Raw genomic sequence first — 57,671 nt, 5'->3', positions numbered from 1 at the left:
AAATAAACGTATCTTGAAGCATTACCCCCATTTGTTTTCTTAGCGAACGGAGTGTCACATCGCGAACATCATAACCATCAATTTTAACGGCCCCTTCATTCACATCATAAAAACGACTTAACAAATTGATGATTGTTGTTTTACCCGCACCTGTTGGCCCAACCAAGGCGATTGTTTGTCCTGGCTCAATATGAAAACTAACATCGGTCAAAATATTTTTTCCTTCTTCATAACGGAAATAAACATGCTGAAAGTCGACGGTTCCTTTAATTGGCGGCAACTCAATAGCATTCGGCGCATCTTGAATTTCTGGAACAACATCCATTGTTTCAAAAATCCTTTCCAAATAGGCAGTTGCAGTAATCAGAGAATTGTAGAAGTTACCAATATTGATGACCGGATTCCAAAAGTTATTGATATAACCGATAAAAGCAATTAGCGTCCCAGTGGTAACGGACACACCTAATTGACGGATTCCTACAAAATAGATAAAACAAGTCGTAATGACGGATATATTTTGAACTGCTGGCCATAGCAAATATTGGACACGCACAGCTTTCATAAAAGATTGACGATATTCTTCGCTTACCTCGTTAAAAATCTGGAAATTTTCATCTTCTCGTGCAAAAGATTGTGTAATTTTAATTCCTGCAATACTTTCGTGAATATAGGCATTTAAGTTTGATTGTTTATTGCTAAGCTCTTGGTAAGCTTTCCGTTGTTTCCCTTGGATAAACAGAACCATCACGAACAACACAGGCAATAGCAGCAAACTGTACAAGGTTAATTTCACATCAATAAATAACATGAAAATTAAGGTAATAAGCACATTAAATAAATCAGAAATTAAATTTATCAGTCCGTTACTTAGTAAATCACTTAACGTATTGATGTAATTGACCACCCGAATTAAGATTTTTCCGTGCGGCCGACTGTCAAAATAAGAAAATGGTAATTTTTGTAGATGCTCAAAAATTGAAAAACGCATATCTTTTAAAATATCTTGTCCAATTTCTGTGATGGCATATATTCGATACCGCATACACCAACCAATAATCACCAAAGAAAATAGGAAAATAGCCCCTAGTATCAAGAGTAACGAGAGATTCTTTTGTGGAATTACTTGGTCAATCGCAATTTTAGTAAAGTAAGGGCCTAACATACTTGCAAGATTAGCTAATATGATGACAAATAACGTTTTAAAAACAGCTTTTTTGTAAGGCTTAATATAGGCGCCTAATCGTTTATAATGGGACCAATTAAATTCTTTTTCTAAAGTCTCATCCACATCAAACGTATTTCTAGCCACGCGACTCACCTTCCTTTGTCAGACCTAATTGTTTTTGATATACGTCAAAATATTTGCCTCTTTGTTCGACTAATTCGCTATGCGTACCGCTTTCTACCACACGGCCTTTTTCCATCATCAAAATTAAATTGGCCTCTCTCACAGAAGAAATTCGGTGGGCAATAATAAATGTTGTTTTCTTTTCCGTCAAACGGCCTAGTTCTTTTTGGATTTTTGATTCTGTTTCCATATCAACAGCTGAAGTTGTGTCATCTAAAATTAAAATAGCTGGATCTTTAGTTAAAGCACGAGCCAGTGAAATCCGCTGTTTTTGGCCACCAGATAAGCCAACGCCGCGTTCACCAACAATTGTTGCGTAACCTTCGGGCATTCTGGAAATAAAGCTATGGGCATCAGCAATTTCAGCCATCATTTGCACTTGTTCCAAGTTAGCCAGTGCATTACCAAAAGCAATGTTATCTTCTATCGTATTGGAAAAAAGAAAGACATCTTGCATAACCATGGAGATATTTTCTCGCAATTTACGAACAGAATAGCTTTTAGCATCTTTTCCATCAATATAAACAGTCCCTTTTGTTGGATCATAGAACCGAGCGATTAAGTTAACTAAAGTGGTTTTGCCTGAGCCAGTTTCCCCTAAAATACCAATTGTTTCACCAGGTTTTGCTGAAAATGAAACATCCGATAAAATGGGGGTTTCTGGATCATCTGAAAAATGAAAGGACACGTGTTCAAACGTCACATAGCCTTGGATTGGTTTTGCTTCTTTTTCCCGAGCAATGGGAATCTTCGGTTTCGTTGCTAATAACTGACGAATTTTAATGGACGATGCCGTAAAGCGTTGGACATCATTGATCAACCAGCCACTCATTCGCATCGGCATGTTCAACATCCAGAGAAAGCCGTTAAAGGCCACTAAATCACCAATTGTCATCCGACCTTGAATCACAAAGAGTCCACCAAGAACTAAGGCAATAACATTTAAACTGCCTGCAAAACCATCTAACCACGGTAAATATTTTTTAGAGACATCCGCAGAAGCCATGTTCCATTTTTTATAGTCTTCATTGTGTTTGTTAAACTTTTCAATTTCATAAGGTTCTTGAGAAAAAGCTTTAACCACTCGATTTCCACCAATGTTTTCTTCAACCATCGAATTTAACCGAGAAAAACTTTCCCGAATCTCAAAAAATACCGGATGCGATTCCTTCGACATCTTTTGTGTTAATACAAAAATCAAAGGTGTAATTAAAATTAATGCCAGCATCAATTGCCAATTGATCGTCCCCATCACAATCACGGCTGCGATGAACCATAAAATACATTCTAAAAGATTATAAGTTACCCAAGAAACAAAATGGCGGATAGCATCTGTATCCCCTGTCATTCGCGCCATAATGTCGCCAACACGTGTATGATTAAAGAAATCAAAATCTAATTCTTGAAGTTTGACATACATATCTTTTCTTAAGTCAAATAACGCAGATTGTCCAACCGATTCAAATAAGACTTGATAACTATAACGAACAACTGTCCGAATAACGGTTACCCCAATCATAATCCCAAGAATTGGGACAAGCTCTTCAGTTTTCCCCTGATTGATTACTTGGTCTACGATTCTGCCAGATAACAATGGAATAATAACAATTAAAATAGCGTTAATAACGACAAAAATAACAGCTAGCAGTAACTTATTCTTATTCTTTTTAGCATATTGCCAAATCCATTCAAAACTATTCATTTTCTCCCCTACTCTCTCTTGTTTTTATGGACGTGTATAAGATTACTGTTTTTTTATAGGAAAAGAAATGGGCATTCTTGTATATTTTGATGTACAATATAGTATAGAAAGCGGATACAAGTAGGAGTGATTTTTTATGAACTACACAAATAGTCGAACGTTTAATCCTGAAATTTTATATGCCTTCGATCCTTGGAACGAAGAGACCCACCCTTATAATTGCCATCATCATGAATTTCTGGAAATATCTATTCTTTTAGAAGGTGAATCTGAATATATTGTGCAAGAGCAACAGTACCATGCCACTGCTGGTACGGTGTTTCTTTTTAATCCGCGAACGGAGCATGGTGAGCAACAAAAAGCAGGAACTTACTCACATCAACTACACATTGGCATTTCAAATCTCTATTTAGAAGGCTTAGCGCGAAACGTATTTCCAAATAAATCAGCTTTATTAGATTTAAGTCATTTACATGGTACTTTTTTAGAAAAAGCTTGGCAAATTGTTCATGAATTAAACCATCAAGAAGTTGAATCAGCGTTACAAATTAAAGCTTTAGTTATTGAACTATTGGTTTATATTTTAAGAAGCTTAGCAGTTGATCAAGAAAATAAAATTGAAACTCGGCTATCGAAAACGGAAAAAAGAAAACGAAATTTAGTCAATCATACGATTTATTATCTGGAAACCCACCATGACGAAGAAATAACTTTGGAACAGTTAGCTGAAATGTTATATGTTACCCCGACTTATTTGTCGAAAACATTTAAAGCGGCCACAGGCGTTGGACCAATCAATTATTTAATTCAAATCCGCTTAAACCATGCGAAAGAATTGCTGAAAAATGATTCCTTAAGTGTCAAAGAAGTAGCAAAAACGGTTGGTTACGAAGATGCCTATCATTTCAGTAAATTATTCAAAAAATATTATGGAAAATCTCCTTCACAATTTTAAGATAAAAAAACAAGGAATCGTCGGCTTCATTGCGTCCGTTTCCTTGTTTTTGCTTTACGTTGACTCTTTTAACTGTTTCGTCATTGTATAATCGGTATGGCGTTCATTTCCCATATAAAAATCATGTTCATCTGTTTTGACGAAGCCCAATGATTGATAAAATTTTTGCGCTGGATGATTATGTTCCCAAACACCTAGCCAAACCGTCTCTTTTTCTGCTTCTTCTGCTAATTCAATTGCTTTCGTAATCAAATGTTTGCCTAAGCCTAAACGCTTAAAAGATTTACGAATATAAATGCGCTCAACTTGTAACGCTTGTGGATGTTGATAGGTAATCTGAGCATCACCGTGATTTAATTTCACATAACCTGCAAGTTCATTATTATAAAAAGCAAAGAAATATTGCGAATCTTTATGTAAGATTTCGCTTTCTAAAACTGCTGGACTAAATTTCCTCTCAAAATGTGCCTGTAAATCCTCTTCGTTTTCGCCATCTCCATAAGTATCTGCAAAAGTCTCTTGGCAAATGGCCTCTAATTCTGGTACGTCTGCGACGGTACACTCTCTAATAAATACTGACATACTAAAACTCCTTTGTAGATTAAATCAACTGTTTAATTAAAATTAAACAAGGATTCCAAGCGTCCCATAATGTCGGAAAAACCTCCAGGCGCTTAAAACCCAATGATTCGTAAAAACGAATAGTATGATCGTACACGGAATAATTTCCTTCGTCAACTGTTTTGACTTGAATAAAAAAATAGTTATTTTTAGAATACGTTTCCACGCTTTCTATCAATAACTTGCCGATACCTTTGCGATGATACCGCTTTTTAACTGCCAGACAATGGATTTCTACTGTATCTTTACTTGTTTCTGAAAGTGTTATAAAACCAAGTATTTTATTCTCTATATCCTTTGCCACCCACATAGGTAAAGTGCTAGCTAAATCGATATACTTACGGGTCTCTTTTTCAAGACCAAACCATTCTGGAAGATTAAACAATACCTCTTGTGCTGTCTGAGTCTTTTTATCTGCATTTTTTTCCCTCATAATTGTAAATTCTTTCAATTTACAACCTCCTTTTTGTTTACATAACAAAATTATTGTATACTCAATCCTTTTTATTAAATAATAGCATAGGTAGTTTAAAAATGTAAGTTAGTCATTTATTCTTTATTATTTCCTTAAAACGACGCCTTTTCTCGCTAAATCTGCCCTTCCTTTGTTTTTTTCTGTTAAACTAAACGTATTAAGTCTATGAGGAGCGTGCGTATATGGATTATCTGAACACCTATAAACGGTTGCTAGCATTGGCGGATGCAGGTCTTTTTTACGGGAAAGATGCTTTTGATCAAGAACGTTACCAAGAACTACGAGAACTTACGTTACAACTTATTAGCGCAACCGGACCCGAAGCGACTGTTTTGTCCGACTTAGAAAAAATCTTAACTAAAGAGGAAGGTTATCCAACACCGAAAGTAGATGTGCGTGGTTTGATAAAAAAAGAGAATCGTTTTTTATTAGTTGAAGATTTACGGACCAAAGAATGGTCATTACCTGGTGGCTATGCCGAAATTGGCTGCTCCCCTAAAGAAAATATTGAAAAAGAAGTATTGGAAGAAACTGGCTTAGTTGTTACAGCAAAAGAATTGCTTGCTGTTTATGATACAGATAAACGAAAAGACATTCCTCAACTATTTCAGTACTATAAAATGATCTTTTCTTGTGACATTCTAGAAAATCATCCCTTTGAAAAAAACGTTGAAACCTCGAATTGTGCTTATTTTTCTTTAGATAATCTCCCCCCTCTTTCTGTCAAACGAACAACGAAAGAGCAATTAATGGCATTAATGAACCAAACAACTGGAGCGCTTAGTGACTAACAAAAAGGATGAAGAACGGAGGTTCTTCATCCTTTTTCTCTTATTAATTACATATTTTCTAAAGCAGCTTGGGCTAATAAGTTTAAGTAGTTCCATGGGCGATCAAAATGTGGTTGGAAGAAGAAATCAGAAATCGCTAAATCTTCGACAGTCATTTTATTTTGGACCGCTAATGATAAAGTATTGGCAGATTGTGTGATATCATATTTAGACATCAATTGACCACCAACAATGCGTTGTGTTCCTTTTTCATAGACTAATTCCATCAGAACTTTTTCAGTTGTTGGCATAAACTCTGGACGATAGTTATCTTCGAAAACAGTCGCTTCGACATCCAGTCCGTTTAATTTGGCACTTTCTTTTGTCACACCTGTGGAACCAATTTTCCAACCGAATAAATATAAACCAGAAGTTCCTTGTGTGCCACGATAAGCCAATTTTTGTTCAGTCAAATTACGACCTACTAGCATACCTTGACGGACAGCATTCGTTGCTAACGGGATGTAATTTTTTGTTTGACTTGGGTTGTAGTGAACAACTGCACTATCACCCGCAGCAAAAATATCAGGATTGCTTGTTTGCATATACTCATTGACTTCAATTGCACCATTTGGTAACATGTCAACTTTATCTTTTAATAATTCTGTATTTGGACGGAAACCAACACACATAATCACCATGTCTGCTTCAAATTCTTGACTTGGTGTAATAACTTTTGCCACTTTGCCTTGCTCATCCGCTACGAATTGTTGGACATTTTCACCTAAAGCTAAATTAACGCCACGATCAACTAATTCTTTTTCTAAAACATCTGTGAATGGCTTATCTAAATATTTATTTAAAATGCGGTCTAATCCGTCAACTAAAGTGACTTGTTTCCCTGATTCTACAAAAGCTTCTACTAATTCAATACCAATATAACCGCCTCCAACGACAACGACACGTTTGGCATCTTTCGCTTTTTCGATAATCACGTTGGCTTGTGAATAGTTCTTACATAATAAAATATTTTCAGCATCAATTCCTGGAATTGGTGGAATAATTGGCCAAGAACCAGTTGTCATCACTAATTTATCATAAGAAACGGTCTCTGTTGCACCCGTTTGTAAGTTTTTCGCTGTAACAGTTTTGTCGTCCACGTTGATTTCTTCAACATTGTGTTCCATCTTCACTGTTGCTCCTAAAGAAGCCAGTTCTTCTGGATTTGAATAAAATAAATCAGCAGCATTTTTAACTACGCCTCCAACGTACAAGGCGATTCCGCAAGATAGGAAAGAAATATTGTCATTTCTTTCATATACAGTGACTTCGGCCTCCGGGTGATTTGCTAAAATACTTTTAACTGCTGAAGTTCCAGCATGGGTACATCCTACGACTACGACTTTCATGTTGTAAATCCCTTCTTTCACAATCTTTGTTTTGCAGAGGTGACGTCTCCCTCTGTCTGTTTAAAATATATCAGAGGAATCAAGCTTATTCGAGTTCTATGCTTGTGAATTACATATAAAAAAATTCACAAACTATTACTAATTCTTAATAATAGCTAGTTAATTTTTTGTTTTTAAGAATTTAAAAGTCAATAACCATACAAAAAAACAAGCATAAGAGTGAAAACTCTTATGCTTGTGAAATTTGCCGAGACAAGTGACTTATCTTTTGATAAATTTTTAACAGTATGTAATTTTTTACACATTCTCCTGTTGTGCTTGTTGGCAGTCTGGACATAATCCATATAATTCTAAACGATGTTCATTAATTTCGAAGCCTGTTAATTTACTAGCGGCCATTTCAACGTCCTCTAACCCTGGATAATGAAAATCAACGATTTTACCACATTTTTGACAAATCACGTGATAATGTTTCTTCGAACTAAAATCAAAACGACTAGATGCATCGCCATAACTCATTTCTTGAACGAAACCGATTTCAGTAAATAAACGTAGATTGTTGTAAACCGTTGCTACACTCATATTTGGAAAATGATCTTCTAATGCGCGATAAATTTCATCAGCTGTTGGGTGTGTATGATTTTCGATTAAATATTCCAAGATAGCATAACGTTGCGGAGTAATTCGGATATTGGCTTCTTTTAATTCAGCAAGTGCATTTTTAACCAATACGTTGTCCATCTTTGTATCCCTCCCCTGTCTATCTTTCTTAAATAATACTATTTCTTATTACGATTGACAAGAATTATTGTAGGATTCTCGTGGAAAAAACGAGCATTTTACTAAACCAAGAGAAATGCTCGTCTTTTTCCATGTTTTTTATTCTGAAAATTCATAAAGAGCTGTCGAAAGATAACGTTCACCGTTATCTGGAACTAGCGCTAGGACACGTTTTCCTGCGCCTAATTCGACTGCGAGATCAATAGCAGCTTTAATTGCTGCCCCTGCTGAAATCCCCACAAGGATGCCTTCTTTTGGCCCCATTAAACGAGCAGTTTCTAACGCGTCTTCACTAGAAACAGCGGCAACTTTTTGATAAACGGTGGTGTCTAAAACGTCTGGGACAAAACCAGCGCCTATTCCTTGGATTTTATGTGGACCTGGTTCGCCACCTTCTAAAACAGGCGACTCCGTTGGTTCTACTGCAACAATTTCAATATCTGGAAAAATCCGTTTCAATTCATGGCCAACTCCTGTAACGGTTCCTCCAGTGCCAACACCAGAAACAAACGCATCTAAGCCACGTTTACCAAAGACATCAACAATTTCTTTTCCTGTTTTTTGTTCATGGACCATTGGATTAGCTGGATTATTAAATTGCAAAGGCATGAAGTATCCGTGTTCTTTTGCTAATGCTGTGGCTTTTGCAATTGCCCCTTTCATTCCTTCGGCACCAGGGGTTAATAATAAATCAGCCCCATATGCTTGCATTAATTTGCGGCGTTCAATACTCATAGTATCTGGCATCACAATCTTAACTGGATATCCCAACGCAGCACCTACCATTGCTAACCCAATGCCTGTATTACCACTAGTCGGCTCAATAATCGTTTGTCCAGGTTTTAGGCGACCATCTGCTTCAGCTTGTTGGATCATGCTTAAAGCAATTCGATCTTTCACACTGCCACCAGGATTAAAGAACTCTAGTTTAACAAAAACATCTGCAGCTCCTTCTGGTACCATCCGTTTTAATTTCACAACTGGGCTTTGACCAATTAACTCTGTTACTGATTTTACATAACCTTTAGTCATAATCCTACATCCTCCAATTTTACAAACAATATAATAATTCTTTCTCTAAGCATAGCTCAAAAAAACGATTTCTACCAGAAAAACGAATTTTAGTTTGTGAAAAATTAAATAAAAAAACGGATTATACTCATCAAATAATTGCTGCTGGCCCTACCTATTTTCACGATAAAAGACCTTACAAAAACTACTGCTTTTGTAAGGTCTTTCTTCAACTAAATAATTGCAAAATTAACCGATTTGGATGGTTTGACCCACCGATAAAACAGAATCCAATGTTAATCCATTTAGTGACATTAAATTATCAACTGTCGTTCCAAAACGTGCAGCAATGTCCCACAATGTGTCGCCGTTTGCGACAGTGTAACTTTGACTAGCTACAGTTTCTGCTGTTGCTGTTGCAGAAGCCGCTGTATCGATTGTTGTATCAACGGTTCCCGTTGTATCTGAATAACTAGTGGTTTGAGCGACTGGTGCTCCCCAATCATATTGCGTTAAATTATATGCTTCAATTAACCAATTCAATTTTTCGGCATAGCCTGGATCAGTGGCATAACTTCCAGCTAAAGCGGCTGTTGCATCGCGATAACTGCTAGTATTACTCTTCCAAACGCCTGAATAATGGTATGTATCCCCAAAAGCAGTGGAACGAATAACATTGGCATGATCTTGGAACGATTCCGCATAAGAATTATAACTTCTAAATGCTGCTGTGACGGTCACCCATTGTCCGTCTAAATATTCTTTTGTTGGCATATAAACAGATTGTCCATTATAACTTCCTTTGACACCAAACAAGTTATAGTTTGGTGCAGATGCTAACCCAGAACTACCATAACTACTTTCTAGCAACGCTTGAGCAATCATGACGGAAGCATACATATCATTGCTATTGGCAACGGCTGCTGCTGAATTTCCGATTTCATTAATAAATGCTTGCTGGCTTGATTCTGCTTGGGCAGGTACCGCAGCACCAACCACAGGTGCTAAAATCATTGAAGTCCCCGCAACGGCGGTAGCACGTTTATAAGCTTTTTGCTTTTTAAGAGCTTTTTGAATATGTTTACTACTTCTTGTTAACTGTTCGCTCATTCATTTTTCCTCCTCACTATCTCACTTTTCTATTTTACCGTTAATTTCCTATTGAAACAAGAAATAAACGTATTAAATTTTGAGTTTTAAAATTTCTGTAATGTAATTGAAATCTTGTTTGTATTTAATTAACCCTCTCTATACTTGTGAAAACAACCACTTCTTCTTTTCGCTTTGATGAGATTTTTGTTATTTATCCTCTTACTTTTCTTTATTTATTGTGATAAACTTTTTAATGGACTTGTCACTTTTTGAACAAACTTTATAAGAGAAGTCTGCTTTTGTAGTCAAAACAACTATTACTGTGTAGTTTTTGTATTACAAAATGAATTACATAGAAATGTAGGTGGTTAGATGAAGAAACAACAATCGGGTTTAACAAATCAAGTGACGTTTTTATTAGCGTTAACTTGCGGGATCGTGGTCGCCAATATGTATTATATTCAACCAATCGGCACCCAAATTGCTCAGGCCTTTCAAGTCAGTATTGGTTCTATTGGTTTTGTTACTATGCTGACTCAATTAGGGTATGCGCTAGGATTACTTTTTCTGGTTCCATTAGGCGATGTCGTTGATCGCCGCAAATTAATCATTCGCGTAGCTGTGCTCTCCTCGCTGTCTCTAAGTGCTGCGTTTTTTGCACCAAGTTTTCTCCTTTTCGCACTCTCTTCTTTTTTTATTGGGTTGCTCTCTATTGTCGCCCAAATTATTATTCCTTATGCTGCGGTCATGGCGGGACCAGCGAACCGTGGTAAAGTAACGGGTCGAATGCTGGGCGGACTATTGACAGGGATTTTATTGTCTCGAACGATCTCGGGTTTCATTGCTAGTGCAGCTTCTTGGCGAACAGTCTACCTAATCGCCGTAGTCTTCGTGTTAGCATTGGTCGTTCTACTCCAAATAAAATTGCCCAAAACAGTGATACATACTAAAACTTCAAATCGATTAACTTATTTAGGTTCTTTGAAAAGTCTTCCTATGCTAATCAAATCGCAACCTTTGTTAAGAGAAGCAACTGTCAATGGCTTTTTTATGTTTGCAACCTTTTCAATTTTTTGGTCTACGTTAATTTTCTTTGTTAGTAGTCCAGCTTATTATTGGGGACCGAAAGAAGTCGGTATTTTAGCAATTTTTGGTTTATCGGGGGCTTTCGTAGCACCCATCATTGGTCGTCTATCCGATTATTATCCAGAACGTAAGATTGTTTTGATTGGCCTGCTGATGCAGTTCGGTAGTTTTATCTTACTTTTTCTAGGTGGAACACACGTGGTTTTGCTAATCTTAGCAATTATTGTTTTAGATATCGGTACTCAATTCGGACAAGTAGCCAATCAAACACGCGTGCAAAATTTGGGAGAAGAAGCCAGCAATCGTAACAATACAGTCTTTATGTTTTTCTATTTCATCGGCGGTTCACTAGGTTCATTGATTGGTACATTAATGTGGCAAAACTATGGTTGGTCCGGTGTTACTTTAACTGGTATTGGGTTCCAATTGTTCGCATTATTTTTTCATTTTATACTCTTCACTCCCAAAAAGAAATGAAGTAAAAAACCTGAATGCGATCAAAAGCATTCAGGTTTTTTATTGTTTATTTATAGTGATTTATAGGTATTAACCACATTTTCAGGAGTAAAGCCGAATTTTTCAAGAACTAGACCGCCAGGTGCAGAAGCGCCGAAGTGATCAATTGTAATTGTTTTACCTTCCGTCCCTACATAGCGCTCCCAACCAAAACTTGCTGCAGCTTCAATCGCCACACGTTTTGTCACAGCTTTAGGTAACACACTTTCTTTATATTCAGCAGATTGTTTTTCAAACAAATCAAAACTTGGCATTGACACGACAGATACATCGATGCCTTCTTCCGCTAATTTAGCTTGTGCTTCCACTGCTAGATTTACTTCAGAACCAGTCGCAATTAAAATCCCTGCTGGTTGTTCACCTTTTTGTGGTGACAATACATAAGCACCTTTTTGAACAGAATCAGAAGCGTGTTCTAACGTTCCTTCTAAAACAGGTAAGTTTTGACGACTTAAAACTAAAATAGTTGGTGTTTCCGTAGAAGTCATAGCAATTTTCCAAGCAGCAACAGTTTCATTGCCGTCTGCTGGACGAATCACATGAACATTTGGAATGCAACGAACACTTGCCAATTGCTCGATTGGTTCGTGTGTTGGCCCATCTTCGCCCACCGCAACAGAGTCATGCGTTAAGACGTAAGTTACAGGAACTTTTTGTAAAGCGGCTAAACGGATTGCTGGACGTAAGTAGTCAGTAAAGACAAAGAATGTTCCTCCATAAACATGGCTACCGCCGTGTAATTGAATCCCGTTCATTGCTGCCGCCATTGCAAATTCGCGAACACCAAACCAAATATTACGGCCTTCATATTGACCAGGTTCGAAATCTTTTTCTGCAGCAACCATTGTATTATTTGAAGCAGATAAATCGGCAGAACCGCCCCAGAAACTTGGAACAACTTTTGAAATAGCTTGAATCGTTTCTTTACTTGTTACACGACTTGCAGCACTTGTTCCTAGTTCATATTTAGGTAATTCTTGTTCCCAACCTTCAGGTAATTGGTTAGCAAAAGCTTCTTTAAATTGTTTGGCTAATTCTGGGTGCGCATGTTCATAGTTCTTAAACATCTCATTCCAAGCGTCTTCTGCTTTTTGGCCTTCGTCAATCATCGTTTCTTTAAAACGAGCAGCGACTTCCTCTGGCACAGTAAAGTCAGGATATTCCCAACCATAAACAGCTTTAGCCGCTGTAATGCCCTCTTCACCAATTGGCGCGCCGTGAACGGAAGAAGTTCCTTCTTTTGGTGCCCCGTAACCAATGACTGTTTTAACTTCAATCAATGTTGGTTTATCTGTTTCAGCTTTGGCCGCTTCAATCGCAGCCTCAATTTCATCTAAATCATTGCCATCTTTAACTAAAATATGTTGCCATCCGTATGCTTCATAACGAGCACCAACATTTTCAGTAAAGGCTTTAGAAGTTGGTCCATCTAATGAGATGTCATTTGAATCGTACAAGACAATTAATTTTCCTAATTTCATATGACCAGCCATTGAACTTGCTTCTTGAGAAACACCTTCCATTAAATCGCCGTCACCACAAATTGCGTACGTATAATGATCCATAACAGGGAAACTATCACGATTATAAGTTGCAGCTAAATGTGCTTCAGCCATTGCCATACCAACAGCCATAGCAATCCCTTGTCCTAAAGGTCCCGTTGTTGCTTCAACACCATCTGTGTGGTGCACTTCTGGATGCCCTGGTGTTTTACTATCCCATTGACGGAAATTTTTCAAATCGTCAATTGTTACGTTGTATCCTGATAGATGTAATAAGCTGTACAACATCGCAGAACCGTGGCCTGCTGAAAGTACAAAACGATCACGATCAACCCAGTTTCTAGAAGTTGTTGGATTCACCTTTAAATGTTTTGTCCAAAGTGCATACGCCATTGGGGCAGCACCCATTGGTAAACCAGGATGTCCTGAGTTCGCTTTTTGTACGGCTTCAATACTTAATGTCCGGATTGTATTAACGCCCAATTGATCTGTCTTGTCAAACAAAAAAATCATCTCCTAATTTAGGTTTTTTTTACCTTTATTCATAGTGTAGCTTATTTCGACAATGAAAGCAATTACTTTCTGTTGTGAAGTCCTTTTTCACGTTGAATTTGTTTTAGTTTTTCAGGAGTCACATCGGTCCCTTCTTGATCCACGACCTTCATTCCTTCAATATGGTGACGCATCCCTCCACGAAATGCCTCTAAATACTCTTTACGTAATTCTTGTTGTTCGACTTTTTCTTTTGCACTAAGTTCTTCCACTTTTGCTTTATTCGCTAATTCATTTATACGGGCAATTTTTTCTTTCGATAACATCAAAATCCCTCCTTACTCTCACTGTCTATATTATAAGAACTGCCTTAAAAAAACAACTATATTCTGATATTTATAAAACACGAACGCTTGTTTGATTTCGTTCGCATTTTATGGTACACTAATTTTATCAATTGAAAGAAGGTGCGGGTTTTGGCGAAACGTACAGAAACAAGACAATTAGAAGTACTTAAATATATATACGAACAAGTCGAATTAAAGGGCTATCCGCCAACCGTTCGCGAAATTGGGAAGGCTGTTGATTTATCCTCAACTTCTACCGTTCACGGACATTTAGCTCGTCTTGAAAAAAAGGGTCTAATCTTACGTGACCCAACAAAACCGCGAGCAATCGAATTAACACCAGAAGGCTTGGAAAAGATCGGGATTCAACCGACAACTATTCCGATGTTAGGTGTCGTAACTGCTGGTGAACCAATTTTAGCGGTGGAAGAAGCATCAGATTTCTTCCCGTTACCTCCTGATTTACGTACAGAAGAAAATGCTTTATTTATGTTGACGATTCGAGGAGAAAGTATGATTAACGCAGGTATTCTGGATGGCGACCAAGTGATTGTTCGGAAGCAATCGAACGCCAATAATGGCGACATCGTAATCGCAATGACCGATGAAGATGAAGCAACCTGTAAACGATTCTTCCGAGAAGTAGATCATATCCGCTTGCAACCTGAAAATGATGCCTTAGCGCCTATTCTTTTAGATAACGTCACAATTTTAGGTAAAGTTGTTGGTTTATATCGCAATCACATTTAATAAAAAAGGAAGTCACTCTGTTGAGCGGCTTCCTTTTTTTCTTGTTAACAAGTGAATAGCCTTGTGGGCTTCCTCGATAACCTCTTCTTCAGTTTCTACAGAAAGTAGATAATTTAAAGCTTCTAAACTTTGCTCAGGTTCTCTTTTTGCGAGCTGACCTAACGACCAAGCAGCTGTTCCGCGAATGACGGGGCGCTGATCATTTAAACAGAGAATAATTTGTGGGATGGCTTCACGGCCACCCAAATTTGCTAACGCAATTAAGGCATTCCGTTGCAACGGCTTTTTACCACGCCAAGAGCCTGCTAAATGTCCGAATTGCTGTTTAAACTCTTTATTGGAAATAGTTAATAACGGTGCTAATTTGGGATAAACTTCCTCAATCTTTGGTTCCATCTCTTCATGAAAATGAAAATCTTTTCCTTTATTGTAGGGGCAAACGAGCTGACAAATGTCGCAACCATAAATGACGTTACGCATTTTTTTCCGATACTCTTCAGGCATCATGCCTTTTGTTTGCGTTTGATAAGACAAACACTTTTGAGCATTCATTCGACCGTCCCCTAACAATGCTCCTGTAGGACATCCTATGATACAACGAGTACAATCACCACAACCATTTGGCACAGGTTCATCTGGTTCAAATTGAATATTGGTGGTCACCTCACCTAAATATACAAAGGAACCAAATTCTTCGGTAATCAGTAGACCATTTTTACCAATGAATCCTAAACCCGCCCGCTGAGCAACAGCGGTGTCAACATATTCGCCAGTATCCACTTGCGGTCGAAAGCGCCAGTGTTCTTTTTCTGCTTCAGTGGCAGCTTGCTCTTCAATAAAAGCAATTAATTTTTGTAACCGATCCTGTAAAATATGATGATAATCAATCCCCCAAGAAGCTCGCGCAAACTGTCCACGCTTTTCATCTCTAGGCATTTTTTCCTGAGCTTTGGTGGGATAAGCTAAAGCAATGGAGATAATACTTTTAGGATGCTCAAATGTTTTTTCTGGGTAGATTCGTTCTTCCACATTTTGATGTTCAAAGCCCGAATTATATCCTCGCTCTCGTTGTTCATGCAGAGAATCTTCTAATTCAATAAATGGTTCAGCATGAGTAAAGCCGATTTTATCGATGCCTAAACGTTGACTCTCTTGAATAATTTTTTCTTTCAATGTCGGCATTGCTCATGCCTCCCTTCATTTTATTATTTATCGTTTCGATGATACGTTTCATAGTCATGTGCATAGAGATTTTTCTCGTCCACGACGCCGGGAACAGTGGCAACTTTTTCCCAAACAGACCAGTCAATTTCTGGAAAGAAGGTGTCGCCTTCAAACGTTTCATGAATCATCGTCCGATATAAGACATCGCATGCGGGAATCAGTTCTTTAAAAACGACAGAACCTCCACCAATAACGGTCACGCCTTCATAGTTGTCAGCATATGCAAGAATTTCCTCTACGGAATGCATAACCAAAACGCCTTCAGCTTGGTAATCTGGATTGCTGGTAAGAACAATCGTTGTTCGATTTGGTAACGGACGGCATCCCATGCCTTCGAAGGTAGCACGTCCTAAAACCAATGTATTATGAATTGTTTTTTCCTTGAAAAATTTCAAGTCGTTGGGTAAATACCAAGGCAATTTGCCTTCTTTCCCAATCACTCCTTGTTCATCTTGGGCCCAAATAGCTGCTAACATAGCTTCTCTCTCCTTTTTTATACGGCAATCGGCGCTTTAATCGTTGGATGTGGGTCATAGCCTTCTACTTTAATATCTTCCATATCAAAATCAAAAACAGAAGCCTTGTCTGGATTCAAAACGAGCGTTGGGAAAGAACGAACTTCTCGTGATAATTGTTCTTGCATTTGTTCCACATGATTTTGATATAAGTGGGCATCTCCTAGCGTGTGTACAAACTCCCCCACTTCTAAACCTGTTTCATGCGCAATCAGATGTGTCAATAAAGCATAGCTTGCAATGTTAAAAGGAACACCTAAAAAAACATCGGCACTGCGCTGATAAAGTTGACAGCTTAATTTTCCTTCATTTACATAAAATTGAAACATAGTGTGACAAGGCGGCAACGCCATTGAAGGCACATCTTCTGGATTCCAAGCGGAAACAATTAAACGGCGAGAATCAGGATTGGTTTTAATCATTTCAATCACATTAGCTAATTGATCAATAAAGCTACCATCTTTGGTTTCCCAGTGACGCCATTGCGCACCATAAATATTCCCTAATTCACCATATTTTTCTGCAAACTCTGCATCATTTAAAATGGCGTCACAGAATTTTTGATGTTCTTCTTTGTATTGTTCTGCAAATGCTGGATCTTGTAAGACACGATGCCCAAAATCCGTCATGTCTGGTCCTTGATAATCTGCGCTTTTTACGTAACGTTCGAACGCCCATTCATCCCAAATATGATTATTTCGCTCTAACAAATAACGAATATTCGTGTCGCCTTTTAAAAACCACAATAACTCACTTTTAATCAAGCCAAACGGTACTCGTTTGGTTGTTAGTAAGGGAAATCCTTTGGCCAAATCAAAACGCATTTGATAGCCAAATAAACTATACGTCCCAGTTCCTGTACGGTCTTCTTTAAAATGACCTTCTTCTAAAATCTTTTTTCCTAGCGCTAAGTATGCTTCTTCCATCTTATTCCCTCCGTCTCTTAATCCGCGTATTCACTCAAGTATTCCCAACGATTCATTTTTTCTTCTAACAATTGTTCCGTTGCAGTTACTGCTTCTTGCAATTCTTGTAAACGAACAAAATCATCACCCTGATGATTCATTTCTTCAGTTAATGTTTCTAATTTCGTTTCTAATTGTGTGATATCTTCTTCAATTGTTGCCCACTCTTTTTGTTCCATATAAGTCAGCTTCGTTTTTTCTTTCTTTTCTGTCGATGCTTCTTTTACTGGTTTATTGAGCGGTTTTTCTTTGACCTTTTCTTGTTCTTTTTGGTTCGCTAAATATTCACTCATCGTGCCATAAAACGGTAGGATCTGACCATTTCCTTGAAAAACTAACAATTTATCCATTGTTTTATCTAAGAAATAACGGTCATGAGAAACAGCAATTACCGCTCCTTTAAACGTTTGAATATAATCTTCTAAAATGGTCAACGTATCAATGTCCAAATCGTTGGTTGGCTCATCCAATAATAACACGTTAGGCTGACTAATTAATAATTTTAAGAGATATAACCGGCGTTTTTCGCCACCAGACAGTTTGCCAATCAGTGTCCCGTGCATAAAACGAGGAAATAAAAAGCGCTCTAACATTTCAGCGACCCCAACGCTGCTTCCATCACTGCGTTTCACTTCTTCTGCTGCTTCTTGCAAATAAGCAATCATTCGTTGATTAGGATCCATTTCTTCATTTTGCTGAGTATAATAGCCAATTCGGACGGTTTCACCGATAATATATAGGCCACTATCTAAAGGAATGCGTCCAGCTAAAATATTTAATAACGTGGATTTGCCTGCACCATTTTTACCAGTAATCCCAATTCGATCGTTTGCTTGAATGAGTAAATTAAAGTCTTTCAAAAGCTGTTTATGATCAATGGCATAATTTCCTTCCTTGATTTCCAGAACTTTTTTCCCTAAACGCTGCGTGGCAAAATCTGCTTCTAAGGTCCCATTGGTTTGTACCTGATGCAAGTTTTCTTTTAAATCCTGAAATCGATCAATTCTTGCTTGCTGTTTCGTTCCTCGTGCTTGAACGCCCGCTCGCATCCACGCAAGTTCTTGTTTGAAGAGGCGTTTTCTTTTTTCTTCTTGCTCTACAGCGACACGTTCACGTTCGGCTTTTTCCATCACATACGTTTCATAGTTTCCTTTGTATTCATACAGTTTTCCAAAAGAAAGTTCGAAAATCCGATTGGTTACTCGATCTAAAAAGTAACGGTCATGGGTCACCATTAAAACCGCGCCACGATAGTTATTTAAAAAGTTTTCCAGCCATTCAATCGTTTCATAATCCAGATGGTTCGTTGGTTCGTCTAATAGCAGTAAATCAGGCGCTTCAATTAAGACTTGCGCCAAACTTACTCGTTTTAACTGCCCACCAGAAAGCTCACTTATTTTCTTCTCCAATGTGGGAATGCCTAATTTTTGTAGAATAATTTTTGCATTGGTATCTGCTGTCCAAGCATCTTGTTTATTCATGGCTTCTTCTGCTTGCGTGTAACGTTTTTGAACCCCTTCGTCTAAGCCATTCTCACTTAAAGCAGCTAACGCTAATTCATAATTTTTAACCGCTTTTATGATCGGGCTGTCCCCCTGAAACACGGCTTCTGCAATCGTAATATTCTCGTCAAATGTTTGATTCTGGGAAAGATACCCGATTTGATAATCACTTGGCTGCTGAATCGCAGCAAGATCACCATCGCCACTATCTACACCAGCAATAATATTTAATAAACTGGTTTTCCCTGTGCCGTTAATCCCAATTAAACCAATGCGATCTTTTTCATGAATCAAAAAAGAAAGATGATCAAATAGTGTTTTTTCCCCATATGTTTTGGTTAAATCTGTTACTTTTAATTCTTTCACCGACACTACCAACTCCTTCTATTTTGGTCTTGCTTATTGTATCAAAAATTGGATCGTAAAAAAAGTGCATGAGATAAAAATCGTCTTGGTTTCATCTCATACACTATTACTTATTCTTTATTAAAATTTTTAACAAATCGTTTCAGCGGAACGTTATTCACTTCGCCACTAATCGAATAACTCTCTAATAAATTGACATTTTTTCGTAACTCGTTCGCTTCGATAATTGAAATGCGTTCAGATTGTTCGTAATGATCAATCATTCGTCGCTCTTCTTGGAAGCCTAATAATAGGTCTTTAACATAGTCTGTCTCCGTATGAACAATATACGAATCAATAAATTCGCCTTTTTCAAACTTATGGGCTAAATCCAAGCGTCCATCAATAAAGAAGTCAATTAAATCATCATCGTAAACACCACGTAAATTATCTAAACTTTTTAGAATAACTTGAGAATTTCTTAGAAAAACTTGGCGAATATTTTCTAATTCTTCGTTTCGTAATTCTTTTTCTTCTTCAGAAGCTTCATCACGATTGAAAAATAACTTAGGATGTAAAAGAATCGAAATGATTTGTCGAGCAAATAGTAACCAAAAGCCTACAATCGATAATAATTGTTTGGCAATCGACCGTTGCATCCGTGTAATTAATCGTTGATACATACGATAACTTCTGACACTAATTTCTCCTTGTTTCAAACTTTCTTCTAAGCCATCTCGTTCAATTGACACAATTAACGTCCGCAACTCTTGCACTTCTTGTTTTCGTTCCGCACTTAACTGCTCGGTATACAATTCTTTTAAACGATCTTGGTAATTTTCAATGACCGCATTCATTTCACCACGAGGATTCTCTTCATTTTGCTGTTTTAAAACGTCAATGACATCACGTAATAAATCAATTTCGACTGACTCTTCATTTGCCACTTCCGTCTCTGAATCTGTTAAAAATGGTAAAACTAGAATACCACCAATCAGAGTTACCAAAATAACACAAGCTGTAATAAATAGTAATAACGGTCGTTCTTTAAAATGCTCGCCGTTAATCGCCGTTGGCAAAATAAAGATGGTGGCTAAACTCACTGTCCCCTTAACACCGCCAAAAGTTAAAATCAACATTTCATTCATTGCAGTTTTAACTTTTTTGAAGCCATGTTGAAGCATGTAAACACTGAAAATGGCTAAGAAACGAATTAAAAAGACAACCCCACTAATAATTAAAACAACCATTAGTAAGAACCAGTTTGAATATTGTTGGTCAATCCAAATTGGCGAAAATACTTGCGAAAGTTCAATTCCTAAGAATAAGAAAACTAAGGCATTTAAAGTGAACTCAATCATACTCCAAATACTTTCGCCAACATTTGACAGCTCTGCTTCAAAAAGCGAAACTTTTTTCAAACTAGAAGCTTGCATAATTCCAGCAATCACAGCGGCAATAATTCCAGAAACGCCGACCAATTCTGAAATTAAATAAGCAATAAATGGTAAAAGCAATTCAATCAACAAGTAGCCAGTGACATCTTTTGCCACTGCAGTTTCAAGTAAATGAACAATTTGTTGTTTTAATAAAACTAAAACAATTCCGACCACCGCTCCACCAATACTGGAAATAATCAAGGTCCCTGCCGCTTCCACCGGCGAAAATGAACCCGTTAATAAAGCAGCTAACGCAAATTGAAAGGCTGTAACGCCTGACGCATCATTGATGAGCCCTTCACCAGACAAAATGTTCATTGAACGTTCAGGGATGTCAATTCGACCTGATAACGAACCTACCGCAACTGCATCCGTTGGCCCTAAAGCCGCCCCAAAAGCGAAGCAAGCGGCTAATGGTAAGGCAGGCAAAATCATATGCAGTGTCCAGCCGACTCCGACTAGGGTAATTAACACACCAAAAAAGGCCAAGAAAAGAATCATCCCGAAATTTTTCATCATTGCTTTCAGATTGATTAGCTCCCCTTCTCTAAATAAAAGCGGTGCGATAATCATTACTAAAAATACTTCAGGCTCAAATTCAATTTCTTGTCCCATTTTAGTTAAACCAATTAGAACACCTACAATAATTTGCACAATTGGCAGCGGAATGACGGGAACAATCCGGTTGAATATGTTTGAGAAGGTAATAGACAGTGCAAAAACAATGATTAGAAAGGTAAATTCCATCCTATCATTCCCTTCTATATTAAATTTTTATTGACTTACCGATCAAAACATTTAAGTAATTTTTTCTTTTTAAGAATAATTTTTTTTTCGACTTCTTCTAATTCAGAACTGCGTTCACAAAGCTCCAATTGGGCGCGTCGTGCTTCTAAACGAAGAAGATCTCCTTTAATTAATTCAATTTTTTTGTAGCGTAAGAAATTTTTCTTTTGCATACGTTCTGCAAAGTGTTGTCGTTTTTCTTCAGGGATTGCTTGATATTTCTTTTTCAAGTCAGCGACACACTTTTCAAATTCTTCACTCACCGAAACAACTTCCTTCCAAAATTTAATCTGACTAATTATAACAAATTTTACCAAAAGTACAAGCAAAATTGCTTTCTTTTTTTTAAAAGAAATTCTGGGGAAATTTTATGAGAAAAAAGCTGATTTCTAGGAGCTGAACATACTTAATCTTCATTAACAATAATATCAATTTCTGCCTCTTCATTCATCCGTGTCGAAAGAAAAAGGACCATTTCTTCTAGTGGCGCAGAAAAGCGCAAAACCACCCCTCTTCTGCCTTTTTTTAAATATCCTAAACGAATACCGTTTGGCTTTTGAACAAGGACAATCTTTTCGATATCTTTAAAAGCCGTGCCCCGATTGTCAAAAGGATGCGTAATAATACCATCCTCCGCAAAACCTCTTGCATCGTAAAGAAAACTGAAGACAATCAAAATATATAACACGCTTCGAATCATTTCAATTTTATCTCCTGCCGAAAATGCATTGGCCATAATTATTAAACTGAAAAAAGCAACTAAATATTTCGTTGTAGGATGTTTTGCAGCCGGAATTACAATACTTTTACGTACAAAGTAAAAGTAACCATACATAACGACGACAAATAAAAATAGCAATAACGTAAACCCATCGATAATCACAAACGACTCCTTTATTTCTTTTTCTTTTGAATATCTGTTAAAATATCATTTATTTCTTTAATTTCTTTTTTTGATTCATTAATCTTTCTGATAACCGTCTCACGTTTTTTTCCAGGCGGTAAGTCAATTGATTCTTGGTAGTAGTTTGCTAAAGCTTGAACTTTTTTCATTTTTTCGCTTTGCAACAAGGCTATATTTCTTTTCATTTAACCGCCTCCTCTTTCTTAGTATACATTACTTTGTAAGGAATTGCTTAATTTGCAAGATATTTTCTAATAAAAAGGAGTAATTTTACAATTTCTTATAAACAAAAAGTGTTTGCTAGAGTAACGCCAGCAAACGACAAAATAATAGAATAAAAAATGAGACAGAAGTAGTTTACTTTTGTCTCATTTTTTATTATTGAGCTGAAATCGCTAAACCAATCGCTTTTTCCCCTAGATGGGTTCCAATAACCGGTCCAAAATGACCGATTTCAATTTCTGCATTTGGATAGAGCTTTTGTAATTTTGCTTGTTCTTTTTCAGCGACGATACGGTTATTGGCATGAATCACATACAGTTTAACTGGTGCTTCAATCCCTGCATTTCGTTCACCAATAATTTTTTCTGCACGAGCAAAAGCTTTCTTTGTTGAACGGATTTTTTCAAATAATACAATCTTTCCATCTTCAAAAGTCAAGATAGGTTTAATTTTCAATAACCCAGCGATCAAGGCTGCGCCGTTCGTTAAACGACCGCCACGGACTAAGTTGTTCAAATCTTCTACAATTAGATATGCATACGTATTGTCACGAATTAAATCTAATTTGGCAAAAATTTCTTCTAAGCTAGCTTTTTCTTCTGTTAAATCTAAAGCTGCTTCTACCATGTGTCCCATTGGCATACTTGTAATTTTTGAGTCATATGGATATAAAGCAACACCTGGGATTTCATCAGTAAGTCCGTGCAGTGTATGAACAAAACCAGAGATTCCTGAAGAAAGATGAATGCTGATGATGGTGTCATACCCTTGTTCAGCGATTGATTTGTAAAGCTCTAACACTTCTCCTAAAGCAGGTTGTGAAGTCGTCGGAAATTCTTTACTATTATTTAGCAATGCATAATATTCATCTGCTTCAATGTCAATGCCTTCGTTGTATATTTTTCCATCTAAAATGACTGGGATGGGAATTACAAAAAGATTCGGATGATCTTTAATGCGCTCGGGTAAATAAGCTGTACTATCTGTCACAATAGCAATTTTCATTTTGTAACCTCGTTTCACTAATTTTCCACGTTGTTTCTAATATAGCATAAAAAAGGATATTTTAAAATGCTTTCCTTATTCGTTCAGGAATTTTTCGATGGCTTCTGCATTTTTCTGTTCATCCACTTCTAAAATACTTCCTGCATAAGAGGATTCACCAAAATTCCAGGAATCTGGTACCGGAACCGATAATGACTCAACCCCTGCTTTTCCTTTAATCAGCAACGCTGGTCCGTTCATCAGCATGAAACTAACAGGCACATCTGTCGACATATATCCAACTAATTTCCCAAGTGATTCTGGAGTTCTTAATAAAGTCATCGGGTTTTTCATTTGGCTCATCACAGCTGACATAACTTGTTGTTGGCGACGGACTCGTCCAAAGTCGCCTTCTTCATCCATTCTAAAACGAGCGTATTGGAGTAAGACGTGTCCATCCATGACTTGTTGACCTTTTTCAATATCAACGCCATCTAAATTCAGTGATTTTTCTGCATCGATTTTGACACCTTTAGGAAACATAGAGTCAACAATTTTTTCAAATGATTGGAAATCTACCTTAGCATAATATTTCGTATCTAAATTAAAGTTTTGTTTTAACGTTTCACGAACCAATTCAGCTCCGCCGTAAGCGTATGCGGCATTAATTTTATTCGGCCCGACACCAGGAATGTCCACGAATGTATCACGCATAAATGAAATTAATTTTGGTTTTTTTGATGGTCCATTTAGTTGGAGAACCATTATTGTGTCGGCTCGTCCAGCATCTTCCCCACGTGTATCGCTGCCAAGAATTAAAATATTCTTAGCCCCATTGCTACTTTTGACGCCATTAAATGTTTCTACTTTTTCTTGAGGCAACGAGTCATCATGTTCTGCTGCAGATTTTCCTTTTAAAAACATGACTGTACTATAGGCAAATAAAAGAATTAATAAGATCACTAGCCATTTGAAAAAGCGTTTTGTTTTTGATTTTTTACGTTTCTTTTTTGGTTTCTTGTCTTTTTTTCCACGAGGGGGTTGGTCAGAACCGTTGCCACCACCTGAATCTGTTTGATGTCGCCTCTCACTTCTGCGACTGTCCTCAGTATAGCTGTCTTCGTAAACTGGCTCTTGAAGGCTTTCAGCTAGTTCTTCCGGTTCTTCTTCTCTATGTTCACCCATTGATTTTCGGGGATTAAAGGTCTTTTTATGTTCTGCTGGTCTCGATTTTTCATGAATATGTTTATAACGATCTACACGACTCATCGTGTCACTCCTTTATCTCTGTGTTTTATCACCTTTCTTAGGATACCTCATTTCACAGGAAATTCCTATTACAAATATGTAATTTAATAAAAAATGAAACTCACTTTATCTAATAAGTAAGCTTCATTTTCATTTTTAACTCTTTAAAGCGTGGACAAAACATAGATTGGGTAATCCCCTAAAATTTTTATTTCTGCGCCAATGAGTTGCAATTCTGTTAAAGCTGCTTCAATTAGTTTTTCTGGTTGATCTTTCACTAAGTCCATTAAAAAGAAGTACTCTCCGAGCTTTGTTTTCAACGGCCGCGATTCTATTTTACTAAGATTAATCCCGCGCCAACTAAACACACTTAATGCTTTGTGTAAAGAGCCAGGAACATTACTTGGCATCGTCAGCGCTAGCGTTATTTTTTTTTCAGATAGCGGGAAAGAAATCGCTAAATTTTCAGAACCAAGAACCCAAAATCGGGTTTGATTTACCGATAAATCTTGTATATTTTTTTCAACAATGGTCAAATCATACATTTCCGCAGAAAGTTTTGGTGCAATAGCTGCAAAAGGTAATTCTGGATGTTCTGCAATGTATTTGGCGGCGTAAGCTGTTGAAGGCGTTGCTTCTAAAATCGCTTCTGGAAAGTTTTTCGCTAGAAACATCTGTGATTGAGCTAATGCTTGCGGGTGTGATAAAATTTTCTGACTTTGTTGCCAGATTGATTGATTCTCCTTTGCCACCATTAGTTGTTGTTGAATTGGTAAAACCAACTCTGCTTGGACAGGTAACTGCGCTTGATGATACAAATAATCAATCGATGCATTAACGGTTCCTTCAATCGTGTTTTCTATTGGGATAATGCTCCATGCCACTTCGTGCTGTTCAATTGCTTTCAAGCAAGCTGGAATCGATGCGTACGGCATCAACGTAGCTTCAGGAAAAGCAGCCAATGTTGCACTGTACGTAAAGGAACCGATCGGACCTAAATAACCAACTTTCATCGTTTCTCTACTCCTTTAATTGTTGCAAAATTTCATTGATAATTTCTTCTGGCGAGCGATTGGTCGTATCAATTGTCATTTTCGCACATTCTTCATAAAAATTCTTACGAGTCTCAAACAAAGTAATAATCTCTTTTGAAGAACGTTCTATAGCTAAGGGCCGTTGGTTCTCAGTATCTTCTTTGATTCTTTTTAACAGCTCTTCTGGTGTCGCATGTAAATAAATTACTTGCTGAAAAGATTTTAATAAGCTACGATTTTCTGGTCCGACAACAATCCCGCCCCCAGTTGAAAGGACGGCTACATTTTTTGACAGTTCCTTTAAAAGTTGGGTTTCCTGCTCTCGGAAAGCGGCTTCGCCATATTTTTCGAAATAGTCAGGAATTGAGCGTCCTATTTTTTCAATCAACGCTGTATCTAAATCAAGATGAGGCATCTTTAGTTTATTGGCCAAGCTTTGGCCAATGGTTGTTTTACCAGCACCCATAAAACCAATTAAAACAATGCTTTCCATGGTTTGTTACCCTCCTTCATTAACAACTTAAACGTTCTAAGTCGTCAAAAAATGTTGGATAAGAAACTGAAACTGCTTCAGCCTTATCTAATTCAACAGTGCCTTTTTTTACAAGTAATGCAGCAATTTGTAACATCATCCCGATACGGTGATCCCCATAACTGGTAACTCTTCCACCATGTAAAGAAGTCGGTCCGTGTATAATTAAGCCATCATCTGTAGGCGTGATGTCGGCGCCTAAAGTCGTTAATTCTTTCGCTACTGCATCAATCCGATTCGTTTCTTTGACTTTCAATTCTTCTGCATCTCGAATGATTGTCGTACCAGTAGCCTGAGTGGCTAACAAAGCAATAATCGGTAACTCATCAATTAAACGTGGAATAATAGCGCCACCAATCTCTGTAGCTGTTAAACGACTCGTTTTTACAAGTAAATCGCCAGAGTGATTAGCTTCGTCTTCATTTAAAATAGTGACGGAACCACCCATGTTTTTAATCACATCTAAAATACCTGTCCGCGTTTGATTTAAGCCAACATTTTTCAGGAGCACCTCGCTATCTGGGACTAATAAACCCGCAACTAAAAAGAAAGCCGCAGAAGAGATATCACCAGGGACTACCACATTTTGACCTGTTAATTGTTGTGGTCCAGTTAACATAATTTTTTTATCATCTACTTCAAGCGTCCCACCAAATTGTCGAATCATCTCTTCTGTATGATCACGTGTCTTTTCTTTTTCAACCACTACAGAAGTGCCCTCGGCTTGCAAAGCGGCGAATAAAATAGCCGATTTCACTTGAGCACTCGCAACAGGCATTGTGTAGTGAATCGGTTGCAAGTTTTGAGTCCCGCGAATAGAAATTGGTGGAAACTCCGTTTGCTGAACCCCTTGACATTCCGCTCCCATTTGGTTTAAAGGAAGCATCACACGATTCATCGGTCGTTTAGCAATAGACGCATCACCAGCTAGGCGCGTTTCAAAGGGACAACCAGCTAAAATGCCCAGCATTAGACGAATTGTTGTACCTGAATTTCCAACATCAATTGTATTCTTCGCCTGTTTTAAGCCTGTGAATCCTTGCCCCTCAACGGTGATTGTCGTCCCGTCATCTTCAATGTTCACACCTAAAGAACGAAACGCCGCTAAGGTACTTAAACAATCTTCGCCTCTTAGAAAATTTGTAATCGTCGTTTTTCCAGAAGAAATCGCCCCAAACATAATACTTCTATGGGAAATCGATTTATCGCTAGGAACCATCAGAGTCCCTTGTAAATGTTTCACATTTGTACGTAGTTGCACCCTCATCACCTCTTATTTTTCGTAACACGTATAGTTCGTTTTTTTAGATAAAATTTGTTTTGCAGCTTGGCAGTCTGATTGATTTTTAAAAGACAATTGAAGAATCCCATAGATATCTTCTCTCGTTTCTAAAATTTTAATATTTGTAAGAGAAAGGTCCGCTTCGCCTAAAATTTGCGTAATTTCAGCAATGATTCCTGGTTGATCTGGTACATCAACAAACAAATCATAGAAAGCCGGGATTGCGCCTTCTTTATGAATAGGCAACTGAGCACGTGTTTCTTTGGCCTTATCAAAAAAATTACGAATAGCTGAGGCGTTTTTTTCTGTTAACCACTGGCAAACAGTAGCCATCTCTTTTTGCCAATTTTCTAGTAAGTCCAATAATATTAAGCGATTGCTTAATAAAATATCCGTCCACATCGTTGCATCAGAGGAAGCAATTCGAGTAATATCTCTGAATCCTCCAGCCGCTAGCTGCTGTGCTCTGGGATAAGTTGTATTCAGCTGCTGACTTTCGTTCACCAAAGCTGCAGCAACAATATGCGGCAAGTGACTTAGGGCACCAGTAATTTCATCATGTTCCTGTGCAGGCATCGTAATAAACTTCGCATGTGTTCCTTTTAGTAACGTTTGTAGCTCCTGAATCTGTTTGTTTTTTTCGCCATGGTCATCGGTAAAAATATAGTAGGCATTTTCAAACAAACGTTCATCAGCGGCTGTTACGCCGGATTTATGTGAACCAGCCATTGGATGGCCACCAATAAAATTTTTCATGTTAAGCTTTGTTGCTAATTGATTAATTTCCACCTTGGTACTACCCACATCTGTGATCAGAGCAGTTTCTAGTGATAATTGGTTTAATTCTTCTAGTTGTACTAAAGTTGCTTTAACTGGGGAACAAAGAAAAATAATCTCTGCTCGTCTTGCCCCACTTGTTAAAGATTCAGCTATCTCATCAATTAGACCCGTTTTCTTAGCAAATTCAGTTGACTCCGCTTGATTATCGAAACCGATAATCTCACTGTTTGGATGCCCTTTTTTGATACACAACGCCAGTGAACTCCCGATTAGCCCTAATCCTACGATTAAAATACGTTTCTTCATTTTTTCCCTCCATATACTTGCGACTTTTTTCCATTAAAAGTTTTGAGTATATAGACGATAACGTTTCACTGCTTCTTTCATTTGTTCAAATGAGTCACTATCAAATTTTTCGAGCATAGCCTTCGCTACTTCCGTGGCAACAACGGCTTCACAAACAACGCTAGCGGCCGGTACCGCCGTGCTATCAGAGCGCTCAACGCTGGCTTTATAGGGCTCTTTTGTATCAATATTTACGCTTTGCAATGGTTTATAAAGGGTTGGAATAGGTTTCATGACACCACGAACGATGATTGGCATTCCATTGGTCATTCCTCCTTCAAAACCGCCCAAATTGTTGGAAGTTCTGGTATAGCCTGTATTTTCGTCCCAAACAATCTCGTCCATTACTTGACTACCAGGGCGTTGCGCCATTTCAAATCCAATGCCAAACTCAGCACCTTTAAAAGCATTGATGCTTACAACAGCTTGCGCAATTTTGGCATCTAGTTTACGATCCCATTGGACATAGCTCCCTAAGCCAGCTGGAACGCCACCTACAAGTACTTCGACTACCCCACCAATTGTATCGCCATTTTTCTTGGTTTGATCAATTAGTTCTTTCATTTTTTCTTCTACGGAAGGATCTAATACGCGAACGGCAGATTGTTCAGACCGTTCTTGAATTTCACGAATCGTTAAATTTTCAGGAATCGTAGCTTCAATCCCTCCTAATACCGCGACATGCCCAGCGACTTGGATATCCAATTCAGCTAAGAGTTTTTTAGCAACCGCACCAACCGCCACACGCATCGTTGTTTCTCGTGCCGAAGACCGTTCTAAAACATTCCGTAAATCATCATGTTGATATTTCATGCCACCCACTAAATCAGCATGTCCTGGACGTGGTTTGCTGACGCGGCGGATTTTCTTTTGTTTTTCAGGAACTGGCTCTACTGACATCACGGAGGTCCAATTTTTCCAGTCTTTGTTTTCGACAATCAACGTTACGGGTGAGCCAAGTGTTTTACCATGCCGAATGCCCGAAGTAATACGTACTTGGTCTTTTTCAATTTTCATCCGTCCTCCACGACCGTAACCGCCTTGACGTCTTGCTAATTCTCGGTTAATCTCTTCGCTACTTAAAGGCAAGCCGGCTGGTAAGCCTTCAATAATAGCAGTTAATTCAGGTCCATGTGATTCGCCTGCTGTAATAAAGCGCATCTTAAATTCCTCCTTCTCTGTTTAAAAATGCTCGAATTTCTTCCGTTGGTAAAGAGACAATTTTCGCTTGACCAATTTTTTCTAAGACAATGATTTTAATTTGTCCCCCACGTGTTTTTTTATCATGTGTAATTGCTTGATAGAGACATTCTTCTGGCCAACGATCTGTGGTTACTGGTAAATGAAACTTTTCTAGCATGGTGACCAACTCTTGGGTAGTCCCAAGTGGGGAAAGCCCTTGTTGTTCTGCGACTTGAGTTATTTGAATCATTCCTAAAGAAACGCCTTCACCGTGAGCAATCACCCCGTAACCAGCTGTATTTTCTAATGCGTGGCCAATCGTATGCCCAAAATTCAGAATCAAACGTAAGCCCAAATCTAATTCATCTTCTTCGACGACATCACGTTTAATCTTGCAACAGGCCGTGATGATTTCTTCTGCATGTGCCACTAAATCTTGTTCATTTTCCAAAGAGGATAAACGGTGCCACAATTCAACATCAGCGATAGCTGCTGATTTTACAATCTCTGCAATTCCTTCACGCACACGTCTTGGTTCTAATGTTTTAAGTGTATTAGGATCAATTAAAACCCCATCTGGTTGGGCAAAAGTACCGACAAGATTTTTGGCTTTTTTAGTATTAACCGCTGTTTTACCTCCAATGCTACTATCTACTTGTGCCAGTAATGTTGTTGGTACTTGCAAAAAGTGAATGCCGCGCATATAGGTTGAAGCGACAAACCCAGCTAGATCTCCCACAACGCCTCCACCTAAAGCAATTAGACCATCACTTCGAGTCAATTGCTGTTCCGCTAAAAAATCATAAAGCAGCTGGGCTGTTTCGAGGCTCTTACTTTGTTCACCTGCCGCTACAGCAATCAATGATGTTTCAAAACCAGCAGCTTGCAATTCTTTCTCAACAGCTGCGCCATATAATTTATTCACCGTTTCATCGGTAATAATCGCTACCCGTTGGGGCTGCCACAGGCTACGTACCCAGGTGCCAATTTTATCTAAGGCACCTGTTTCGATGGTTAAATCATATGAATGTGTAGGTAACGTTACGGTTAATTTCATGTCCTCTACTCCTCTGTCTTTACTAATCTTCTAAAGCATTAATTTCTTTCATTGCTTTTTCGATGATATGAACTTCTTTCATCATACGTAGGTAAGTTTTTTCATTCAAGGATTGTGGTCCATCTGACCACGCATTCGCTGGATCTGGGTGAATTTCTACAATCAAACCGTCTGCACCTGAAGCAACACCTGCTCGGGCCATTGGCGGTACTAAATCCCAGATACCAACACCATGACTCGGATCAACAATAATTGGAAAATGACTTAATTTTTTAATTAAAGGCACCGCACTTAAATCAAGTGTATTACGCGTAGCAGTTTCGTACGTACGAATCCCACGTTCAATGAAGATCACATTGAAATTCCCTTGCGCAGCAATGTATTCAGCTGCATTTAGCCATTCATCAATCGTACCAGCAATCCCGCGTTTTAAGCCGATAGGTTTTCCAGTTTTACCAACCGCTTGTAATAACTTGAAATTTTGCATGTTGCGCGCACCGATTTGTAAAATGTCACTGTATTTTGCGACAAGTTCTAAATTCGCTTCATCCATCACTTCTGTAATGACTTGCATATCTAATTCATCAGCCGCTTGGCGAATGTATTTCAGTCCTTCTTCTTCTAGTCCTTGGAAAGCGTATGGCGACGTTCTAGGTTTGAATGCACCACCTCGTAAAATTGTTGCACCGCCAGCTTTAGCAATTCGCGCACATTCACGAATCTGATCTAAGCTTTCGATTGAACAAGGGCCCGCCATCATGGTCATACTGCCGTCACCGATTTTAACACCGTTCACATCAACCACTGTATTCTCTGGATGAAATAAACGACTCGTTAGTTTGTAAGACAACGAAATGCGAACACTTTTTTCCACGCCTTCTAATGCTGTTAACTCTGCTTCAACTAATTTTTCTGTATCACCAATCAAGCCTATCACTGTTTTTCCATTATCTTGACTTGTTTGAGTAGTTAAGCCTGCACCTGTTACTAAATCAATGACTTGTTTCATTTGCTTTTCGGTTGCATTTTCTTTCATAATTACGATCATTATATTCTCTCCTCATGCCTTTAAACGGCGCTCTTTTTATCTATTTTCAATTTTACGTTTTACGACTGATACAGGCATTTTTTGTCCTGTCCATTGTTCAAAAGCAGCAGCTCCTTGATAAAGTAGCATGTCCAAGCCGTTGCTTGTTTCTGCGCCACGTAAACGGGCTTCTTTTAATAATTGTGTTTCTCTGGGATTATAAATAGCATCATACACAAATAACTTTGGTTGAATCATTGCATAATTTTCTATAGGACTACTATGCGCATGTGGATGCATACCCACACTCGTTGCATTAACTAACAAGACGCTTTCAGCAACATCTTTTGCTAGTTTTTCAGTATCCGCTAAATCGTTTAAATGAATTACACAGTTGGTTCGTTCAGTGAAATTTGCCAGTTTTTTTTGACTGTTGTTAAACCCCGCGCTTTTCCTGTTGTAAACGGCGATTTCTTTCACGCCATCTAAAGCAGCTTGGGCAATGATTGATAAGGCTGCACCACCTGTTCCTAAGATGGTCATTTTATTCTGAAAAACGTCAACCTTTTTCTCTTTCAAACTCCACATAAAACCAGTACCATCCGTGCTGTCTCCGTAAAGTTTTCCATCTTTGTTGACAATCGTATTAATCGCGCCAACCAGTTGGGCGGTAGGACTTAGTTCATCCATATAACTTACAGCCGCCACTTTATTGGGCATTGATAAGTTGGCCCCTAACATGTGAAACGTTCGAATCGCTTCAATTGCTTGTGGCAGTGTCTCTTGTCCAACGTCAAACGCCAGATACCGAGCATCAACTCCTAAATTTTGAAATGCTGTATTATGAATCAACGGTGAAATACTGTGTCGGCTGGGTTTCGCGAATAGCCCAGCTAAACGAGTAGATCCAGTTATTTCTTTCATCCTGTGTGCTCCTTTACGAAATTTTTTTAGTAAGTTTCTGAAATCCTAATTTTTGGCCAAACAAAAAGGATATTCACAGTAAATTTTAAGAAAAATCTACAGCGAATACCCTACAAAAAAGCAATATAAAAGCCACTATAGATTTTCTTAAATCTACATGGCTGAAAGTCATCTTAAATTTCCCTAGCCATTATAGATACAAACGTTTGCTGTCTGTACCCATAATGTTATGAATACAAACCTATCTAAAATAGCTAAAGTAAAAGTTATTCAGTTGTGTATGGTTTTTCTTCGTTGTTGTCATAAGAATCACTCCAAAACTGATTTAATTAAGAATTGTTAACAGTATACCGCTAGAAAAAACATGTGTCAACACTTATTCGCTTATTTTTTTGACTATTTCATTAAAACCAATGTTATTTTATTTGTCAAAAGGCTCAAAAAAGCCACAGGAACCAGTCATTTCACTGATTCCTGTGGGGCAAAAATTATTTTAATTCTTCAGCGTATACATCATCAACTGTTTGTGTTGGATCGATAACAATGTATAAGTTTTTAGTTTTTTCGCTGACTTTTGTAGATTGATAGATGTTATCCAAGCCCTCATCTGTTTTATCTTTGTAAGGGAAGTAAACTAAATCTGGTGTGCCATTTTTGTAAAGAATTTCCATACGTTCGATATCTTCATATTTTAAAGCACGAGAGAACATCCCTAATTCTAAGCCACCTAAGTTAATATCGTGGGTTTGAACATGATCTCCTTCTTGGAAAATTTCAATTTTGAACCCTTCACATGGATGAATTTCAACAAATTCACTACCATGGATACGGCCAAAACTTGTTGTAATATGTTTGATCCATAAATCACCAATAAAACGACGATCAATCGTCCAAGTTTCACCATTTCTGAAATAAAATTTAAGTCCTGTCATTTCTCTAGCCATCGCACAAATCTCCTTACTTAAAAATAATTTCTTACATTATTAGTTTACCATACTTTTGATAAACGGTCACAAACTTTCGCTGTAGGTTCTTAATCTTTTGTTATTCTTTTTAAAAAAGAATCAATCTCAACTACTGCACGTTGGTGAGAACCTTTTGCAATTTGTCGTTCTCCTTCATAAGCAACAAATTCGTAGCGTATTTTGTGTGCAGTCTGTTCAATACTGGTCATCGTAACAACGAGTGTCGCTCCTACCGCGGATGGATATAAATGACGCAATTCTAACACCGTTCCGACAGTTGTTTCCCCAACTGATAATTGGTCCTTTACAGCTTCTTTGGCGGTTTGTTCAATCATAGCAGCTAAAGCAGGGGTTCCCAAAACTTCTAAGTCACCAGAACCGAGCATTTTAGCTGTTTGTGATTCTTTCACCAAAAATTCTTTCATAAACATTTCTGTTGGCATTATGCTTTCTCTCCTTTTGAACGTTGTTTTTTGGCAAACGAAAGTAGAACTTCTTGTTTATTCTCTAAGCTACCTTCAACAACGTGTTGCTCGATTTCAGCAATCAGTTCCCCTAACCATTTGCCTGGTGTTTCTTCTAAGACGGCTAAAAGGTCTTTTCCTGTAATGGCCAATTCATGTCTTTGATGGATGGGTAATGCCTTAACTAACTCTTTTGTTACTTGTACTTGACTCTCTTGTTGGTAATAATATAAAAGCCTTTCAACAAGTACTGCTGCTTCTTCACCTAATTCATAAAGCATCATTGGCTGCCAGTCGTTACTCAAGCGAAAACGCAGACCGTGCACTAATTGTGAAACGTTTTGAATTAATTGATTTGAAAGTTTCCAAGCTTTTAAGAAGGAGCGAATTTCTGCTTCTGGTAAATTCAAGGATTGGATAAGTAACGTCCATGCTTCTGCTTCTGTTTCAATTTGACGAGCAGGCAAGTCCATTAAACGAAAAAGTCCAGCCCCTTGTTCTCGTAATTTGGGACAATATTGATAGCATTCTGTTTCAATAAACGGAGCTAAGCCACCTTGTCGATTAACCCCTAAAAGCATTTTTACAAATTCAATCGTAATGCGTTCTACTGAAATTTTTTCCAATAAAGGATGAAATTCAGCGATAGCGGCTAAGGTTTTCTCTTCAATTTTAAAATCTAATTGACTCGCAAAGCGTAAGCCCCGCATCATCCGCAGAGCATCTTCATGAAACCGCTCATGGGGATTACCGACTGCACGAATGGTTTGATTAGTTAAATCTTCGATACCATCAAACAAATCAATGATTTCACCTGTGCTGTCCAGCGCCAAGGCATTAATCGTAAAATCTCGCCGTTTTAAATCTTCTTTTAAGGAGCGAACAAAGGTGACTTCATCTGGTCGGCGAAAGTCTTGATACGTTGACTCGGTACGAAAAGTTGTTACTTCATACTGTTGGTCTTCCATTAATACAAGGACTGTACCATGTTCGATGCCCACATCAACGGTTCGTTTAAAAATTTGCTTGATTTCTTCTGGATAGGCACTTGTCGCAATATCGACATCATGGATTGGTTTATTTAATAAAGCATCACGGACACTGCCCCCGACAAAATACGCTTCAAAGCCCTGTGCATTGATTTCACGAATAACGGGAGCGGCTTCTTTAAATTCGTTTGGAATGGTTGTCAATTTCATAGTATCTGTTCCAATCCGTAAAGTAGTTCAGTTCTCTGTACCACTTGCCGACAAGCTAACGCCACTCCTGTCATGAATGAACGCCGATCATAAGAATCATGCCGAATAGTGAGCCCTTCACCTACACTGCCAAATTGGACTTGTTGGTGTGCAACTAAACCAGGTAAGCGAACACTATGGATTCGCAGACCCTCGAAATCAGCCCCGCGTGCCCCTGGTATTGATTCTACCTCTTGCGGATTCCCTTGTTTTTTTGCCGGCCGAACTTCTTGAATCATTTCTGCAGTTTTTATAGCCGTTCCACTTGGTGCATCCAATTTATTATCATGATGTAATTCAATGATTTCCACATCTGGAAAATACTGTGCCGCTTTTTGGGCAAATTGCATCATTAAAACTGCCCCAATTGCAAAGTTTGGCACAATTAAGCCGCCGGTAGCTTTTTCTCGAGATAGGTTTGTCAATTCGTTGATTTGTTCCTCCGTAAAGCCTGTAGTCCCAACAACAGGCGCCATACCATGCGCCAACGCAAAACGCGTATTTGGATAGGCGGCTTCAGGAACCGTAAAATCAATCCAAACATCTGGTTTGACAGCTAGGACTTCTTCTAAGCGCTGAAAAACAGGAACTGCTGTTTCATCATTGAAAGAAACGGTTTCTTGTGCTTCATGAGGATCATACACACCTACTAATTCGAAATCTGCGGTTTCTAAGACCATTTGTGTAGCAGTACTACCCATCCGTCCCTTAAACCCAGCGACAATTATTTTAATCATGTGTTTTCCCATCCTTTCTTTCAAAGCGATAGCGATCCCGCTTGTTAAATTTGGCCATATTTTCTTCAAAAACTTCGGTTAAATCAATCTCTAAAGAATTTGCCATGCTAATCAATACAAAAAAGACATCTCCAAGTTCCTCTGATACTGTCTTTGGTTTTTCGTCTGCTTTTTTCTGTTTTTCACCATAATAATGATTGACTTCACGGGCTAATTCTCCGACCTCTTCCGTCAAACGAGCCATTTGTCCTAATGGTGAAAAATAACCTGTTTTAAATTGTTGAATATAATCATCAACTTCTGTTTGCATCGATTGCAAACTACGTTGTTCTGATTCTGACATTTTACCCCAACCTTTCTTACTCTACCTCCTACATCTTATCAAAAACTTGGCTATCTGGAAAGGTTCTACTTGTTGTTTTATATAGAGAATGATACAGTTTATACTGTAAAAGGACGTGATTAAATGGAAGAACAAAGATTTTATTTTAAAGATGTGTTATTTATTGTATTAGGAAGCTGTATCTATGCCTTTGGTTTGGTTACTTTCAATATTGCCAATGACCTGGCCGAAGGTGGTGTCACGGGGATTACTTTAATTTTAAGAGCCTTATTTCATTTTAACCCAGCATATACGACATTATTAATCAATATCCCGCTCTTATTAATTGGTGGTAAAATTTTAGGCAAACGTTCCCTCTATTATACGCTAATTGGTACCGTGTCGTTATCGGTATTTTTGTGGTTTTGGCAAAAATTTCCTGTTGAAATTAATTTAGATCATGATTTATTAATTGCTGCTCTCCTAGCTGGTTTGGCCGCGGGATTCGGGAGTGGTCTTGTTTACCGCGTAGGCGGAACCACTGGCGGGACCGACGTCATTGCCCGCATTTTCGAAAAATACTTTGGGATTAGCATGGGCCGCTCGTTGTTGCTTTTTGATGTTGCAGTCTTACTCCTCTCGTTGACCTATATTGATGTCAAACGAATGATGTATACTTTAATTGTGTCCTTTGTTTTCAGTCGTGTTGTTGATTCTGTACTCGATGGAGCCTATGCTGCGAAAGGAATTTTAATTGTTTCCAATCATTCCGAAGAAATCGGTCAAAGTTTAATGGCCTCTTTAGAACGTGGAGTAACATATTTAAATGGTGAAGGTGCTTATTCACAAGTAGAAAAACGGGTTCTCTACACGGTAGTTAGTCCTCGAGAAATAATGGAAGTGAAACGGATTGCTAATGAAATAGATGAAAAAGCCTTTGTGTCCATCATTAACGTACACGAAGCAATTGGTGAAGGCTTTACTTATGCAAAACCCAGCAAACAACGGCTCTTTAAATTAAAACAATAAATAAAACCCAGCATTTATTGAAAATGCTGGGTTTTATTTATTGTTGTTTTAAACGATTTAATTCATCGGATAATTCTAAAAACGCTTCTTTGTTGCCTGTTTCTAAAGCATCATCAATTTGAGCTTTAATTAATGCCATTCGTTGCGTTTGTTCTTCTTGCTTAAAGTATTGATTAATCGCTCTGGCAACTTCCTGATCCACTTGTTCATTCCAAGGCGCAAACGGATTATCTTCTAAAACAGATAAATACTGTCTCGTTTGCCAAGCCTCTGGAAATACACATTCTAAATAAAGAGCTTTTCGCCAATTCATCCGAATCTCGTGAAAAATTTGTTCTGGATCTGTAAATTCTTGTGCTTGGATAAAAAGTAATAACGGCTCCTTACCTAAACCATCTGCTACCACACGAATCCCCCGATCGGTTTTCTCTACGTTCTCAACAAAATGAACATTATTTAAAATCGCATCGTGCGTTAATAAGTAATTTAAAATCCACAATACTTCTCTTCTTCCAAAAGGCACTGTATTCACTAACCAAGTTAAAAATTTTTTCTTTTCTGCTAAACTAACAAACATCGTCGATTCCTATCTTTCTTCCATATCTGCTAGCACAGATTGCATATCTACATCACCAGGTTCATGTTCCAAATAGTGGTACAACAAGTGTTTCGCTTTTTCAAGTTCGCCTTCTTCTCGTAAGAACAATGCATACTCTTTTAGAAATTCTGGTTCGTGAGACAATTCTTGCGCTGCTTGTTCATAATGAACTTTAGCGATGGCAAAGTCTTCTAATTCGTTGTATGCTTTTGCTAAGTTCCATTCAGCATAAGGATGATCCGTTTCCTCTAAATCATTTAAGATAGTAATTACTTCCTCAAAACGCTCTTCCGTGATGTAGAGATTACTTAAGGTCAAACGACTTTCATCTGTTTTCTCACCTAATTCCAAAGCTTTTAACAACCAGTTTTCAGCACCAGCAATATCGTGTAAGCGATAGGCATTTTCAGAGGCAAATTGGTATAACTCTACTTGGAAAGGATTTTCCGCAATTCCTTCTTCGATAACCGCTTTTGCTTCCTCCAATTGCTCTTCTTTTTGGAGCGCTTCCGCTAAATATAGATAAAGTGATTGATAATGTGGGTTTAGTGTTTTTAATTGCTGGAACAAAGCAATGGCTTTTTGATTCTCATGTAACTGTAAATAAGTGAAAGCTAACTGGAATAAACGATCGTCTGTTTGTTCTTCTTTGACTGCGGCTTCCAAATAAGGAACTGCTTCTTCAAAATCACCTAACATGCTGTAACTACTTCCTAAGCGTTCATTCAAGGAAATAGCAGAGATTTGCGCTGTCCCACTTTCTACAATGCTTTGATAACGAGTGATAGCCTCGACAAATTGACCATTTGTAAAATATAGTTCTCCCAAAGCAAATTGAATTAACGGCTCTTCTGGCATAAGATTGGCTGCTTCTTTTAATTTCGCTTCACTGACTTCTGGAATCCCTAAAACTTGGTACAAATCCGCAGTGACTAAGAGACTTTGGACATAACTGTCACTAGTTTCTGGAATTTTTTCTAAATAGATGAATGCGTCATCTATTTCATTATTTTCAATGGCGATTTCTGCTAATGGAATGTTTAAGCCATCTGCATCGGGAAATTGTTCCAACAACTGTTGGAAAATTTGTTTGGCTTCTTCTAGAAAACCTAAAGATAATAACGTTTCCCCTAAATCAGCTAAGGTATTTTCATCATCTTTCTTTAATGCTTCTTCAAACATCAACTGTGCTTCTGCTAAATTTTCAGCTTGTAATGCTTGAACCATTTTTTCACTATATGACATAATTTCCCCTCAAATCTCTTTTAAAATTTCTTGGTATCTTTCAATCGTTGTTAACAGTTGATCGGGCGTTGGCTTTAAAGCTGCTCCTAGTTGACCGATTTTTTCCAACACCATAGGAGGACCTAGTGTTTCTGTGTGAAGCAAAACTTGTTCTGCGTAATCAGCACTTAAAATTTCTTTTGGAAACGCCACTGGAAAACCTAAGCGAATAAACCAAACGATAAAATTTTTAAATTGAAAGTCAAAGTGATTGACTTGCTGGCTCCATAAAACTTGTAACAATAATCCCAATAATCGTTTCATGGGCCCTGATAACAAATGGCCGTTTTCGGTTGTAGCAAAGGCCGCTTCAAAAACTCGGCCAAATTGATCCACTTTTTCCCCTGCTTGTTCATAAAAAGATAACAACTCGTCTAAAATACCATTAAATGACGTTTGATTCAACCGTTTTTTATCTGGATACGTTTGGTACAGCATTTGTAAATAAGTATAATCACAGACAAGGCCCACGCGAATAAAAACGAGCAAATCAATTAAAGGGGCGGCACCTTTTTTATTGGTCAAGGTACTATCAAACAAGATTTCTTCCGAATGATTTTCTATATGCATGGTTGCATGCTGTGCTTGCTGAATTGTGACACTTGGTAAAAGTCCTTGGCGTAACGCTTGAACAGATACAGGCATCAGCCAACATTTGGAAGAACACTTACTTACTTGGTGCAAAAATGCGGTTAATTGTAGTACCCCTTCATTGCCCAAACCAATCAATAAAACCTCCTGATTTTCTGGTCAATCAGCTAAGAAACGTAACACACTTTCTAATTCTGATAAGTCATTGCAATGAACATCATTGCGACAAATGTACCAGTTTAATCCCGACTGTTCCCCAAAGGCATAATTAATCTTCTCCGAAAAAAGATCATAGTAACGCTGATTCGCCAAAACAACAATTGATTCCGGCGTTACTGGTCGTTTTTTTAGGACGGAAGCAAATGTTTCTCCATAAATAATAGCGACCTTGTTTTGCCCTCTAGAATAGTTGTATTTCATTGATTCACCACCTTAAGACTGTTTCCTCTTCCTTTACCCCAAGTCTAGCATAACCACTAAAAAACAGCTACTAGCAACAACTTATTTTTGTCTTTCATTCATAAATCTTTCTCTTTTTATCAAAAAAGCAAGATCTCCTTATTTTGACTAAGAAGAACCTCTTAAAATAACATTTTGTATGTATGATTCAAAAAAAGAACCCTTGGAAACCAAGGGTTCTAATTGTCTGTCTTATTTCACTGCATCTTTCAATGCTTTACCTGGTTTGAATGCAGGTACTTTGCTTGCAGCGATTTGAATTTCTTGTCCAGTTTGTGGGTTACGTCCTTTACGAGCTGCGCGTTCGCGAACTTCAAAGTTACCAAAACCGATTAATTGAACTTTTTCACCTTTAGCAAGAGTTTCTTGAATTGTTGAAAAGACAGCGTCTACTGCTGCAGTAGCATCTTTTTTAGTTAAACCAGTTGAAGATGCAACGTTTTCGATTAATTCTGCTTTATTTGCCATGGATCATTTCACCTCCTCTATAAGAGATACGATGTTTTTACACACCTAAAGTTCCGTCTATTTTTGAGTGGTCCAAAAACAGACAGCAAATATTGATCTGGTTCAATATTCTGTTAACAAGATAGCATAAGAAAGTTGTAATAGCAAGGTTTTTAGTGTATTTTAACCAGTTTTTTCAAAAAATAATCATTTTTTCTCAAAGTTGATAAATTTATTTGAATATCTAAAAAAAGTATGGTAGAATGCACTATTTTCGGCGTCGCGGAATGATTTTAATCGGCGTGCCCTCAAACGTAAATGCTTTTCTGATTTGATTTTCTAAAAACCGGGCATAAGAAAAGTGCATTAGTTCTTCTTCGTTGACAAAAATAACAAATGTAGGTGGTTTGACTGCCACTTGTGTTGCATAAAAAATCTTCAAACGTTTTCCTTTATCGGTTGGTGTCGGATTAATTGCTACAGCATCCATTATAACGTCATTTAACAACGCTGAAGGAATCCGTAAGTTTTGATTCATACTTACTGTTTCAATTAGTTCAGGCAGTTTGTTTAAACGTTGTTTGGTTAATGCAGACACAAAAATAATGGGTGCATAATCTAAATATTGGAATTCATCACGAATTTCCGCTTCAAAATCACGCATTGTATTTGTATCTTTTTTGACTGTATCCCATTTGTTGACCACGATAATAATACCGCGACCTGCTTCATGGGCATAGCCCGCCACACGCTTGTCTTGCTCCCGAATACCTTCTTCTGCATTCAAGACCATTAAAACAATGTCTGAGCGTTCAATCGCCCGCATTGCGCGCATGACGCTATATTTTTCAGTTGATTCGTATACTTTCCCACGTTTACGCATACCAGCTGTATCAATCATTAAGAACTTTTGACCTTCTTCAGATTCAAAATACGTATCGATTGCATCTCGCGTTGTTCCTTCAATATCTGAAACAATCACACGATCTTCACCAAGAATAGCATTAATCAATGATGATTTACCGACATTTGGACGCCCGATCAAACTAAATTTAATTGTATCTTCGTCCTCTTCTTCTGAAGTGTTAGGAAAATGTTTAACTGCTTCGTCTAACACATCGCCAATGCCTAAACCGTGACTACCAGAAACTGGGAAAGGATCCCCTAGTCCTAAAGCATAAAATTCATAAATATCATTACGCATTTCAGGATTGTCAACTTTATTAACAGCTAAGATCACTGGTTTATTACTACGATATAAAATTTTTGCTACTAACTCATCTGCATCAGTAATTCCTTCACGGCCACTAGCAACAAAGATAATCACATCTGCTTCATCAATCGCAATTTCTGCTTGGTGTTTGATTTGGTCCATAAATGGTTCGTCACCTAAATCAATCCCACCTGTATCAATAATACTAAATTCACGCCCTAACCATTCTCCAGTTGTATAAATACGGTCGCGTGTTACGCCAGGAGTATCTTCTACAATCGAGATACGCTCACCGGCAATGCGGTTAAAAATAGTCGATTTACCGACATTCGGTCTACCGACAATCGCAATAGTTGGATTTGCCATTTGATTCCCTCCTTGAGAATTTCAATCCTTACTAGTTTACCTAATCAAACCTTAAAGTGCAAGAAAAGTTTTAGTTTCTGCTGATTTTCTAACCAATTCAAGAAAAAATGAGTTTGACATAGCCGATCTGTTTACGGCTATATCAAACTCATAAATTTCAAGAAAGTAACGTGTTATTCCTCTTCTTTCGCATCAGATAAAGCGTCACCTAAAATATCGCCCATGGTAAAGCCAGTATTTTCTTCAGGCAATTCATATTCCTGTTCTTCTTTTGGTTCTTCTTGAGACTCAGGTTTTGGTTCTAACGCTTTGATACTTAAAGCAATACGATGTTCCTCTGGATTAACTTCTAAAACTTTCACTTGTACTTGATCCCCTTCATGAAGAACTTCATGAGGCGTTGCAATATGCTTGTGAGAAATTTGAGAAATATGCACTAATCCTTCCACACCAGGGAAAACTTCCACAAACGCACCGAAGCTTGTTAGACGTTTTACTGTTCCATCTAAAACAGTCCCAACGGCCGCTTTTGTTTCGATATCTGTCCATGGTCCAGGCAATGTTTCTTTAATAGATAAAGAAATACGTCCTTCTTCTGGATTAATTGAAAGAATTTTTACTTGAACGTCTTCGCCAACAGTTAACGCATCACTTGGTTTGCCCACATGCTGATGAGCAATTTCAGAAACATGAACTAAACCATCCACGCCACCTAAATCAATGAATGCACCAAAATCTGTTAAACGAGCTACTTTTCCTTCAACAATGTCTCCGTCATGTAAGGAAGAAAGTAATTCTTCTTTTTTCGATTCTTTTTCAGCTTCAACAACTGCTTTATGTGAAAGAATTAAGCGGTTTTCTGAAGGTTCGATTTCAATAATTTTAAATGCTAGTGTTTGACCTTTATATTCAGAAAAATCTGCAACAAAATGATCTTCAACCATTGAGGCAGGAACAAATCCGCGAACACCGACATCCACAACCAAACCACCTTTAACAACATTTGTAACAGGTGCTTCGATTACTTTGCCCGCTTGGAAATCTTGTTCAATTTCTTCCCAAACTTTTTTAGCATCTAAACGGCGTTTTGACAGTAAATAACTGCCGTTTTCTTTATCTTTGCCAATTGATGTGATCACAACTAAATCTAACACATCACCGACTTTCACAAGTTCGTGTACATCTTCAACTGGTAAAGTCGATAATTCCTTTGCAGGAACAACGCCTTCAACGCCCGCTCCTTCAATGCCGACAACCACTTGTTTGTCTTCAATGGCTAAAACTTCGCCTTTAACAATATCGCCAACACTGACTTCTTGAACGCTGTTCATTGCATCTTCCATTGTTTCGTTGTTTGCTACTTGTTTGTCTTCAAAATCTGTCATGCCTCTTATCCTCCTATGCCAACAAAAATTCCAAAACTTAGCTATATATACTTACATAGTACGAGATTTTTGTAAAAAAATAAAGCGATTTCTTCTATTTTTCTTAAAATTCTTTAAAAAAGTTCAAAACCTTTTTGTTTAATCACATTTTGTATGGCGGCGACGACTTCTTCAATCGTCAACCCTGTTGTATCGATTTTCACAGCATCACTTGCTTGGACAAGGGGTGATACTTCTCTGGTTGAATCTAAATAATCCCGACGTTCAATCTCCGCCTTCAAGGTTTCAAAATCCGTCTCAATCCCTTTTTCTTGATTTTCTTTAAAACGACGTTCGGCACGTTCTTCAACGCTAGCCACCAAGAATATCTTTACTTCGGCCTTTGGTAGAACTGCAGTACCAATATCTCGACCATCCATGACAACTCCGCCGGCTTGACCAATTTTCTGTTGTAACGCCACCATTTCTTCTCTAACTTTTGCATGTTTTGAAACAGCTGAAACAGCATTCGTTACATCTGGCTGGCGAATCGCTTCGGTCACTTCATGGCCATCGATAAAAACACGTTGGCCATTCTCTGCTTGCTGAAAAGAAATAGTGTGGTTGACACAAAGTGCTACTAATGGCTCTTCCGCTTGAATATCGATTTGATTTTGCAAGGCCAGATACGTAATCGCTCGGTACATGGCACCCGTGTCACAATACACATAATTCAATTGTTTTGCTAAAATTTTTGCAACTGTACTTTTGCCTGACGAAGCTGGTCCGTCAATAGCAATACTGATTTTCCCCATGAAAAAACTCCTTAACTGATATGCATCCTTTAAAATGCGCTTCTTCTTTTATATTAAAATCGGAAGAAAAGAACTTGGATTTAAACTGATGACGAGTCTCTAACGAAAAAGCAATAAGCCGAAATCCCTCGAAAGACGCAAAACATCTTTCGGAAATTTCTGCTTATTGGCATTCTCATGTAATCATCCGTCGCGGTTTAACCCTTGAAAGTGCTGTCCAAACCTCTTTTTCTGGATTATTTAATACGTAATGGTTGTCCTGGATAAAACACAGATGTATCAATCCCAGGATTTAACGCTAAAATTTGTTCTAATGTCATTCCGTTACGTTCGGCAACTTGACGTGCCCCTTCGCCACTTTGAATGGTATCATAAACAGGTTGTTGGTTCTGTGCTTGTTGCTGTTGCTGTTGCTGCGCTTGCTGTTGTTGATTTTGAGCTTCTTGTTGTTGTTGCTGCTCTTGCTGTTGTTGTGCTTGTTGGTCCTGTTGTTGCTGTGCAGCAGCATCTGAACTTGAAGGTGCTGTATTTTCAGCTGGTTGGCTACTTGCTGGTTCTGAGCTTTCCACTGATTTTGACGTACTTTCTTTTTTCTTCTCTTTTGATGATGATTGGACTAATGAAGAAGATGGCTGGCTATTTTTGCTAGCACTTTCGTTCGGTTTCTTGTCTTGCATCATCCATAAGAAAGTCCCAATTGGAATGGCAATAATTAATAATAGCAAAATAACTAAAACAGTTAGAAATAATGAATTTCCTCGTTGCTGTTGGCGTTTTGCTAAACGAGAACCACCACCATTTTGATCAGGTTCATAAATTGATTGTTCCCATGGCTCACGAGCTTGGTTTTTCTTTTTGTCCTTTTTACTCACTGCTAATTTCCTCCTAAACTTCTCTCGCTTGTTATTATATCATAGCTTTTGCCAACTGCCGACTAAAAAAATGAATTAATCACGTTCTTTAAATAATTTTAGAAATTTAGAACGCCAATCTTCTTCATTTTGATTGCTGGTCTTGTTCGATTTTACTATTGAATCTTGGTAAATGTCAAAGAATAACGCACAATTATCACAACAAGTTTCTGGTGATTGTTTTACAATCGATTCTTGAAAATAAGTTTGAATCAACGTTCTTCGACAGGTTGTGGTTTCAATATACGTCAGCATCCCTCTTAATTGCGCTTGACGATCTTTTTCTTTCTCCTCTAAACGATGCTCTAGCTCTTCAAAAGAATAATCCTTGGCTAAATAGCCTTGAACCCATTTTTGTTGTAACTCGGTGGCATTTTCTAGCAAACCTGCTTGTTCTTCTCCTTCAATCAGCGATTTTAAGGTTGCTCGATTCGCTCTTGTCTCTTCTAAGAAAAAACGATGAATAAATTCATCCCCTTTTTTATATAATAATAGCGCCCAACTTTTTTGGCCATCACGTCCCGCTCGCCCAATTTCTTGCAGGTAATTTTCTAAGCTATCAGGCAAATCAAAATGAATCACTCCACGGACGTCAGGTTTGTCGATTCCCATCCCAAAAGCATTCGTTGCACAAAGAATATCGATTTGATTATCAATAAATTGTTCTTGCAAGCGGCTACGTTCACTAGCCTCTAAGCCCCCATGATAATAGGCTACCTTAAAGGTGGTTTTTGCCTGAATAAGTTGACTAATTTGTTCTGCTTTGTTGCGCGTGGCGCAATAGATAATGATTTTACCAGCAACTTTAGATAAGTAATTTAGTAACACTTCTTCTTTTTCTGACGTTTCCTTGACGAACAAGCCAATATTTTTTCGATTCACTGAAGAAAGAACTTCTTGATAGCTACCTTGAGAAAATAATTGTTTTATTATTGCGTGCTGTACAACGGGTGTCGCTGTGGCAGTTAACGCCAAAGTCAAAGGAAAGTCTAGCTGTTTTTGGACCAGATCTAATTTGCTATATTCAGGGCGAAAATCGACGCCCCACTGATAGACACAATGAGCTTCATCCACCACAAACAATGCAATTTTTTGGCGTTGTAACACACCAAGCACTTCCTGCTGCAAAAGCATTTCTGGGCTTAAAAACAGATAATCGTACTGAAATATTTTCGCTAAAATATAACGCTTTTCTGAATATTGTAACGTACTGTTTAAGGCAACCGCACCTTTAATTCCTTGTCTTTGTAATTGACGTACCTGATCTTCCATTAACGAAAGTAAGGGAGAAACAATTACCGTTAGTCCCTCTAACTTCTGGCCCACAAATTGATAGCACAATGATTTGCCAGTGCCTGTTGGTAAAACAGCCAATGTATTCATACCGTCAAGTAAGTTTGTAATCACTTCTTTTTGACCAGGCTTAAACGCTGCATAACCAAATCGAGTGAATAATTCTTGTTCTAATGTCAACAACACTCACTCCTTTTCTTGCCAAATTTGTTGGATTTGATATAACCGGAAATCTAAATAAGAAAGCGTCTCTTCTTGCGCTCGCCAATCCCGATACACCCATAACCGCGGATCTTGTTCTGTTTGAGCCAAGTTTTGGAGCATTGCCTCCTTTTCAAGATAAACAGACGCCTGCAGCTGCCCTTGAATAGCCAACTCTAATAGATGGTCATGAATGGTACTCAGTTTTATTTTTCGCTGCTCAGCAATCTCTTGAAGCGTCTTGCCTTCCGTTAACAAACGTTGAGTTTCTTGCATACTTTGGTTTAGATTTTTTTCTAGATACGGCCATACAAGCGTTTGTAAAGCAGGATAGTTTCCTCCGTACATTATCAACTGCAGTAAATGATGAACCGCTTGCGTGTGCCACAAACGCTGTTCAAGAGCTGTCTTATGGCTTGTTAATTGCTGAGGAACTTTGCCAGTTTGCTGATAACCAAAAAGTTGCGCAACCAAATAGTCGCTTTCTGCTTCAGGTAGTAACTCAAACCCTCGCAACAGTTCTTCTTTGATTGATTGAATGCGCTGCTCTTTCTTGTCTTGTTGTAACCATCGTTTCAAATATAGTTGCGGAATCGGTGTTGATAAAAGTGGAATATACTGTTTTTCCTCAAATGATAAATACGAAGTCACTTGCACGGCAAATTGAATGAGTTGCCAACTTTCTCGATCACTTCTGCCAAAACGATAAAGATCAATTGCAGGATAATCCAGTAACGAAAAATGGTGCTCCTTTAAAAATAGTTGCCCTTCTTTTGTTAGTTGAATCTCATTTGTCTCTTTGTGATACTGAATTTGTTTCGCCTTCGAAAGTTTTTCAAGAAATTGAAAATAGGCTTGTTCGGAAATCGTTGGCCACCAGCCAATGAACCGTAAACAATCATATAAAAAACCATAAATCAAAACAGAGCTAGTCCGTTTGCCTTTTAAAAGATGATACAAAGTTGATGCACGTACCTTGTATCCATGAGATAATAACGCTAAAATAAAAGTTGCTTCCATAGTAAACCTCTTTTAGATAGGATGTGTCACTGTTTATGCAATCACGTTTAGTTCCTGAAAAATGTATTGCTTGTGGACTTTGTCAAGTTTATGCGCCCAATATATTTGATTATGATGATCATGGGATTGTCCTTTTTAAAGACGAGCCGCATGCTCGACAACAATTTATTCCAGAAAACGAACGCGAGAATGTGTTAAAAGCGTACCGCAAATGTCCCACGCGTGCAATAGAAATAAGCAAAAATGAGTGCTAAATAATTTAGCACTCATTTTTGCTTAGAGTATTTTTTCGAGCCAAGCAAGTGTTTGTTCATCTATCGAAACAAACTGTAATTGTCCTTCTTTTAGCGGTTCTTTGACTAAATGAATTTGATCATTTAGGCCATTGATCCATTCATAACGAAGACCATTTTCTTTTGCTTTAGAATTTTTGGCTTCTAAATAATAATTGACATGGTAATTTTCTTTACCATCCAATTGTAGCGTATTAATGGTCACTTCAAAATCTGGTGAACCATCGGTCGATTTCTTTTCACGTAATCGTTCAAGTGCTTCTATAAAAGAAGGAAATTGAGGATTATTTTCCCCACCAACGAGATATTTTTCAGCAAATTCTGCACTATCCGTATGACTTTTCACTTGTTTGGCAAATGCTTGATAAAAGGTTTCTAGCGCTTTGCGGGCATCATAGTCGCTAGCTAACGGAAAATTCAATTGTAGCGTAGGATTATCGGAGAGCGCTTCGACAAAATCATTTTCACCAATCGTTTCTTTTGATGTTTGAATTTCTTCTCCATTAATCGTCTTTTTAAGTTGAATCGTCATCCCTTTGGACCAGAACAAAGGGCCAATCGTTTTGCTTCCATTCGTTAGCGTACCAACTTTCCGATCATTAATATAAATATCTGCGTCTGGCAGATTGCTCTCCACAACAAAATTCATTCGTTTAAAATCTAAAGGAATACTAGAAATATAATTTTCCTCTTCTAATAAACGATACTCTTCTGTGATAACAGGTTCGCCGGTGCTATCTTTCACTGTGGCTGTAAAGGTATATTGTCCTGGCGCTAAGGGTCCCAATTCCTTTTGATAAGTAGTTGAGTCGGAAGTGCCCACTTCCCGCCCGTTCATTGCCAGCGTCACACCGCGCTGATTCGTCGTTAACTGAACAGAAACAGGCGTTAAAATGAATTGATAACGGTGAAAGAAAAATGCTGTTTGACTTGTTTCACGAATAGTTAAACCATGTAGCTTTTTATCCTTTAATAGCGCTTTTTCTAATTTTTTTAGCTCAGTTGGATTTTTTTGATAATAAGTGATTAAAGGCTTAATGCTTTGCGGATTCACTTGAAATTCAGACTCGTTCGTCCTCATTTTTTTACTTAATTCTTGGGCATCACCATTCTCAATCGCTTCAATAAAATGAGAAATTTGTTGTTCCTTAGAAAAATAATGCGTCCCGAGAAAATAGCTACTCGTTCCAAGAACGATGAACACAAAAAGAAACACCCAGATCCAGCTTCTTTTTGATCTGAGAGGAGTAGATTCGTTCCCTTTATTCATTGATGGTTGTGCTTGGTTTTCCTCTTGATGCATTGATTCATTCATTAGCGGAGCGCCGCATTCTTCACAAAAGGACTCCGTATCACGATTCACGTGACGACAATTTTTACACTTTTTCACTCAGGAAAACTCCTCTTTCTTTGATGGTTTCTATCATACCAAGGGAAAGTTAAAATTACAATGCAGATGGTTTAGTATTTTTTAACAGAATGATGACAGATTATGACAACCTCTTTTCTTTTAGGCGTATATTTTAAAAACCCACTGTCAAACATTGTTCAACAGTAGGTTTTTTATCATTTATTTTGTTAACGGTGTTTTTTTCTGAATAGTATGTTGTTTTTTTGATAGCCATGGCAATAACTTCGCATGTAGTACTAGAAAAACACCACTGACTAAGAGGCCTTTAATAAGGTTGAATGGCACAATACCAATCGCCACATAGCTAGCTAAAGATGTTCCTAAAAATTGTTGTGTGGTCACACCATATAATTGCAAGTAAATTGGTGTAATGACAAAATAATTCGCAATACTCATGAAAATTGTCAAGGCTAAGATCCCACTTACTAAGCCCACTATCCGATTTGTACGGATATTTTTCTTTTTACCAAAGAAATAAAAAATTGGCAAGGTGAAGATACTACTTGCTAAAAAGCTAGCGAAATCTCCCACCATATTTTGCGGTGCTAGTCCGGTTAAGAACAGGTGTAGCAACGAACGAACAAAAGCAGTAATTACTCCTGCTAACGGTCCGTACAAGAACATTCCGAGTAGAATCGGAATATCACTAAAATCGATTTTCAAAAAACTAAACGCCGGCATAATCGGAAATGCCACAAATTGTAATACTGTACCGATTGCAGCCAACATTGCAATGCTGACCATTTTTTGTACCTTGTTGTTCATCTGAAATCCTCCAATTAAGGACCCATCTTCAACGAACTTTTTGATTCGCTTCTTTGTCATACAAAAAAACCCTATTTTTCTGCAGGGAAAAATAGAGTAGGATTATCTGATGAAAAAGCGTCTCAAATAAGCCCTATCTTCTTTATCCAGACTATACTGTCGGTATTGGAATTACACCAATTCAATCGTTAAAAACGAGTCGTGGACTATAACCACCGGTCGGGAATTACACCCTGCCCCTGAAGACGAACCTTGTATTATATTTTTTTACTTACTTAGTGTAACCGATTTGAACAATGAATGCAACTAACTAAGCTTTTTTATTAAATTTCATTGATTGCTTCGTTTCTCAAAAAAAAACAATCCCTCCGCCATAAGTGCGAAGAGATTGGAATCATTTTATCTTATTTGGCTTGATTTAATAATTGACTGATTTCTTTTTTAGTTAAATCACGATATTGCCCTGGTCGCAAGCCATGTAAGGTCAACTCACCGTAACGTTCACGTTTTAATTTTTGAACAGGGAAACCAACAGCTTGAAACATTTTCTTCACTTGATGATTACGTCCTTCATGAATCGTTAATTCCACGACACTGCTACCTGTTTTAATGTCCGCTGAAAGAATTTGAAAATTGGCTGGTGCTGTGCGTTTGCCATCAATGCGAATGCCTTTGGCTAATGGCAATAGATCCCGTTTAGTTGGTACACCTTTAATTTTTGCTACGTAGACTTTATCTACTTCATGTTTAGGATGGGTTAGTTTTTGTGAAAAACTTCCATCATTCGTTAAAAGTAACAACCCAGAAGTATCATAATCCAGACGACCGACTGGATAAATTCGTTCAGTAACATCTGTAAAATAATCCGTTACTACTTTACGGCCTTTATCGTCAGACACCGCAGAAATAACCCCTCTTGGTTTATAGAATAAATAATAACCATATTCTTCTTGATAAATTGGTACACCATCAACCTCAACAGTATCTTGTTTACTTACTTGCGTTCCTAATTCTTTGACCACTTGGCCATTGACCTTTACGCGACCTTTGACAATTAATTCCTCTGCTTTGCGACGCGAAGTCACCCCAGCATGAGCAATTGCTTTTTGTAATCTTTCCATTGTTTAAGCTTCCTCGCCTTCTGTTGTTTCAGACATTGGGTTCGTTTCTTGATAACGATCAAAAAATAGATCCATTGGTAGTTCTTCTTCTAACTCATCTTCCATTTGTTGGATATCTGGTAATTCATCTAAACTTTTCAACCCAAAGTAATCCATAAAATACTTCGTTGTGCCATACAAAATTGCTCTACCAGGACCATCTACGCGGCCTTTTTCTTCTATCAACTGACGGGCAACTAACTTTTGGATAGAGCCAGAAGTCTGTACGCCACGAATTTCATCAATTTCAATACGAGAAATTGGTTGCTTATAAGCAATAATGGATAATGTTTCTAGCGCCGCCTGTGATAAAGCATTCGACATAGGCGATTGCGCATATTTTTTCAGTAATGAGGCATATTTTTTCTTAGTTGTTAAGACAAAATGATTGCCGACTTCTAAAATATTCAATGCCGATTTATTGTCAGAAGCATAATGTTCTTTCAATTTCGTTAACTCTTCATAGGTTTTTGCTGTTGACTTCTCTAATAAGTACGCAAGCTCTTCCAAGCCAATTCCTTCTTCGCCAACCACAAATAAAATTGCTTCAATTTGACTAACTAATGTCACTGTGTTTCCTCCACCTCTGTTGTATCTTCCTGCTGGGTTTCTGTATTAAATAACAAAATTTCACTATAATTGTTTTCTTGTTCAGCATAAATCACGCCCGTTTTCATTAATTCTAAAAGAGCCATGAACGTTGTCACAATTTCTTGTTTGGAATAAGAATCGAAGAAAGAATCAAACGACACTGCCTTCCCTTTCTGTACTTGACGCATACGTTCTGAAATAGCGGTGATTTTTTCTTCGATGGAAACATCGTCACTGGCCACAGTTGTTTCAACAGGCTGGCGATTTTTTTTCTTTTCTAACATGGCGTGAAAGGCTAGAAATAAATCAATTGTATTGATTTGATTAGGCGGTAGTGTTGTATCTTCCTCTTTATAATCATCCATATCCATTGGTTCTTTTGTATAATAGAGTTTACGTTCTTCTTCTTTTTCGTGTAAAACAGTCGCTGCATATTTAAATTTCCGATACTCCAATAACTGAGCTACTAAAGCTTCCCGTGGGTCTTCCTCTTCAAAAAAATCTTCATCATCAATGATTTCAAGCTCTTGTTTTGGAAGCAACATCTGACTTTTAATAGCCATTAAGGTGGCAGCCATGACTAGATATTCTCCAGCGACTTCTAACTCTAAGGTTTGCATCGCACGAATATAAGACATGTATTGTTCAGTTACTGCTGTAATGGGAATGTCATAGATATCGATTTCTAATTTTTGAATTAAATGTAGTAGAAGATCCAGTGGTCCTTCAAAAACATCTAGTTTTAAATTAATTTCTTGCAAAAACGACACCTACTTTCTTTTCTCGACTTCCTAGTTTACCATAAATTTATTCATTTGTGGGCATTCTCGCAAATTAAGCCCGAGGAAAATGTTCCTTATAAACATCTGCCATTCGTTGTTTGGTAATATGTGTATAAATTTGTGTCGTGGAGATATCTGCATGTCCTAATAATTCTTGCACAATTCTAAGATCTGCGCCATTTTCCAACAAATGTGTCGCAAAGCTATGCCGCAACGTATGGGGAGTGATGTTTTTCTCTATCTCAGCTTCTCGAACAATCTGTTTTAAATTTTTCCAAATGCCCTGTCTAGATAACGGTTCGCCATGATGATTAACGAACAGGTGTGTTTCATTCGGATGGTTTTTAATCAATTGAGGTCTGGCTTCGTTCATATAGCGCTCAATCCATTGAATCGCATAATCGCCTAAAGGGATAATTCGTTCTTTGTCCCCTTTTCCGATTGTTTGCAATAAACCAATGGATAAATGCAGATCCCCTAATTTTATTTCAATTAGTTCACTAACTCGCAGGCCCGTTGCATACATCACTTCTAAAATAGCACGATTCCGCATACCTAGTGGTTTACTTGTATCAGGCGTTTCAATTAATCGAGTCACTTCGTCAACAGATAATGTACTTGGCAATTTTTGAACTTTCTTGGGGGAGTCAATATGTTGCATTGGATTATGCTCACTTAAACGTTCTTGACGTAAAAATTGATGAAATCCTCTTAAACTAGAAATCATCCGAATCACACTTGCTGAAGCTTGCTGTTCTTCGTGAAGAGATTGCAAAAATTCTGTAATCATATAACGGTCAACTTCATCCCAAGAATGCAGACCTTGTTCTTGTAAAAAGGCTACGTATTTTTTTAAATCTCGCTCGTAACTCCGTCGTGTGTTATTTGATAAGCCCCGCTCTATTTGTAAATAGTGTAAATAATCGACTAATTGTTCTTCCATTATCCTTCCCTCATTTCTAGTACTATCCTATCAGATTATGCCCTAGATTGCATGGGTAAATTCCAACTTCTTAAAAAAAATCAACTGAGAATAAAAGACTTGTTCACTAAGTCGTTAACTTAAGAACAAGTCTTTTGTTTTTACTACTATTAGTAAAGAATAAATTTGTTATTTTATATATTTATCCAGAAAAGCAGCTACAGTTTCCTTATATTTTTCTGGATCTTTATTATATGCTTTCGCATGTTCCGCTCCAGGCACGACATATTTTTCTTTAGGCCCTTGGGTGGCATTATAAACTTCGTCTAACATACTAAATGGCACAAACGTATCATTTTCACCATGAATAAAGAGCATCGGTAAATGATTCTTTTGTAATTGTTTAACAGCGCTTGCTTCCCCAAAGAAATAGTCTGCTCGCATTTTCGTAATCCCGCTAGTAACGTTAATTAATGGGAAACTTGGCAAATTGAAAAGCTCTTTTAAATGGTACTTTAATTCTTGATTGACTGTAGAATAGCCACAATCTTCCACAATGGCTTTCACATTATCTGGTAATTTTTCCCCACTCGTCATCATGACTGTGGCAGCACCCATACTGACACCGTATAAAGTGATTTGTTCTTGCTGACCATTTTCGGTTAAAACTTTCTCAATCCATTGGACATAATCTTTACGATCGGGCCAGCCGAAACCAATATAATCTCCTTGGCTTTTCCCGTGACCACGCGCATCTGGCGCTAACACATTGTAGCCCCAATCATGATACATTTTCGCAAAGACAGACATCGTTTCTGCCGAACCCATATAACCATGCGCCATAATAACAGTACGATTACTTTTTTTGTCAGCTGGCAAATAAATGGCCTTTAGACGTAGCCCATCTTCCGAAGTAATTGACCATTCTTGTCGATTTTTGTCATCTTTAAACCACGCGCCTTCAGGTGTCTGGACCACTTTTGATCCTGGGGTATTCTCATTTATAAAGTCTTTCTTTCCTGGAACCACTGCATAATTATAAAAGTATAAGCCTGCCGCAATTAAAGCAATTGCAATTACTACAATAAGCGCAATCAAAATTTTTAACCATCGATTCATCTACGTACTCCTTTTATTTAAACTGTATGCTTCATTATAAGTTGTTGCTCATTTTTTGACAACCACCATTCAAAGATTCAACCATCTTTCTTTACCACTACAAAGGGACAATTTTGTTACTACACAAAAAAAGCATAGCATAAAAATATTGTCTTTTACGCTATGCTCCACTTATCTATTTATAGGAAAGTAAAAATTATTTATTTTCAATAAGTTTAAAACTTGACCATGGTTTCAAAAATTCTAATAAGAAACGTTCATCATCAGAAATACGGCCAACCACATTGACACGGCCGTCATTTTTCATTTCTTTTAAAGCAATTTGTGTTTCCCCTTTGTATTGTCCGTAGCCCACGTTGTCAATCAAGACATCGCCACGAACAATATCTCTCGTTGTATGTGCGGGGAAAGGACGATCTTTATAGTAAACACGTGTCATTGTTGAACGTAAAACATAATCAGAACGATCGCCACGATAACTGTGTAGGTTATCGAACAATGCAATTCGTTCATCTTCTGTGATTTCTGGTTCTGTATCCACTTTGATCGAAGGATAAGGTGCATGAAAGGCTTCTGCCATTGCTGCTAATTCTGCCTCTGAGGCATAAGCATTTCCGACAGAAATATCATCGATTAATCCTGTTAAAACTAAATGCTTAACTTGCGTTGCAATTTCTAAATCGCGGTGATCTTCTAAAGAACATAAACCATCTTGTGTTGGCCATGGCCCAAATGTAGCATCGTGTGAGTTCACAAACGCCATTGTATTTAAATTATATTTTCTAAATTTTTCTGAGCAGTAAACAAAATGATCATAGCCCAAGCCTGTATAACGATGTGGATAGAAATTATGCGAGCCTAATAAATTTTCTGTATTTGGTGAGTAGGCCATGATATTATCTACATAACTTGTCCCTGAACTCATATTAATTTCAATTTTAATGCCATAAGGGTTTCTTGTCATATTCGCCTCTTCTTGCCCAGTAAAGCCCAGATCTAAACGAATACCGTAAGCACCCATATCATGGAAAAATGATAAATCATCATAAGAGATGCCTAATTGTTCAAACAATGCAGGATTAATATCGACCATCACTTCCATGCCTAATTGGTTGGCGTAATCTACGACTTTTTTAAACTCTGCTAATACCTTTTCCCGATCATCATTGATTTGTAATAAACTAGTAAAGACACGCTTAAAGCCGTATTTATGAGCCAAATCCAAATATGCTTTGTCCTTTTCAAATGTTGAACGTTCTGGATAAATTGAAATACCTAATTTTCCCATGTGACTGCCTCCTAAATTGTAAAACATAATAATGTATCTGCTTACATTGTATCAAAAAAAACAAAAGTGGTCTACACCTTTCCTATAGGAAATCTTATAAAAATTCCACTGGTTTGTTATCTTTTCTTTTGTTATGATAAAAAAGAACCTAATTGTCAGTGAGAAAGGAAGAGGAAAACAGATGAAACACAAGAAAATGCTTGCTGTTGCTTCAGTTGCAGCATTCACCTTGCTTTTAGCAGGCTGTAACACAACCAATAATAAAGGCACGACCGCAACGAGTGATTCTGTCGCTAAATCCAGTGAAAGTAAAACAAAGGATTCGGTCGACTTAAATTCACTAGATTTACCCCAACTAGATGATAAAGTTGCCGAAGATCAAGACTTAGTCCAAATGGTTACTTCAATGGGAAATATTGAAATCAAACTATTTCCTAAACAGGCTCCAAAAACTGTCGAGAACTTTATGAAACATGCTAAAGATGGCTATTATGATGGCTTGACTTTCCACCGCGTCATCAATAACTTTATGATCCAAGGTGGCGATCCTAGCGGTGATGGAACTGGCGGAAACAGCATCTGGAATAAACCATTTGAAGATGAATTTTCAAACCAGTTATATAACATTCGTGGCGCATTATCAATGGCGAATGCAGGACCTAATACTAACGGCAGTCAGTTCTTTATTGTCCAAAATACAGATGATCAATCTGATGGTCTTTTATATGATGATTATCCGAAAGCAATCATTGATGCTTACAAAAAAGGCGGCTATCCTTCTCTTGATAAAAAACATACTGTTTTCGGTCAAGTTACCAAAGGAATGGATATTGTTGATAAAATTGCCAAAGTTGAAGTTGGTGCCAATGA

The 57,671-nt window shown here is 37.8% G+C and carries 57 protein-coding genes, 1 pseudogene and 1 riboswitch (2 of these 59 cut by a window edge); of the genes and pseudogenes, 7 read left to right on the top strand and 51 right to left on the bottom strand.

The annotated features are described in order from the left end of the window. Together IGI87_RS07275 and IGI87_RS07270 are read right to left on the bottom strand one after the other, a co-directional pair. Positions 1 to 1,309, bottom strand: the 5' portion of a protein-coding gene (locus IGI87_RS07275; protein ID WP_104854845.1) for an ABC transporter ATP-binding protein. Its footprint begins 470 nt before the window's first position; 1,309 of the gene's 1,779 nt are visible here — the first part of the coding sequence; the start codon lies at positions 1,307 to 1,309; its stop codon lies off the left edge, out of view. Further along, positions 1,302 to 3,050: an ABC transporter ATP-binding protein gene (locus tag IGI87_RS07270; RefSeq protein WP_438736549.1), complete on the bottom strand. Its 1,749-nt coding sequence runs from the start codon at positions 3,048 to 3,050 to the stop codon at positions 1,302 to 1,304. The genes IGI87_RS07275 and IGI87_RS07270 overlap by 8 nt, the downstream gene beginning before the upstream one ends. Positions 3,051 to 3,186: 136 nt before the next feature. On the opposite strand from IGI87_RS07270, the gene IGI87_RS07265 reads away from it, so the two are divergent. Further along, entirely contained in the window at positions 3,187 to 4,005 is an 819-nt protein-coding gene (locus IGI87_RS07265; protein ID WP_104854843.1) for a helix-turn-helix transcriptional regulator, read from the top strand. A 54-nt stretch (positions 4,006 to 4,059) separates the two neighbouring features. Here IGI87_RS07265 and IGI87_RS07260 read toward each other — a convergent pair whose 3' ends face one another. Continuing rightward, positions 4,060 to 4,587, bottom strand: a complete 528-nt coding sequence (locus IGI87_RS07260) for a GNAT family N-acetyltransferase (protein ID WP_104854842.1) — start codon at positions 4,585 to 4,587, stop codon at positions 4,060 to 4,062. 19 nt (positions 4,588 to 4,606) lie between these two features. Next, positions 4,607 to 5,059 carry a GNAT family N-acetyltransferase gene (locus IGI87_RS07255; RefSeq protein ID WP_280211105.1) on the bottom strand — a complete coding sequence of 151 codons (453 nt, stop codon included), beginning with the start codon at positions 5,057 to 5,059 and terminating at the stop codon, positions 4,607 to 4,609. A 224-nt stretch (positions 5,060 to 5,283) separates the two neighbouring features. Here IGI87_RS07255 and IGI87_RS07250 point away from each other — a divergent pair, with 224 nt between their 5' ends. Next, complete coding sequence (locus IGI87_RS07250; RefSeq protein WP_113794036.1) at positions 5,284 to 5,892, top strand: NUDIX hydrolase N-terminal domain-containing protein; 609 nt, start codon at positions 5,284 to 5,286, stop codon at positions 5,890 to 5,892. Between the two features lie 47 nt (positions 5,893 to 5,939). Here the strand turns inward: IGI87_RS07250 and IGI87_RS07245 are convergent, their stop codons facing one another. The 4 genes from IGI87_RS07245 to IGI87_RS07230 all read right to left on the bottom strand — a co-directional run bounded on the left by IGI87_RS07245 (position 5,940) and on the right by IGI87_RS07230 (position 10,181). Next, positions 5,940 to 7,280, bottom strand: a complete 1,341-nt coding sequence (locus IGI87_RS07245; RefSeq protein ID WP_002361833.1) for an NADH oxidase — start codon at positions 7,278 to 7,280, stop codon at positions 5,940 to 5,942. 297 nt (positions 7,281 to 7,577) lie between these two features. Further along, the gene (locus IGI87_RS07240; protein ID WP_002357560.1) at positions 7,578 to 8,021 is read right to left on the bottom strand and encodes a Fur family transcriptional regulator; all 444 of its coding nucleotides are present in this window, start codon (positions 8,019 to 8,021) and stop codon (positions 7,578 to 7,580) included. A gap of 138 nt (positions 8,022 to 8,159) precedes the next feature. Then, on the bottom strand, positions 8,160 to 9,092 hold the full coding sequence (cysK, locus tag IGI87_RS07235; RefSeq protein WP_104854840.1) for a cysteine synthase A: 933 nt from the start codon (positions 9,090 to 9,092) through the stop codon (positions 8,160 to 8,162). A 228-nt stretch (positions 9,093 to 9,320) separates the two neighbouring features. Beyond that, positions 9,321 to 10,181, bottom strand: a complete 861-nt coding sequence (locus IGI87_RS07230; RefSeq protein WP_002357562.1) for a glucosaminidase domain-containing protein — start codon at positions 10,179 to 10,181, stop codon at positions 9,321 to 9,323. Between the two features lie 354 nt (positions 10,182 to 10,535). Here IGI87_RS07230 and IGI87_RS07225 point away from each other — a divergent pair, with 354 nt between their 5' ends. Then, positions 10,536 to 11,726, top strand: coding sequence for an MFS transporter (locus IGI87_RS07225; protein ID WP_438736548.1), 1,191 nt, complete (start codon positions 10,536 to 10,538; stop codon positions 11,724 to 11,726). A gap of 50 nt (positions 11,727 to 11,776) precedes the next feature. Here the strand turns inward: IGI87_RS07225 and tkt are convergent, their stop codons facing one another. Together tkt and IGI87_RS07215 are read right to left on the bottom strand one after the other, a co-directional pair. Further along, the gene (gene tkt / locus IGI87_RS07220; protein WP_104854838.1) at positions 11,777 to 13,771 is read right to left on the bottom strand and encodes a transketolase; all 1,995 of its coding nucleotides are present in this window, start codon (positions 13,769 to 13,771) and stop codon (positions 11,777 to 11,779) included. 71 nt (positions 13,772 to 13,842) lie between these two features. Next, entirely contained in the window at positions 13,843 to 14,085 is a 243-nt protein-coding gene (locus IGI87_RS07215; RefSeq protein ID WP_002384502.1) for a DUF896 family protein, read from the bottom strand. Positions 14,086 to 14,235: 150 nt separating this feature from the next. Between IGI87_RS07215 and lexA the strand changes: the two genes are divergently transcribed. Continuing rightward, complete coding sequence (lexA, locus tag IGI87_RS07210; RefSeq protein WP_002357566.1) at positions 14,236 to 14,856, top strand: transcriptional repressor LexA; 621 nt, start codon at positions 14,236 to 14,238, stop codon at positions 14,854 to 14,856. A 12-nt stretch (positions 14,857 to 14,868) separates the two neighbouring features. Here the strand turns inward: lexA and queG are convergent, their stop codons facing one another. The 23 genes from queG to IGI87_RS07095 all read right to left on the bottom strand — a co-directional run bounded on the left by queG (position 14,869) and on the right by IGI87_RS07095 (position 36,900). Beyond that, positions 14,869 to 16,038, bottom strand: a complete 1,170-nt coding sequence (gene queG, locus IGI87_RS07205; protein WP_113794029.1) for a tRNA epoxyqueuosine(34) reductase QueG — start codon at positions 16,036 to 16,038, stop codon at positions 14,869 to 14,871. A 23-nt stretch (positions 16,039 to 16,061) separates the two neighbouring features. Further along, on the bottom strand, positions 16,062 to 16,556 hold the full coding sequence (dfr, locus tag IGI87_RS07200; protein WP_104854836.1) for a trimethoprim-sensitive dihydrofolate reductase: 495 nt from the start codon (positions 16,554 to 16,556) through the stop codon (positions 16,062 to 16,064). Positions 16,557 to 16,573: 17 nt separating this feature from the next. Continuing rightward, complete coding sequence (locus IGI87_RS07195; RefSeq protein WP_002357569.1) at positions 16,574 to 17,521, bottom strand: thymidylate synthase; 948 nt, start codon at positions 17,519 to 17,521, stop codon at positions 16,574 to 16,576. 17 nt (positions 17,522 to 17,538) lie between these two features. Continuing rightward, positions 17,539 to 19,428, bottom strand: coding sequence for an ABC-F family ATP-binding cassette domain-containing protein (locus IGI87_RS07190; RefSeq protein WP_162782476.1), 1,890 nt, complete (start codon positions 19,426 to 19,428; stop codon positions 17,539 to 17,541). A gap of 110 nt (positions 19,429 to 19,538) precedes the next feature. After that, positions 19,539 to 21,593: a cation:proton antiporter gene (locus IGI87_RS07185; protein ID WP_104854834.1), complete on the bottom strand. Its 2,055-nt coding sequence runs from the start codon at positions 21,591 to 21,593 to the stop codon at positions 19,539 to 19,541. A 35-nt stretch (positions 21,594 to 21,628) separates the two neighbouring features. Further along, complete coding sequence (locus IGI87_RS07180; RefSeq protein WP_104854833.1) at positions 21,629 to 21,961, bottom strand: ACP phosphodiesterase; 333 nt, start codon at positions 21,959 to 21,961, stop codon at positions 21,629 to 21,631. Between the two features lie 77 nt (positions 21,962 to 22,038). Then, positions 22,039 to 22,515 (bottom strand): hypothetical protein, encoded by a 477-nt coding sequence (locus tag IGI87_RS07175; protein ID WP_104854832.1) that lies wholly within the window; start codon positions 22,513 to 22,515, stop codon positions 22,039 to 22,041. Positions 22,516 to 22,526: 11 nt separating this feature from the next. Then, positions 22,527 to 22,721, bottom strand: a complete 195-nt coding sequence (locus IGI87_RS07170; RefSeq protein ID WP_104854831.1) for a hypothetical protein — start codon at positions 22,719 to 22,721, stop codon at positions 22,527 to 22,529. Positions 22,722 to 22,914: 193 nt separating this feature from the next. Then, positions 22,915 to 23,763, bottom strand: coding sequence for a DegV family protein (locus IGI87_RS07165; protein WP_002382324.1), 849 nt, complete (start codon positions 23,761 to 23,763; stop codon positions 22,915 to 22,917). 75 nt (positions 23,764 to 23,838) lie between these two features. Next, entirely contained in the window at positions 23,839 to 25,011 is a 1,173-nt protein-coding gene (locus tag IGI87_RS07160) for an LCP family protein (RefSeq protein WP_113794026.1), read from the bottom strand. A 143-nt stretch (positions 25,012 to 25,154) separates the two neighbouring features. Then, the gene (gene pheA, locus IGI87_RS07155; RefSeq protein WP_113794024.1) at positions 25,155 to 26,003 is read right to left on the bottom strand and encodes a prephenate dehydratase; all 849 of its coding nucleotides are present in this window, start codon (positions 26,001 to 26,003) and stop codon (positions 25,155 to 25,157) included. 7 nt (positions 26,004 to 26,010) lie between these two features. Next, a complete protein-coding gene (locus IGI87_RS07150; RefSeq protein WP_113794022.1) occupies positions 26,011 to 26,517 on the bottom strand; it encodes a shikimate kinase in 507 nt (168 codons plus the stop codon). Between the two features lie 19 nt (positions 26,518 to 26,536). After that, positions 26,537 to 27,823: a 3-phosphoshikimate 1-carboxyvinyltransferase gene (aroA, locus tag IGI87_RS07145; RefSeq protein WP_113794020.1), complete on the bottom strand. Its 1,287-nt coding sequence runs from the start codon at positions 27,821 to 27,823 to the stop codon at positions 26,537 to 26,539. 6 nt (positions 27,824 to 27,829) lie between these two features. Then, entirely contained in the window at positions 27,830 to 28,924 is a 1,095-nt protein-coding gene (locus IGI87_RS07140; RefSeq protein ID WP_280210470.1) for a prephenate dehydrogenase, read from the bottom strand. 33 nt (positions 28,925 to 28,957) lie between these two features. After that, positions 28,958 to 30,124, bottom strand: a complete 1,167-nt coding sequence (aroC, locus tag IGI87_RS07135; protein WP_438736547.1) for a chorismate synthase — start codon at positions 30,122 to 30,124, stop codon at positions 28,958 to 28,960. Between the two features lies 1 nt (position 30,125). Beyond that, a complete protein-coding gene (gene aroB / locus IGI87_RS07130) occupies positions 30,126 to 31,202 on the bottom strand; it encodes a 3-dehydroquinate synthase (RefSeq protein WP_113794017.1) in 1,077 nt (358 codons plus the stop codon). Between the two features lie 22 nt (positions 31,203 to 31,224). Beyond that, the gene (gene aroF / locus IGI87_RS07125) at positions 31,225 to 32,250 is read right to left on the bottom strand and encodes a 3-deoxy-7-phosphoheptulonate synthase (protein ID WP_002363948.1); all 1,026 of its coding nucleotides are present in this window, start codon (positions 32,248 to 32,250) and stop codon (positions 31,225 to 31,227) included. A 36-nt stretch (positions 32,251 to 32,286) separates the two neighbouring features. Further along, complete coding sequence (gene aroE / locus IGI87_RS07120) at positions 32,287 to 33,153, bottom strand: shikimate dehydrogenase (protein ID WP_438736546.1); 867 nt, start codon at positions 33,151 to 33,153, stop codon at positions 32,287 to 32,289. A gap of 488 nt (positions 33,154 to 33,641) precedes the next feature. Then, positions 33,642 to 34,097: a hypothetical protein gene (locus IGI87_RS07115; RefSeq protein ID WP_002357586.1), complete on the bottom strand. Its 456-nt coding sequence runs from the start codon at positions 34,095 to 34,097 to the stop codon at positions 33,642 to 33,644. A gap of 89 nt (positions 34,098 to 34,186) precedes the next feature. Continuing rightward, positions 34,187 to 34,561 carry a thioesterase family protein gene (locus IGI87_RS07110; protein WP_280210463.1) on the bottom strand — a complete coding sequence of 125 codons (375 nt, stop codon included), beginning with the start codon at positions 34,559 to 34,561 and terminating at the stop codon, positions 34,187 to 34,189. Then, the gene (locus IGI87_RS07105) at positions 34,561 to 35,781 is read right to left on the bottom strand and encodes a CCA tRNA nucleotidyltransferase (RefSeq protein WP_438736545.1); all 1,221 of its coding nucleotides are present in this window, start codon (positions 35,779 to 35,781) and stop codon (positions 34,561 to 34,563) included. The genes IGI87_RS07110 and IGI87_RS07105 overlap by 1 nt, the downstream gene beginning before the upstream one ends. Further along, a complete protein-coding gene (gene dapB / locus IGI87_RS07100; protein ID WP_438736544.1) occupies positions 35,778 to 36,557 on the bottom strand; it encodes a 4-hydroxy-tetrahydrodipicolinate reductase in 780 nt (259 codons plus the stop codon). Before dapB ends, IGI87_RS07105 begins: the two co-directional genes overlap by 4 nt. Further along, on the bottom strand, positions 36,550 to 36,900 hold the full coding sequence (locus IGI87_RS07095) for a nucleotide pyrophosphohydrolase (RefSeq protein WP_002363944.1): 351 nt from the start codon (positions 36,898 to 36,900) through the stop codon (positions 36,550 to 36,552). The genes dapB and IGI87_RS07095 overlap by 8 nt, the downstream gene beginning before the upstream one ends. A 123-nt stretch (positions 36,901 to 37,023) precedes the next feature. Between IGI87_RS07095 and IGI87_RS07090 the strand changes: the two genes are divergently transcribed. Beyond that, a complete protein-coding gene (locus IGI87_RS07090) occupies positions 37,024 to 37,908 on the top strand; it encodes a YitT family protein (protein WP_174097058.1) in 885 nt (294 codons plus the stop codon). 37 nt (positions 37,909 to 37,945) lie between these two features. Here the strand turns inward: IGI87_RS07090 and IGI87_RS07085 are convergent, their stop codons facing one another. From IGI87_RS07085 to IGI87_RS07040, 10 genes and pseudogenes are all read right to left on the bottom strand, one after another. Continuing rightward, on the bottom strand, positions 37,946 to 38,485 hold the full coding sequence (locus IGI87_RS07085; RefSeq protein ID WP_438736543.1) for a ReoY family proteolytic degradation factor: 540 nt from the start codon (positions 38,483 to 38,485) through the stop codon (positions 37,946 to 37,948). A gap of 9 nt (positions 38,486 to 38,494) precedes the next feature. Further along, positions 38,495 to 39,751: a tetratricopeptide repeat protein gene (locus IGI87_RS07080; RefSeq protein WP_438736542.1), complete on the bottom strand. Its 1,257-nt coding sequence runs from the start codon at positions 39,749 to 39,751 to the stop codon at positions 38,495 to 38,497. Between the two features lie 9 nt (positions 39,752 to 39,760). Then, positions 39,761 to 40,801, bottom strand: a pseudogene (locus tag IGI87_RS07075) (hypothetical protein). Positions 40,802 to 41,032: 231 nt separating this feature from the next. After that, positions 41,033 to 41,308: an HU family DNA-binding protein gene (locus tag IGI87_RS07070; protein WP_002357604.1), complete on the bottom strand. Its 276-nt coding sequence runs from the start codon at positions 41,306 to 41,308 to the stop codon at positions 41,033 to 41,035. Between the two features lie 247 nt (positions 41,309 to 41,555). After that, positions 41,556 to 42,866 (bottom strand): ribosome biogenesis GTPase Der, encoded by a 1,311-nt coding sequence (der, locus tag IGI87_RS07065; protein WP_002360340.1) that lies wholly within the window; start codon positions 42,864 to 42,866, stop codon positions 41,556 to 41,558. A 173-nt stretch (positions 42,867 to 43,039) separates the two neighbouring features. Next, positions 43,040 to 44,251 carry a 30S ribosomal protein S1 gene (rpsA, locus tag IGI87_RS07060; RefSeq protein ID WP_104858209.1) on the bottom strand — a complete coding sequence of 404 codons (1,212 nt, stop codon included), beginning with the start codon at positions 44,249 to 44,251 and terminating at the stop codon, positions 43,040 to 43,042. Between the two features lie 113 nt (positions 44,252 to 44,364). Continuing rightward, positions 44,365 to 45,045: a (d)CMP kinase gene (gene cmk, locus IGI87_RS07055; RefSeq protein ID WP_002357612.1), complete on the bottom strand. Its 681-nt coding sequence runs from the start codon at positions 45,043 to 45,045 to the stop codon at positions 44,365 to 44,367. A gap of 236 nt (positions 45,046 to 45,281) precedes the next feature. After that, positions 45,282 to 45,917 carry a LysM peptidoglycan-binding domain-containing protein gene (locus IGI87_RS07050; RefSeq protein WP_438736541.1) on the bottom strand — a complete coding sequence of 212 codons (636 nt, stop codon included), beginning with the start codon at positions 45,915 to 45,917 and terminating at the stop codon, positions 45,282 to 45,284. Positions 45,918 to 45,992: 75 nt separating this feature from the next. Continuing rightward, positions 45,993 to 47,435, bottom strand: coding sequence for a RecQ family ATP-dependent DNA helicase (locus tag IGI87_RS07045; RefSeq protein WP_438736540.1), 1,443 nt, complete (start codon positions 47,433 to 47,435; stop codon positions 45,993 to 45,995). Continuing rightward, complete coding sequence (locus IGI87_RS07040) at positions 47,436 to 48,470, bottom strand: helix-turn-helix domain-containing protein (RefSeq protein WP_438736539.1); 1,035 nt, start codon at positions 48,468 to 48,470, stop codon at positions 47,436 to 47,438. It abuts the gene before it with no gap. A 35-nt stretch (positions 48,471 to 48,505) separates the two neighbouring features. Here IGI87_RS07040 and IGI87_RS07035 point away from each other — a divergent pair, with 35 nt between their 5' ends. Next, a complete protein-coding gene (locus IGI87_RS07035) occupies positions 48,506 to 48,724 on the top strand; it encodes a ferredoxin (RefSeq protein ID WP_002357617.1) in 219 nt (72 codons plus the stop codon). A 22-nt stretch (positions 48,725 to 48,746) separates the two neighbouring features. Here IGI87_RS07035 and IGI87_RS07030 read toward each other — a convergent pair whose 3' ends face one another. The 8 genes from IGI87_RS07030 to IGI87_RS06995 form a co-directional block, all read right to left on the bottom strand. Beyond that, positions 48,747 to 50,078: a zinc ribbon domain-containing protein gene (locus IGI87_RS07030; RefSeq protein WP_438737416.1), complete on the bottom strand. Its 1,332-nt coding sequence runs from the start codon at positions 50,076 to 50,078 to the stop codon at positions 48,747 to 48,749. Between the two features lie 255 nt (positions 50,079 to 50,333). Next, positions 50,334 to 50,999 carry an ECF transporter S component gene (locus IGI87_RS07025; protein WP_002382314.1) on the bottom strand — a complete coding sequence of 222 codons (666 nt, stop codon included), beginning with the start codon at positions 50,997 to 50,999 and terminating at the stop codon, positions 50,334 to 50,336. 71 nt (positions 51,000 to 51,070) lie between these two features. After that, a riboswitch (FMN riboswitch) is annotated at positions 51,071 to 51,190 on the bottom strand. Between the two features lie 153 nt (positions 51,191 to 51,343). Then, on the bottom strand, positions 51,344 to 52,060 hold the full coding sequence (locus IGI87_RS07020; RefSeq protein WP_438736538.1) for a pseudouridine synthase: 717 nt from the start codon (positions 52,058 to 52,060) through the stop codon (positions 51,344 to 51,346). A gap of 3 nt (positions 52,061 to 52,063) precedes the next feature. Beyond that, positions 52,064 to 52,669: an SMC-Scp complex subunit ScpB gene (scpB, locus tag IGI87_RS07015; RefSeq protein WP_002357625.1), complete on the bottom strand. Its 606-nt coding sequence runs from the start codon at positions 52,667 to 52,669 to the stop codon at positions 52,064 to 52,066. Next, positions 52,666 to 53,460 carry a segregation/condensation protein A gene (locus tag IGI87_RS07010; RefSeq protein WP_438736537.1) on the bottom strand — a complete coding sequence of 265 codons (795 nt, stop codon included), beginning with the start codon at positions 53,458 to 53,460 and terminating at the stop codon, positions 52,666 to 52,668. Before IGI87_RS07010 ends, scpB begins: the two co-directional genes overlap by 4 nt. Positions 53,461 to 53,524: 64 nt before the next feature. After that, complete coding sequence (gene xerD / locus IGI87_RS07005; protein ID WP_113793998.1) at positions 53,525 to 54,415, bottom strand: site-specific tyrosine recombinase XerD; 891 nt, start codon at positions 54,413 to 54,415, stop codon at positions 53,525 to 53,527. A 168-nt stretch (positions 54,416 to 54,583) separates the two neighbouring features. Next, positions 54,584 to 55,513 carry an alpha/beta hydrolase gene (locus IGI87_RS07000; RefSeq protein ID WP_438736536.1) on the bottom strand — a complete coding sequence of 310 codons (930 nt, stop codon included), beginning with the start codon at positions 55,511 to 55,513 and terminating at the stop codon, positions 54,584 to 54,586. A gap of 196 nt (positions 55,514 to 55,709) precedes the next feature. Further along, positions 55,710 to 56,801, bottom strand: coding sequence for a DUF871 domain-containing protein (locus IGI87_RS06995; protein WP_002357630.1), 1,092 nt, complete (start codon positions 56,799 to 56,801; stop codon positions 55,710 to 55,712). Positions 56,802 to 56,982: 181 nt separating this feature from the next. Here IGI87_RS06995 and IGI87_RS06990 point away from each other — a divergent pair, with 181 nt between their 5' ends. Beyond that, on the top strand, positions 56,983 to 57,671 hold the 5' portion of the coding sequence (locus IGI87_RS06990) for a peptidylprolyl isomerase (RefSeq protein ID WP_002374887.1). Its footprint extends 61 nt past the window's final position; the window shows 689 of its 750 coding nt (coding positions 1-689); its start codon is at positions 56,983 to 56,985; its stop codon lies beyond the right edge, outside the window.

It is taken from the genome of Enterococcus sp. DIV1444a (assembly GCF_051712125.1).
Classification (GTDB): domain Bacteria; phylum Bacillota; class Bacilli; order Lactobacillales; family Enterococcaceae; genus Enterococcus; species Enterococcus faecalis.
This window is presented reverse-complemented; position numbering and strand designations above follow the sequence as displayed.

Coding starts and splice junctions, on each gene's coding strand:
- IGI87_RS07270 (WP_438736549.1), bottom strand. CDS start 3,050: ATGAATAGTTTTGAATGGATTTGGCAATATGCTAAAAAGAATAAGAAT.
- IGI87_RS07265 (WP_104854843.1), top strand. CDS start 3,187: ATGAACTACACAAATAGTCGAACGTTTAATCCTGAAATTTTATATGCC.
- IGI87_RS07260 (WP_104854842.1), bottom strand. CDS start 4,587: ATGTCAGTATTTATTAGAGAGTGTACCGTCGCAGACGTACCAGAATTA.
- IGI87_RS07255 (WP_280211105.1), bottom strand. CDS start 5,059: ATGAGGGAAAAAAATGCAGATAAAAAGACTCAGACAGCACAAGAGGTA.
- IGI87_RS07250 (WP_113794036.1), top strand. CDS start 5,284: ATGGATTATCTGAACACCTATAAACGGTTGCTAGCATTGGCGGATGCA.
- IGI87_RS07245 (WP_002361833.1), bottom strand. CDS start 7,280: ATGAAAGTCGTAGTCGTAGGATGTACCCATGCTGGAACTTCAGCAGTT.
- IGI87_RS07240 (WP_002357560.1), bottom strand. CDS start 8,021: ATGGACAACGTATTGGTTAAAAATGCACTTGCTGAATTAAAAGAAGCC.
- cysK (WP_104854840.1), bottom strand. CDS start 9,092: ATGACTAAAGGTTATGTAAAATCAGTAACAGAGTTAATTGGTCAAAGC.
- IGI87_RS07230 (WP_002357562.1), bottom strand. CDS start 10,181: ATGAGCGAACAGTTAACAAGAAGTAGTAAACATATTCAAAAAGCTCTT.
- IGI87_RS07225 (WP_438736548.1), top strand. CDS start 10,536: ATGAAGAAACAACAATCGGGTTTAACAAATCAAGTGACGTTTTTATTA.
- IGI87_RS07215 (WP_002384502.1), bottom strand. CDS start 14,085: ATGTTATCGAAAGAAAAAATTGCCCGTATAAATGAATTAGCGAATAAA.
- queG (WP_113794029.1), bottom strand. CDS start 16,038: ATGCCGACATTGAAAGAAAAAATTATTCAAGAGAGTCAACGTTTAGGC.
- dfr (WP_104854836.1), bottom strand. CDS start 16,556: ATGTTAGCAGCTATTTGGGCCCAAGATGAACAAGGAGTGATTGGGAAA.
- IGI87_RS07195 (WP_002357569.1), bottom strand. CDS start 17,521: ATGGAAGAAGCATACTTAGCGCTAGGAAAAAAGATTTTAGAAGAAGGT.
- IGI87_RS07185 (WP_104854834.1), bottom strand. CDS start 21,593: ATGGAATTTACCTTTCTAATCATTGTTTTTGCACTGTCTATTACCTTC.
- IGI87_RS07170 (WP_104854831.1), bottom strand. CDS start 22,721: ATGAAAAGAAATATAGCCTTGTTGCAAAGCGAAAAAATGAAAAAAGTT.
- IGI87_RS07165 (WP_002382324.1), bottom strand. CDS start 23,763: ATGAAAATTGCTATTGTGACAGATAGTACAGCTTATTTACCCGAGCGC.
- IGI87_RS07160 (WP_113794026.1), bottom strand. CDS start 25,011: ATGAGTCGTGTAGATCGTTATAAACATATTCATGAAAAATCGAGACCA.
- pheA (WP_113794024.1), bottom strand. CDS start 26,003: ATGAAAGTTGGTTATTTAGGTCCGATCGGTTCCTTTACGTACAGTGCA.
- IGI87_RS07150 (WP_113794022.1), bottom strand. CDS start 26,517: ATGGAAAGCATTGTTTTAATTGGTTTTATGGGTGCTGGTAAAACAACC.
- aroA (WP_113794020.1), bottom strand. CDS start 27,823: ATGAGGGTGCAACTACGTACAAATGTGAAACATTTACAAGGGACTCTG.
- IGI87_RS07140 (WP_280210470.1), bottom strand. CDS start 28,924: ATGAAGAAACGTATTTTAATCGTAGGATTAGGGCTAATCGGGAGTTCA.
- aroC (WP_438736547.1), bottom strand. CDS start 30,124: ATGCGCTTTATTACAGCAGGCGAATCACATGGACCTGAATTAACTGCT.
- aroB (WP_113794017.1), bottom strand. CDS start 31,202: ATGAAATTAACCGTAACGTTACCTACACATTCATATGATTTAACCATC.
- aroF (WP_002363948.1), bottom strand. CDS start 32,250: ATGATCGTAATTATGAAAGAAAATGCAACCGAAAAGCAAATGAAACAA.
- aroE (WP_438736546.1), bottom strand. CDS start 33,153: ATGAAAGAAATAACTGGATCTACTCGTTTAGCTGGGCTATTCGCGAAA.
- IGI87_RS07115 (WP_002357586.1), bottom strand. CDS start 34,097: ATGGCTAGAGAAATGACAGGACTTAAATTTTATTTCAGAAATGGTGAA.
- IGI87_RS07110 (WP_280210463.1), bottom strand. CDS start 34,561: ATGCCAACAGAAATGTTTATGAAAGAATTTTTGGTGAAAGAATCACAA.
- IGI87_RS07105 (WP_438736545.1), bottom strand. CDS start 35,781: ATGAAATTGACAACCATTCCAAACGAATTTAAAGAAGCCGCTCCCGTT.
- dapB (WP_438736544.1), bottom strand. CDS start 36,557: ATGATTAAAATAATTGTCGCTGGGTTTAAGGGACGGATGGGTAGTACT.
- IGI87_RS07095 (WP_002363944.1), bottom strand. CDS start 36,900: ATGTCAGAATCAGAACAACGTAGTTTGCAATCGATGCAAACAGAAGTT.
- IGI87_RS07090 (WP_174097058.1), top strand. CDS start 37,024: ATGGAAGAACAAAGATTTTATTTTAAAGATGTGTTATTTATTGTATTA.
- IGI87_RS07085 (WP_438736543.1), bottom strand. CDS start 38,485: ATGTTTGTTAGTTTAGCAGAAAAGAAAAAATTTTTAACTTGGTTAGTG.
- IGI87_RS07080 (WP_438736542.1), bottom strand. CDS start 39,751: ATGTCATATAGTGAAAAAATGGTTCAAGCATTACAAGCTGAAAATTTA.
- IGI87_RS07070 (WP_002357604.1), bottom strand. CDS start 41,308: ATGGCAAATAAAGCAGAATTAATCGAAAACGTTGCATCTTCAACTGGT.
- der (WP_002360340.1), bottom strand. CDS start 42,866: ATGGCAAATCCAACTATTGCGATTGTCGGTAGACCGAATGTCGGTAAA.
- rpsA (WP_104858209.1), bottom strand. CDS start 44,251: ATGACAGATTTTGAAGACAAACAAGTAGCAAACAACGAAACAATGGAA.
- cmk (WP_002357612.1), bottom strand. CDS start 45,045: ATGGGGAAAATCAGTATTGCTATTGACGGACCAGCTTCGTCAGGCAAA.
- IGI87_RS07040 (WP_438736539.1), bottom strand. CDS start 48,470: ATGGAAGCAACTTTTATTTTAGCGTTATTATCTCATGGATACAAGGTA.
- IGI87_RS07035 (WP_002357617.1), top strand. CDS start 48,506: ATGCAATCACGTTTAGTTCCTGAAAAATGTATTGCTTGTGGACTTTGT.
- IGI87_RS07030 (WP_438737416.1), bottom strand. CDS start 50,078: ATGAATGAATCAATGCATCAAGAGGAAAACCAAGCACAACCATCAATG.
- IGI87_RS07025 (WP_002382314.1), bottom strand. CDS start 50,999: ATGACAAAGAAGCGAATCAAAAAGTTCGTTGAAGATGGGTCCTTAATT.
- IGI87_RS07020 (WP_438736538.1), bottom strand. CDS start 52,060: ATGGAAAGATTACAAAAAGCAATTGCTCATGCTGGGGTGACTTCGCGT.
- xerD (WP_113793998.1), bottom strand. CDS start 54,415: ATGGAAGAACAATTAGTCGATTATTTACACTATTTACAAATAGAGCGG.
- IGI87_RS07000 (WP_438736536.1), bottom strand. CDS start 55,513: ATGAATCGATGGTTAAAAATTTTGATTGCGCTTATTGTAGTAATTGCA.
- IGI87_RS06995 (WP_002357630.1), bottom strand. CDS start 56,801: ATGGGAAAATTAGGTATTTCAATTTATCCAGAACGTTCAACATTTGAA.